Raw genomic sequence first — 43358 nt, forward strand, 5'->3', positions numbered from 1 at the left:
GAGCGGATGATGCGGGACGCGAAGATCACGCAGATCTACGAGGGCACCAACCAGGTCCAGCGGATCGTGATGGCCCGCAACCTGCCGTAGCGCGTCGGTGGGGCGCCCCCGGGCACCCCACCGCACACCCTGGTCCGAGGTCGCGGCGTGGACACCCGGCCTGTGTGAGAAACCTACAAAGACCTTCAGGTCGAATCGGTTGCGTTGCTCATCTGAATGATCATCAATGCCCTGGCAAGGTGGCAGATGAGTCCACGGCTCCCCGTACTCACCGGTGCGGGGAGTTGTGTCTCTCTCACAATCTCCACTACAGGCAGGGGGTTCGGTCGATGAGTGCCGACAACGACCGGGTGCTGGTCACCGGGCTGGGTGCGACGACGCCGCTCGGCGGGGACGTCGCCTCGACCTGGGCCGGGATGCTGGCCGGGCGGTCCGGGATCCGGGCGATCGAGGACGAGTGGGCGGCCGGGCTGCCGGTGCGGATCGCCGGGCGGTTGAAGGTCGAGCCGTCCGAGGTGCTGGACCGGGTGCGGGCCCGGCGGATGGACCGCTGCCAACAGGTGGCGCTGATCGCCGCCCGGCAGGCCTGGGCCGACGCGGGGGCGCCCGAGGTGGATCCGGAGCGGCTGGCCGTGGTGATCGGTACCGGTACCGGCGGCGCGCTCACCATGCTCGGACAGGACGACGTCCTGGAGGCCTCCGGCGTGCGGAAGGTGTCCCCGCACACCGTGCCGATGCTGATGGCGAACGGCCCGGCGGCCTGGGTCAGCATCGAGTTGGGCGCGCGGGCCGGCGCGCACACCCCGGTCAGCGCCTGCGCGTCCGGGGCCGAGGCGATCGCGATGGGCCTGGACCTCATCCGGCTCGGCCGGGCGGACGTGGTGGTGGCGGGCGGCGCGGAGGCCTGTGTCTGCCCGCTTCCGCTGGCCGGGTTCGCCCAGGCCAGGGCGCATTCCACCCGCAACGACGAGCCCGAGCTGGCCTCCCGTCCGTTCGACGTCGGCCGGGACGGCTTCGTGATCGGCGAGGGCTCGGTGGTGGTCGTCCTGGAACGGGCCGGGTTCGCCGCGGCCCGCTCGGTCCGGGCGCATGCCACGCTCGCCGGGGCGGCGGTCACCTCGGACGCGTTCCACATCACCGCGGCGGCGGCCGAGGGGCAGGTCCGCGCGATGCGCCGGGCGGTGGCCGAGGCGGGCCTGGCCCCGCGCGACATCTCCCACGTCCACGCCCACGCCACCTCGACCCCGCTGGGCGATCTGGTCGAGGCGGAGTCGGTGGCCGAGGCGATCGGGCTCCACCCGGTCGTCACGGCGACCAAATCGATGACCGGCCACCTCTTCGGCGCGGCCGGCGCGCTCGGCGCGCTCGCCGCCGTCCTCGCCCTTCGCGACGGCGTGGTGCCGGCCACCCGGAACCTCGACACCGTGGACCCGGCCGTGAAGCTGGACGTGGTCGCTGGTGCCCCGCGCCGCGGCGCGCTGACCGCGGCGCTGACCAACTCCTTCGGGTTCGGCGGCCACAACGCGACGCTGGTCTTCACCCCGGCGCCGGCGGCCCGCGCCGCGTCGTGAACAAGCCCGGGTCGTGGACCCCGCGTCGTGAACAAGCCCGCGCCGTGAACAAGCCCGGGTCGTGGACCCCGCGTCGTGGACAGCCCCGGGGCGTGAACAAACCGTGCGACCGGCCCGGTCGTCGCTGGTTAGGGTCGGCGCCATGGCTACGTCATCACCGGCCCTGAGGCTGGAACCCGTCACCCCCGACACCGTCGACGCCGCGCTCGCGCTGCAGGCGCGGCCGGACCAGGAGCGACTGGTCTCCCCGGTGGTCAAGTCCCTGGCGGAGGCGTACGCGCACGGCGAGCGGGCCTGGCCCCGGCTGGTCTTCGACGGCGACCGGCTGGTCGGGTTCGTGATGGCGTTCTTCGACATCACCTTCTACCCCGACCGGCCGGGTGACCTGCCGCGCTCCGGCCTCTGGCGCCTCAACATCGCCGCCGACGCCCAGCGCGGCGGCTACGGCCGCTTCGCGGTCGAGCAGGTCTGCGCCGAGATCCGCCGCCGCGGCGGCCGGCGGGCGACGGTCACCTACGTGCCGGGCGACGACGGTCCGGCCGGCTTCTACGCCCGGCTCGGGTTCCGCCCCACCGGCGAGTTCAGCGGTGACCAGGAGGTGGCGGAGCTCGCACTGCCGCCGGCCTGACCCCGGGGAGGGGAGGAGCGGGAAGTCGGCCCGGCCGACCTCCCGCTCCGGCGGTGCGCGGGGTCTCAGCCGAGCAGGAGGTACTTGGTGGAGGGGACGCCCTGCGTGTAGCTGCAGTCCGTGTTCTGGGTGGTCGTGCTGTACGTGAACCCGGAGGGCACGGTGCAGGCCCAGAGGCCGTTGACCGGCTTGCGGAGGTGGAAGGTGGTGGCCTGGACGCCGGGCTGCAGACTGCACGCGCTCGTGTAGGTGATGCGGTCGTAGGTGAACGCGGGGGTGCCCCCGCAGGCGGTGAGCCCGTCGACCGGCGTCCGCAGGTGGTAGGCGTTGGCCGTCACTCCGGGCTGCTGGCTGCAGGCGCTGCCCCAGGTGATGGCGTCGTGGACGAAGCCGGGCGCGCCGGTACACGCGGTCAGCCCGTCGGCCGGGGTCCGCAGATGGAACTGCGGGGCGTTTCAACTGCCGGAGCTGCAGGTCCGGTTCATGGACACCTGGTCGTAGACGTACCCGGACGGGACGGTGCAGGCCCAGGTGCCGTCCAGCCCGTTGAGGGCGGTGGCGGTGGTGGTCGCGGCGCCGGCGGTGCCCGCGGCGGCGGCGCCGGAGAGCACCAGCGTCACCGCCGCGAGGACGGCCAGGAGCAGGCGGACGGAGCCGGTGCGGGCGGTGCGTGCGGTGGACATGGGTCTCCCGAAGGTGGTCGGTGACATGGGATCGCACGGCGGCGCGGGTGTACGCGCCCGCCCGCCGCCGCCGGTTCTAGCACGGACGGCGCCACCGCCACCCCGGCCCGGCACCGAGGTCGGTCGCGGCGACGACGGCCGTCCACTCCCGCCCGGGCCCGGCCTCCGGCCCGACTCAGCCGATCAGCGCGGCCGCCTCCTGCCGCGCCTGGCGCAGCCACCGCGCGCGGTCCGCGTCGGCCGAGTCCGTCACCGTACGGAAGACGGTCCGCCGCACGTCCGTCACACCGACGTACGGCAGTACGCAGGCGGCCCAGATCCGCTGCAGCGGATCACCGAACTCGTCCCGCTCGCGCTCCTCCGGGGTGTCGGAGGTGTTCAGCACCAACGCCCGCCCCGCGCGGAGCAGTCCGGCCGGTTCGCCGTCCGCCGTTCCGAGCTTGTAGGCCACGCCGGGCGCGAGCACCCGCTGCACCCACCCGGTCAGGACGGCCGGCGGCATGCCCCACCAGTTGGGGTGGATCAGGACGAGCGCGTCGAGCGTGGCCACCTCCGCCCGGTGCAGCGCCAGCCGCGGATCGTCCGTCCCGGCCGCGGCGGAGACCGTCCCGGTCTCCTCGGCGGTGAGCGCGGCCGGGAACCCCTCCGCGCAGAGGTCGTGCGCGCGCACCTCGCAGCCGCGGCCGCGCAGTTCGTCCACGACGGCCTCGAACAGCGCGTGGTTGAAGCTGCCCGGCCGCGGGTGCGCCAGATAGACGCCGATCCGCCTGGTGTCCGTGCTCACGGTCATGTCCCGTTCCCCCTCGTCGGTCGGTTCGAGGGCGATGCTAGGCCTTGCCCCGTGCCACCCGGGCGGGGGAGGGTGCGCGGGCCGGACCGGGCCGGAGCCCGTCACCGCCGCCGGGGCGTTCTCCGAGGCCGTCGCCGAGGGCCGCGCGGAGCGCCACCGCGAGGTCCCGGCCGGCCGGCCGCCGGACCGCGCGCTGCCGACGGTCCTCGCCGGGCTCCACCGGTTGCTCGCCCCCCGGCCCCGGCCCGTCCGGCGCCCCGGCCCGCCCCGCGCGCGGGGCCGTCGCGCGTCCGGGAAGGCGGCATGCCATGATCCCTGCATGGGTTCCAACGTTTACTTCGACATCACCATCAACGACGAGCCGGCCGGGCGCATCGTCTTCAAGCTCTTCGACGACATCGTCCCGAAGACCGCCAAGAACTTCCGTGAGCTGGCCACGGGCGAGCACGGCTTCGGCTTCAAGGGCTCCTCGTTCCACCGCGTCATCCCGGGCTTCATGCTGCAGGGTGGCGACTTCACCCGCGGTGACGGCACCGGCGGCAAGAGCATCTACGGCGAGAAGTTCGCGGACGAGAACTTCACGCTCAAGCACACCAAGCCGGGCCAGCTCTCGATGGCCAACGCGGGCCGCAACACCAACGGTTCGCAGTTCTTCATCACCACCATCGTCACCGACTGGCTGGACGGCAAGCACGTCGTCTTCGGCGAGGTCGTCGAGAACCTCGACCTCGTGACGAAGATCGAGTCCTACGGCTCGCAGAGCGGTCGCACCTCGGCGAAGGTCACCATCGCCGACTCGGGCATCGTGGCCTGAGGCCGGACCTTCCGGCGGTTCGAGGAGCAGGAGGGCGGCGCGGCCGGCCTCCTGCTCCTCGCGCGTCCCGGCCCCGGCACCGCGCCCGTCCGGCCGGTCGCGGGCCGCTGGACCTACGACCGACGACCGATGGCCCGAGGTCGGCCGGCACGCTGGAATGGACGCCGTGGATCACCCTTCGGCCGTCGACGGCCTCACCGACACCCAGGTGGACGCCTACCTGGCCCGGCTCGGCCTGCGGCGCCCCGACCGGCCCTCCCCGGCCTCCCTGGCCGAGCTGCACCGCGCGCACCTGGGCGCCGTGCCGTTCGAGAACCTCGGCATCGGGCTCGGGGAGCCCGTCGCCCTCGACACCGGCGCGCTGTTCGAGAAGCTCGTCCTCCGCCGTCGTGGCGGCTTCTGCTACGAACTCAACGGCCTCTTCGCCGAGCTGCTGCGCGCGCTCGGCCACCGGGTGGAGCTGCTCGGCGCCCGGGTCTTCGACGGGGACCGGACCGGCCCGCCGTTCGACCACCTCGCCCTGCGGGTGGAGCTGGACGGGCCGTGGCTGGCCGATGTCGGCTTCGGCCGGTTCAGTCACCTCCCGCTGCGCCTGGACGAGCGCGGTCCGCAGCGCGATCCCGGCGGCGAGTTCACCCTGGTGCCGCACGGCGACGACGAACTCGACGTGCTGATGGCCGGCCGGCCGCAGTACCGGCTCGGCCTGCGACCCCACCGGCTGGCCGACTTCGTGCCGACCTGCTGGTGGCGGACCACCTCGCCCGACTCGCACTTCACCCGCTCGTCGACCTGCTCACGGCTCACCGAGGACGGCGGCCGGGTCACTCTCGGCGGCGCCCGGCTGGTCCGCACCGGCCCCGACGGCGCGCGCGACGAGGAACTCCTCGACGAGGCCGACGCCCTGGCCGCCTACCGCGAGCTCTTCGGCATCACCCTCGACCGCCTGCCCGTGCCCCCGGCACCCGCCGCCTGAGCGGCGGACCGGCCTCAGACGGCCGCCCGGGCGACGGGCGGCTGCCAGGACCCCTCCCGCAGCCCCACCTTGCGGGCCGGGACGCCGGCCCAGACCTCACCGGGACCGGTGGAGCGGGTGAGGACGGCGTTGGCCCCCACGACGGTGCCGGCGCCGACCGTCAGCACGCCCTCCTTGCAGACCACCTTGGCCCCGGCGCAGAGCACCGCGCCGTCCTCCACCACCACCCGTCGCATGGCGCTGCGCTCCTGCGGCACCCACGGGTCGGCCCGCCCGATCGTCACCCCGTTGTAGAGCGTCACGTCCGCGCCGAGCGTGGTGTACGGGTGCAGCACGGTGCCGAAGCCGCGGTGGAAGACCGTCAGCCCCGGTCCGATCTCGGCGGCGGCCGGCACCTCCATCCCGTAGAACGCGAGCGCCTCCTGGACCAGGCGGCCCAGGAGGCGGTGACGGCGGCGGTAGATCAGCGCGGTGACGAGAGACATCCACCCATTGTGTCGGCACGGTAACGCGCCGTCACGCAGGGTCGGGGTGTCACTTCAGGTCCGGCACGGCGGTGTCGTTCTTGAAGGCGTCGAAGACCTGCTTGGCCTTGGCGGAGTCCCACTTGACCGCGGATTCACCGGTGTTGGTCCTGAAGTCCGGGTTGGCGATCGGGACGGTGATGCTCTTGCCGCTGCCGCCGTTGACGTCCTTCATGGCGAGGAAGAGCGAGCCGAGGTCGGTCAGGCCGGCGTCGTCGTCCACGATCAGGGTGCCGAGGCCGGAGTCCACCAGCGGGTAGAAGGTGAACGGGTTCAGCACGGTGGCGGGGGAGGCGGCCTGCTTGGCCAGTGCGCCGAGGAACTTCTGCTGGTTGCGCATCCGGCCGAGGTCCTGGTCGGCCATCTGGTGGCGCTGGCGGACGAAGGCCAGGGCCTGGGTGCCGGTCAGGCTCTGGCAGCCGGCCTTGAGGTCGAGACCGGAGTCCTTGTCCTTCACGTCCTGGTCGATGCACATGTCCACCCCGCCGACGGAGTCGACGATGCCCACGAAGCCGGCGAAGCCGATCTCGGCGTAGTGGTCGATGCGCAGGCCGGTGTTGAGCTCGACGGTCTGCGCGAGCAGCTTGCCGCCGCCGGCGGCGAAGGCCGAATTGATCTTCGAGGTGGTCGCCTTGACCGTCTTGCCGTTCTCGCCGGGGTGTTCGGGGATCGGCACCCAGGAGTCGCGCGGGATGCTCATCAGGGTGTTCCCACTGTCCCCGATGTGCAGGATCATCATCGAGTCACTGCGCTTGCCGCCCGCGTGGCCGGTGTGCAGGTCCTCCTCCTGGGAGTCGGAGAGGCCGTCGCGGCTGTCGGAGCCGACGATCAGCCAGTTGGTGCCCTTCCCGGCCGCGGGGCGGCCGGGGTAGTCGGCGAGCACGTTCTCGTGGTTGAGCTTGGAGTCGGCCCAGAACCAGGTGGAGACGGCGGTGACCATCATGGCGATCAGCAGGCCGAACACCGACCACTTGACGATCCGGCGCCGGGGCCAGCGCGAGGGCCTGGCGGCGGGCGGCTGGGTGCCGCCCGGGGCTATCGGCCCGCCGGGCGTGCCGGGGCCGCCGGGCCCGCCCGGGCCCTGCGCGGGCACGCCGGGGCGGCCGTCCGGCTGCTGCCCGTACGGCTGGGGCTGCCCGTAGCCCTGGGGCGGCCCGTACCCGGGCGCCTGGCCCGGTGGCCGCGTCCGGTCCTGGGCCGGCGGCTGCGCCCGGCCGTACTCCTGCGGCTGTCGCGGCGCCGGGGCCCCCGGGCCGCGGGGGTTCAGCGAGGACGGCAGCGGCGGCTCGGCCGCCCTGCCGCCACCGCCGCGCCCTGATGCGCCGCCGCCGTTGCCGCCGCCCGGGCGGCCCTCCTGCCACGTGTTCATGTGGGAGAGAATGCCCGACGCGGGGTGTGGTGACTCCCCCCGGGGCCCCCGCCAGGGCCCTTGTAGCAGTTTTGATGCACGTGCCGGATCGTTCCACCGCAAGTTCTCACGCCCGTTCTCACGCCCGTCCCCCCGGCCCGTGCGTCCGCCCGTTCACCGGTGGTGCACGGAGCGTCGCGGGGCGGTCGCGGACGGCGGCCCGGCGCGCTCCCCGGCCCGCCCCGACGGCCGGTCGCCCGTCTCACCAAACGTCCCCTCCCGTGTTCACCAGCCGGAACGATCCTTGACCGGTTCGAACACTGCGTGTTTGCATGACTGCATGGATCAGCGATGGACCCTCACGCGTCGGCGGCACGTCGACCTTCAGCGTGTGTCCTGTTCGCTCTGTCGTGGCTGACGCTCGCCCGTCGAACCCCCTCCTCTCCGCACAGCTTCTCCCAGCGTTCTCCGCCGCTGTCCGCGTGGCGTGCTCTCCGCTGTCGTAGCGCCGTCCCCGCTGTCGTAGCGCCATCCCCGCTTCCTGCCCCGAGGTGAACCCATGGCCACCGTGCTGTCCGTTTCCGGCTCCCCGTCCGCGACCTCCCGCACCACCCGTCTGCTGCGCCACGTCGACGCGCAGCTCGAATCCCGCGGTCACCGCGTCATCCCGTTCGAGGTGCGCAGCCTGCCCGCGCACGCACTGCTCTCGGCGGACTTCTCCCACCCCGAGATAGTCGCCGCGCTGGAGCTGTTCGCCCAGGCGGACGGCGTCGTGATCGGCACCCCGGTCTACAAGGCGGCCTACTCGGGCCTGTTGAAGACCCTGCTGGACGTCCTGCCGCAGTACGCGCTGACCGGCAAGGCCGTGCTGCCGCTGGCCACCGGCGGCTCCGCCGCGCACGTGCTCGCGGTCGACTACGCGCTGCGCCCGGTGCTCAGTTCGATGGGCGCCGGCCACATCACCCAGGGTTGGTTCGTGCTCGACCGCCACATCACCGTCCGGGAGGACGGCACGACCGTGATCGAGCGGGAGACGGACGTACTGCTGTCGCCCGTGGTCGAGGCCTTCGCGGTGGCTCTGGAGCGGCTCGCGGCGCCGGTCCTCACGGGCTGACGATCCGTCAGGGCTGGTCCCGTACGGGCCGACCCTGAGGAGGGCGGCGGCGACCCCTAGGGGGAGGGGCGCCGCGCCCCGTACAACTACGGTTGGGCCGCTTCATACCGTCGGATGACGAGCGGTTCGCCCGTCGCTCCTAACGTGGATCACATCCCCGCTCGTGCGGATCAGGACCGAGGTTCCGGTGCGTCCGGGGGCCCTGGGCACACCGGGTGGGTGGGGCTGACACCCGGTCGAGGACTACCGCCTGCACCCTTTCGAGGGGCGGGCGGTGCCGACGAGGCTGGGGGTCAACGGGTGGGCCCACTTCTGAGGAGAATCCAGTGACGACGGCAGCAGCAGCCGTGTACGACCCCCAGCTTCCCGGCGGCACCGCCGCCGTCGCCGCCTCGGCGCGTCAGGTGACCAAGGCCTACGGCACCGGCGAGACCAGGGTCACCGCACTCGACGCGGTGGACGTCGACATCCAGCGGGGCCGGTTCACCGCGATCATGGGCCCCTCCGGTTCCGGCAAGTCGACCCTGATGCACTGCCTGGCCGGCCTGGACACCGTGACCGACGGGCGGATCTGGATCGGTGACACCGAGATCACCGGTCTGAAGGACAAGCAGCTGACCAGGCTCCGCCGGGACAAGATCGGCTTCATCTTCCAGGCGTTCAACCTGCTCCCGACGCTGAACGCGCTGGAGAACATCACGCTCCCGATGGACATCGCCGGCCGCAAGCCGGACACCGCCTGGCTGGACCAGGTCGTCGAGACGGTCGGCCTGGCGGGCCGCCTCAAGCACCGCCCGACGCAGCTCTCCGGCGGTCAGCAGCAGCGCGTCGCGGTGGCCCGGGCGCTGGCCGCCCGCCCGGAGATCATCTTCGGTGACGAGCCGACCGGGAACCTCGACTCCCGGGCCGGTGCCGAGGTGCTGACCTTCCTGCGCCGCTCGGTGGACGAACTGGGCCAGACCATCGTCATGGTCACCCACGACCCGGTCGCCGCCGGCTACGCGGACCGCGTGCTCTTCCTCGCCGACGGCGTGATCGTCGACGAGATGCACGCCCCCACCGCCGACTCCGTCCTCGAACGCATGCGCCGTTTCGACGGCAAGCGCACCAGCTGAGCGGGGACCGGGACATGTTGCTCAAGACCTCACTGAGAAGCTTCCTCGCCCACAAGGGGCGGATGGTGCTCTCGCTGCTCGCGATCGTCCTCTCGGTCGCGTTCGTGTCCGGCACGCTGGTGTTCTCCAACACCGCCACCAGCACCTTCGACCGGCTCTTCGCCTCGACCGCCTCGGACATCTCCGTCCAGCCCCCCAAGAGCGGCGTCGGGGGCGAGGACGGCGCGCCCCGCGGCAAGGCGGCGACCGTCCCGGTCGAGACCGTGCGGCGGATCGCCGCCGCGCCGGGCGTGAAGACCGCGGTCGGCCAGGTGTTCACGCAGGACTCGACCCTGGTCGACCCCGCCACCAACAAGGCGGTCGGCCCGACCAGCGGAGCGCCCACCCTCACCGGCAACTGGACGGACACCCCGCGCAACTCGGTGGAGATCACCTCGGGGCACGTCCCGCAGGGCGGCGACCAGGTCGTGCTCGACGCGGACACCGCCAAGAAGGCCGGTCTCGGCCTGGGCGGCAAGCTGCGGGTGATCACCGGCAGCGGCACGTACGACTTCACCATCGCCGGTATCGCGACCTTCAAGACCACCAACCCGGGCGCGGCACTCGTCTTCATGGACACCCCCACCGCCCAGCGGGTGCTGCTCGGCACCACCGCCTACACCTCGGTCGAGGCCTTCGGCGACGGCAGCCGGTCCGACGAGCAGCTGAAGGCGGACGCCCTCGGCGCGCTGGGCGGCGGCTACCAGGTGAAGACCGCGGCGGAGCAGAAGGAGGAGAACAGCAAGGACGTCGGCTCCTTCCTCGGCTTCATGAAGAACGCGATGCTCGGCTTCGCCCTGATCTCCGCCCTGGTCGGCGGGTTCCTGATCATCAACACCTTCTCCATGCTGGTCGCCCAGCGCACCCGGGAGATCGGGCTGCTGCGCGCCCTCGGCGGCAGCCGCAAGCAGGTCAACCGCTCGGTGCTGATCGAGGCGCTGATCCTCGCCGTGCTCGGCTCGACCATCGGGCTCGGCGCGGGCCTGGGCCTGGCGGCCGGCCTGATCCAGCTGATGAAGGCCGTCGGCATGAACCTCAGCGCCGCCGACCTCCAGATCTCCGCGGACGTGCCGATCGCCGGCTACGGCCTCGGCATCGTGGTGACGCTGGTGGCGGCGTGGTTCCCGGCCCGCCGGGCCGCCCGGATCGCCCCGATGGCGGCCCTGCGCGACCACGGCACCCCGGCCGAGGGCCGCTCCAACGTGGTGCGCACGGTGATCGGCCTGGTGCTGACCGCCGGCGGTGGCGGCCTGCTGGTCCTGGCCGCCAAGGCCGACAAGGCGGCCACCGGCGGGCAGTACCTGGGTCTGGGGGTGCTGCTGAGCCTGATCGGCTTCGTCGTCCTCGGCCCGCTGCTGGCCACCAGCGTGGTCCGGGTCCTCGGGTCGCTGCTGCCGGCCGTGTTCGGCCCCTCGGGCCGGCTCGCCCAGCGCAACGCGATGCGCAACCCGCGCCGGACGGGTGCCACGGCCGGCGCGCTGATGATCGGCCTGGCGCTCGTGATCGGCGCCTCGGTCTTCACCTCCTCGGTGATCAAGTCCACCAACGAGCAGATCGACAAGTCGGTCGGCGCGGACTACATCATCTCCGGCGGCCGGACGGGCCTCACCGCCGAGATGGTGAAGGCGGCCGAGAACACGCCCGGCATCGAGCACATCACCCGCCAGCAGTACATGCCGGCCGTCTTCACCACCCCGGACGGGAAGACGACCACGGAGGGCGTCTCGGCGGTCTCGCCGACCTTCACCGTCGACTTCAAGCTGCCGGTCAAGGCCGGCAGCGCGGATGCGCTCGGACAGGGCGCGATCGCGGTCGGAGAGGCCTTCGCCCAGGACCACGGTCTCGCGATCGGCGACCGGATCGGCGTCGACTACGGCCAGGGCCGCACCCAGAGCCTGCCGGTCGGTGTGATCATGACCAAGGGCAACTCGCTCTTCGACGGCAACTACTTCATCGGTCTGGACACCTTCGGCAAGGCCGTTCCGGTCACCGACCAGGGCAATGACGCGGTCGCCTTCGGCAAGGCCAGGGCCGGCTCGGACGTCGCGGGGACGCTCGCCGCGCTGGAGGCGTCCTTCAAGGACTACCCGCAGGTCAACGTGCGGGACCAGGCCGGCTACAAGGATCTCGTCCAGGAGCAGGTCAACTCCCTGCTCTACATCATCTACGGCATGCTCGGCCTCGCGATCGTGGTCGCGGTGCTCGGCGTCGTCAACACGCTGGCGCTCTCGGTGGTGGAGCGGACCCGCGAGATAGGCCTGCTGCGGGCGATCGGGCTCTCCCGCCGCCAGTTGCGCCGGATGATCCGGCTGGAGTCCGTGGTGATCGCCCTGTTCGGCGCGATCCTCGGGACCGGCCTCGGCCTGGCCTGGGGCATCACCGGCCAGCAGGTCCTCAAGGACCAGGGCCTGGAGACGCTGGCCGTCCCGACCGGAACGATCGTGCTCACGCTGATCGCCTCGGTGGTCATCGGCCTGCTGGCGGCGCTGGTGCCGGCCTTCCGGGCCGGCCGGATGAACGTCCTCGCGGCGATCGCGACGGACTGACCCCCCCGGATCGGGGGATCGGGGGGAGGCGGGGGGGGGGGGGGCGGCCCCCCCCCCCCCCCCCGGGGGGGGGGCCGCCCCCCCCCCCCCCCCCCCGCGGCGTTCCCGCCGAAGACCCCCGCCCCGCACGAGGCGGCCGCGGGCCCGCGCCCGCACCGCTCACCCGCGGCCCGGCGCGGCCGGGGTCACGGACAGCGGACGTCAGACGCCCTCTCGGCCGCCGCCGGTGTCGGAGCCGCCGTGGTCGCGGTCACCGGGGCGGGGGCCGGCGCACCGGTGCCGGCCGGGGCCGGGGCGGGCGTCGTGGCCGGGACCGGACCGGGGGAGGCCGGGTAGTCCCCGCCGGCGTACACCTGGAGGGTCGGCCCCAGCCCGGGGACGGCGGTCGGCTCGGCGCCCGGCAGCGCGGCGGCCAGCGTCCGGGCCGACTCGGCCCAGCGCGGGTCGTAGCGGATCGCCGTCCGGCCGGCCGCCGTCCCCATCGGGGCGTTGGACGGGGCGCCGGTGGTGGCGAAGCCCGCCCGCCGCAGGTCCCCGTCGACCCGGGCGCCGAGCCCGGCGACCCCGGCCGCGTTGAACACCTGGACGTGCACCTGCTCGGGAGCGACGGTGGGGGCGACCGCGGGCGCCGCGGCGCCTGGGGAGGCGGCCCCCGCCGGATCGGTCGCGGGCGCCGGCGCGACGGGCGCGACCGGGGCCGGACCGGTCTGGCCCGCCGCACCGCCCAGCGGCCGGCCGGCCCGGACGGCGTCGAACAGCGCCTTCGCCCCCGCCTGGTCCCAGAGCACGGTCGAGCCCCAGCCGGCCACCTGGTGGTCCACCGTCGACAGCGGCACGGTCGCGAAGTCCGCCCGGCCCGCCGAGAGTTCCTTCAACCTGGTCGCCAGGGTGATCAGGTCGTCCGCGGTGAGGTCCTGGTCCGCCTTGACCGAGCCGAGCAGGCTGTCCGTCAGCCGGGCCAGCCGGACCGGGTTGAACAGGGTGCCGCTGCCGGTCACCTGGTGCAGCAGCTCGGCGACGAACTTCTGCTGGCGGTGCATCCGGCCCAGGTCCGAGCTGCCGTCCACGTGCCGGGCGCGGACGTACTTGAGCGCGCCGGCGCCGTCCAGGGTGCTGGTGCCGGCCGGCAGGTCGAGGCCGGAGTACTCGTCCTTGAGCGGTTTGGCCGTGCAGACCCGCACCCCGCCGACGGCGTCCACGGCCGAGACGAACCCGGCGAAGTTCACCTGGAGGTAGTGGTCGATCCGCAGGCCGGTGTTCTGCTCCACGGTGGCGACGGTGAGCCGCGGCCCGCCCATCCCGAACGCGGCGTTGACCTTGCCCTTGCCGGCCGGGACGTCCTTGTGGGTGACCTGGTCCCGGTGGGCGGGGATGTCCAGGTACGAGTCGCGCGGGATGCTGATCACGCTGGCCCGGGAGCCGTCCCCGGCGACCTGGACGATCATCATGGTGTCCGTGCAGTGGCAGGACTCGCCCCCGGCGTGCAGCACCTCCTTGAGGGTCTTCTCCGGGATGCCGTCCCGTTCGTCGGTGCCGACCACCAGGAAGGTGGTGGAGCCGTCGTCGGCGGGCCGGACCGCGTCGCCGCTGAAGGCGTCCACCCGGTCGATCGAGGAGAGGCCGTGCAGGACCGCCCAGCCGCCGCAGGAGGTGGTGAGGACCCCGAAGGCGATGCCGGCGGCCAGGCGGCGGGGCCAGACGCGCCGCCGTCCGGGCCGGGTGGAGAGGGGGGGAACGGGCATCTCTCGGATGGTAGGGGCGGCCCGCTCCGGGGCGGGTGAGGGCGCGCCGGGGCCGGGGAGTACGGTGGGCCCGATCGGCGAAACGTTCCTTCAGCGCGTGGTGCGTGGAGTTGCCCAGACCGGGACAAGACGGAGACCCGTCCGCACCGGTACGGTGGGCCCCGATGAACACCAAGGCTGCTGAGGAGCTGCCGGCGGTCTCCGTGATCATGCCGGTGCTCAACGAGGAACGACACCTGCGCACGGCCGTCCGGCACATCCTGGAACAGGACTACGCCGGGCCGATGGAGGTGGTGATCGCCCTCGGCCCGTCCTCGGACCGGACCGCGCTGATCGCCGCCGAACTGACCGCCGAGGACGCACGGGTCAGGACGGTGGAGAACCCCACCGGTCGCACCCCCGCCGGGCTGAACGCCGCGATCCGCGGCTCCAGTCATCCGATAGTGGTCCGCGTCGACGGCCACGGCCTGCTGACCCCCGGCTACATCACCACGGCGGTCCGGCTGCTCGGCGAGATGGAGGCCGCCAACGTCGGCGGCATCATGCACGCCGAGGGCGAGACCGAGTGGGAGAACGCGGTCGCCGCCGCGATGACCTCCAAGATCGGCGTCGGCAACGCCTCCTTCCACACCGGCGGCCTGGCCGGCCCGGCGGACACCGTCTACCTCGGGGTGTTCCGGCGCGAGGTGCTGGAGCGGCTCGGCGGGTACAACGAGGAGTTCGTCCGCGCCCAGGACTGGGAGCTCAACTACCGCATCCGCCAGGACGGCGGGCTGGTCTGGTTCACCCCGCAGCTGAGCGTCACCTACCGGCCCCGGCCCACCGTGCGGGCGCTGGCCAAGCAGTACAAGGACTACGGCCGTTGGCGACGGGTCGTCACCCGGTACCACAAGGGCTCGGTCAACCTCCGCTACCTCGCCCCGCCGGCCGCCTTCCTCGGTGTGACGCTCGGTCTGGTGCTCGGCGCGGCCGTCCACCCGGCCTTCCTCGCGGTGCCCGGCGCCTATCTGCTCGGCATCGTCGGCGGCGCCCTGGTCGAGGGCCGCGGCCTCTCGGCGAAGGCCAAGGCACTGCTGCCGGTGGCCTTCGCGACCATGCACCTCAGCTGGGGATTCGGCTTCCTCACCTCGCCGCGTTCGCTGGCCCGCCGGGTCATCGCCAGCCGGGCCCCGTCGGCCGCCGACGTGGTCACCGAGGCCCGCTGACCCGATCCGGCCAATCCCCCGGACCCGCCCGCACCGCCCCCGCTCCGACGCTATCGTCGGGCGCCATGGGGACAGTTGAGGGCGGGTCCGTCGTCGGTGCCCGGGTCGAGCCGAGCGCGGACGTGGACGGCCGGGCGGCGCTCGGCGCCGGGACGACCGTCTGGCACCTCGCCCAGGTCCGCGAGGACGCGGTGATCGGCGCCGACTGCGTCATCGGACGCGGCGCCTACGTCGGTCCGGGCGTGCGGATCGGGGACCGGGTCAAGCTGCAGAACCACGCGCTGGTGTACGAGCCCGCGGTGGTCGAGGACGGGGTGTTCATCGGTCCGGCGGCCGTGCTCACCAACGACCTCTACCCGCGCTCCGTCGGGGTCGACGGCCGGCTCAAGCGCGGCGAGGACTGGCAGGCCCGCGGGGTGACCCTGCGGGAGGGCTGTTCGATCGGCGGCCGCGCCGTGCTGGTGGCCGGTGTGACGGTCGGCCGCTGGGCGCTGGTCGCGGCCGGCGCCGTGGTGCACCGGGACGTCCCGGACTTCGCCCTGGTGGTGGGTGTCCCGGCCCGCCGGATCAAGTGGGTCGGCCGGGCCGGCGAGCCGCTGGAGCCGGACGGCGGGGAGCGGTGGCGGTGCCCGCGCACCGGTGAGCGGTACCGCGAGACGGACGGCCTGCTCAGCCCGCTCTGAGGCTCACTTCGCGCAGACGTCGGTGTCGTCCGCCTGGACGCGCTGGAGGTCCTTGGGCGCCTCGGTCGGCGCGGCGGAGGCGCTGGTGGCGGCGGCCAGGACGTCCTTGCCGAGCACCACGGCCAGTCCGTCCCTGCTGCCCGCCCTCGGGTCCTCCTTGACCGCCTCGGCCGGCAGTCCGAGGGAGGCGGCGAGGGCGGCCGCCTCGGCGGCCTTCCCGGTCGGGTAGGTCACCGAACTGGTCGGCGTGGCAGCGGCGTTGGGCGCGGTCGTGGCCTTGGTGAAGCCCTTGGCCCGGAGCTTGTCGACGGCCTGCTGGGCCTGCCCGGGCGTCCCGCTGCCGTTGCGCACCGCCACCCGCACCTCCCTGGTGTCCACCGCCGGGGTGGTGACGGTCGGCGAGGGCGCGGCCGTCGTCGGCGCCGCGGCCCCCGGGGCGGGGGTCCCGGTGGCGTCCGGCGCGGTGGTCCCGGTGAGCGAGCGGTCGGCGGCGACCAGCGAGAACACCTGCCCGGCGTCGGGCTGCTTGAGCACCAGCCGGTTCTCGTCCTTCGGGTCGTCCAGCACCGGCACGGTGGTGAAGGTGATGTTCTTGGTGTCGACCTTGCTGATGTCCAGCGCCAGGTCCTTCAGCTTGTCGACGCTGCCGATCCCGTCGTCCACGGTGAGCGCCTTGGTGGCCGCGTCGGCCAGCTTCCACAGCTTGGTCGGGCTGGTCAGGGTGTCACTGCTCTTGATCGAGCGGATCATCGAGCTGATGAACTGCTGCTGCAGCGGGATCCGGGTGAGGTCGCCGCCGAGGCCGACGGCGTGCCGGGTGCGGACGAAGGCCAGGGCGTCGTCCCCCTGGACGACATGCCGGCCCTTGCTCATCCTCAGGTGCGAGTCCGGGTCGTTGATGTCCTTGGCCGCGCACACCTCGACCCCGCCGACGGCGGTGGAGAGCGTCTTCACGGCATCGAAGTTGACCATCACGAAGTGGTCGACCCGGATTCCCGTCATCTTCTCGACGGTCTTCCAGGTGCAGCCCGGATCGCGGCCCTCCTGGCCGAGGCTTTCGTTGAACATGGTCCGCGCGGAGCCGGGAATCCGCTTGCCGCCATTGATCTCGCACTCGGGGATCTGCACCATCAGATCGCGCGGAACGCTGATCACGGTCGCGTTGCTGCGGTCCTTGGCGACGTGGAAGAGCAGGGTGGTGTCCGCGTGCCCGGCACTGCCCTCGTCGCCGTACTCGCGGCCCAGGCCCTCGCGGCTGTCCGTGCCGATGACCAGGATGTTGAGCGCGTCACCGGCCGCCTTCGGCCGCTCCTCCTCGTTGCCCAGCTGCACCTTGACGGCGGTGATGTTGTTGTTGAAGTGCTGGTACGCGTAGTACGCCCCGCCGCAGCCGGCCACCAGGACCAGCGCGCCGACACCGGCGGTCCACTTCAGCACCCGCCGGCGGGGGCGCTGGGCGGCCGCCTGCCGGCGGCGGGCGGCCCGGCCGCCGGAGTGCGCGGCGGCGGGAGCGGCCGCCTCGGCCGCGGGGGTCCGCCGGCGCTGGACCGGAATGCCCGCGGCCCGGTCCGGCCCGTCCTCCGGGCCGGGCGTCCCGCGCCGGCTCCCGGTCGGGGGCACCTGTCGGTCGGCGGGGTCGACCTCCTGCCAGTCGTGCTGCACGGGGCTCCCTCCCTCCGACCGGTCCACGGGTGGCGCGCGGGCTGCGCGCCGACCCGGACACACTAGACGAGTCGAGTGCGGGAATTGTTCCTGGTGTGATGTCCGCCATGTTCGGGAACCGCAATTCACCAGGCAGATCACGTTCCGGGAATTCCTTGGTAAGGCCTTTGCCGGGCATGATCTGTACACAAAAGGGTGACCCTGACCAGCGGTCAATGGATCGCGCAGGCATCCACGTCCGCGGTGCGTCCCTCGAAGGAGGGCGGCGCGGTCGCGCTGGGTGACGCGCCGGCGGCCCGGTCCGATCCGGCCGCCCCCGTCACGGCGCCCGACGGCCCCGGGCTCGGGCCCGCCACCGCCGAGGGGTCGGGGGAGCCCGGCGGGCGGACGGTGATCGACCGGTCGTCGCGCAGCGCCGTGAACAACTGGGTGGTCTGCGGTTGCACGAACTCGTCCCGGTCCGAGTCGAAGCGGTACGGGCGGCGCGGCGCGGTCAGGAACACCACGTCGGCGGAGGGGATGCCGCGCAGGTCCTGGGTCAGGTCGTAGAGCGCGCCGAGCGAGGAGAGGCCGCCGTCGGCCCGGACGGAGGAGGTCGCCGCGTCCAGCACCGGCCAGAGCCGGGCCGGGTTCAGCAGGACCCCCTGCGACTGCACCTTGCGGATCAGGGCGGCCAGGAACTGCTGCTGACGGCCCATCCGCTGGGTGTCGCTGCCGTCGCCGAGGGTCTCCCGGGCCCGGACGTAGCCGAGCGCCTGCTCGCCGCGCAGGGTCTGCCGGCCGGCGGGCAGGTCCAGCTTGGCGTCCTTGTCGTGGATCGCCTGCGGGACGCACACCTCGACCCCGTCCACGGCGTCCACCATGGTCTTGAAGCCGTTGAAGTCGAGGATCACGTAGTGGTCCACCCGGATGCCGCTCAGCTGTTCGACGGCCCGGATCGAGCAGGCCGGTCCGCCGGTCTCGAAGGCCGAGTTGAACTGGGCCAGGACCGGCTTGCTCCGGGTGCCGTCCGGCTTCTCGCAGGCCGGCACGGTGACCATGACGTCGCGGGGGATGGAGACCGCGGTCGCGTGCTTCCGGTCCGCCGCCAGGTGCAGCAGGATCGTGGTGTCCGAGCGCTGGCCGCCGGCCTCGCCGTAGGAGGCGTTGGCGCCGGTGCGGTCGTCGCTGCCGATCAGCAGGATGTTCTCGGCGCCCTTGGCCCCGGCGGTGCGGCTGGGCCGCTCGGCCTCCAGCCGGGCCAGCAACTGGTCGGTGGCGGAGTCGGTCCGGATGTTGCCGTCCAGCTTGCGGTAGGCGATCCAGAGCACGGCGCCGCAGGCGACCAGGAGGAAGGCGAGGGCGCCGGCGGTGATCATCAACCACCGCCGGCGCCTGCGCCGGGGCTTGGTCGGGGCGCCCGGGGTCTCCTGGGCGTCCCCGCTCGGGGGGTTCTCGGTCGGGGGGTGCTCGGTGTCGTCCTCGGCCATGGCAGGGATACCTACCCGCACGGCCGGACCCGGGGGTTACCCGAGGCGCAGTGTCACCCGTTCGGACTCGGTGCGCTTCTCCCACTGCTCGGCGCTCAGGCCCTCCGAGTTGCGGCAGAGCACCACCGAGGCGCCCGCCGCGAGCGGGGCCAGCAGGCCGGCCTCCAGGCCCGCCCAGTCCTCGTAGGAGTGGGTGGAGAGCACCCGGTCGCCGGCCGTGATGCCGAGCCGGGCCGCGCCCTCCCGGGCCAGCTGGACGGTCTGGTCGCCGGTCAGCTTCAGCGGCAGGCCGTCGATGCCGGTCTCCAGCGCGGGCGCGTCCGGGGTGACGGGGGAGTACGGCGCGAAGCGGTCGCCCTGGCCGGGCACCTCGGCGGCGTAGTCCAGGAAGCCGTCCGGGCGCTGCGGGAAGCGGCCGCCGAGCGGGCGGAGGGCGAGGGCCACCCGTTCGCCCTCGCAGGCCTGGGCGGCCTCCAGGCCGTCCGGTCCGCTGACCACCAGGTCGGCGCCGGCGGGGTCGCCGCCCGGCACCGCCGTCACTCCGACCGACCAGCAGGCGAGCAGCCAGACGGCGCTCTGCCAGTGGGCGGGCAGCAGGAGGGCGGCCCGGTCGCCGGGGCCGGCGTTCAGCTCGTCCTGGAGCAGGTTGGCGGTCTTGGCCACCCAGTTGTCGAAGGTGCGGGCGGAGAGCTCCACCCGTTCGCCGGTGGCGTCGTCGTAGAAGGTGACCAGCGGAGCCGCGGGGTCGACTGAGGGAGTGCCACCTCGCAGGAATGCGTGCAGCAGCTCGACGGGGGTTCGGGCATCGGCAGCGAAAAGCGCAGTCATGGTGAGCCCCAGCCTACGGCCTTCGGGTGGGCGACCGGGAGGGGTGCCGGACCCTGCGCGGGGCGGCCTGGCGGGCGGGGTGTTTTGCGGTGAACATCCCTTTTATGGGTATCTCTTTCCCGGTCGCCGCCCTTGCCGGCTGCACCGCCGTTCTGCTCCTCCAACCCGTCACCGCCTCGGCCGTGACCGATCCCGTCGCGCAGCGCCGGACGTCGGCCGGCGGCGGCTCGGTCACCTCGCTGCCGCTGACCGCCGGCAGCGCCCTGGCGCCACGCACCACCCGGCCGTTCGAACTGCTCGGGGTCGGGTGGGACGACCCCGCCCGCTCGCTGGCGGGCGGCTCCGTCCTGGTCCGCACGAGGGACGCGGCCACCCACGTCTGGAGCGGCTGGCACGAGCTGGAGGCGGACGGCGAGGACGGGCCGGACACCCCCGGCGGCGGGGCGACGGCGCCGCTCTGGACCGGGCCGAGCGACGGTGTGGCCGTGCGGGTCACCCCCGGCCCCGGCGGACTGCCGACCGGTCTGCGGCTCGAACTGGTCGACCCCGGGCGGGGAGCCGCCCCGGCCTCGGCCCGCACGCTGCCCGCCGAACCGCCGGACGGGCACCAGGCCGCCCGGCCCGCCATCGTCACCCGGGCCGGCTGGGGCGCCGACGAGTCCCTCCGGGACCCGCAGGTCGAGTACACCGGCCCGGTCCGGGTGGTCTTCGTCCACCACACCGCCACCGCCACCGAGTACGCCTGCGCCGACGCGCCCCGGGTGATCAGGGCGATCTACCAGTACCACGTACAGAGCAACGGCTGGCGGGACATCGGCTACAACTTCCTGGTCGACCGCTGCGGCACCCTCTACGAGGGCCGGGCCGGCGGTGCCGAGCTGCCGGTGCACGGCGCGCACACCCTGGGCTTCAACGCCGACTCGGCGGGCGTCGCCGCGCTCGGCACCTTCGTCACCGACACCCCGCCGCCGCCCGTGCCGGACGGGCTGGCCCGGCTCGCCGCCTGGAAGCTCGGTCTCACCGGCCAGGACGCCGCCGGCCGCACCCAACTGGTCTCCTCCTCCTCGGCCAGCCGCTACCCCAAGGGCACCAGCGTCACCTTCGACGCCGTCTCCGGTCACCGCGACGCCTTCAACACCGAGTGCCCCGGCGCGGCCCTCTACCCGCTGCTCCCCGCCGTCCGCACCCAGGCCGCCCTGCTCCAGAGCGGTGCCCGCCCGGCTCGCCGCGACGCCCGGTGAGCCCCGGGGGCCGGACCTAGACGGGCCCCGGCCCCCGGGGGATCAGTGCCCGCAGCTCGGCGGTCAGCTCCCGGGCGAGGTCCGGGCGCAGGTCGTACCGGGCCGGGGTGTTCTGCAGCAGTGCGATCCGCCAGCCCGCGCCCGGGTTGACGGCGATCACCGTCTGCAGGGCGTTGAGCCCCGGGTCGAGGTCCTCGGCGTCCTCCGGCACCAGGCCCGCGACGGCGTCCAGCACGGCCACCCCCGGTCCGAGCGTCCGGACCCGCCGCACCCGGGCGACGTACTCGGGGGTGGCGTGGTCCGTGAAGATCCGCCCCAGTTCGGCGGCGATCACCGACCGCCCGGCGTATCTGGTCCCGTCGAATCCGATCATCTCCCCGTCCTCGGCGAACGGCCCGGCGCACGCCGCGCCGTCCCGCAGGTTCCAGCCGTCCAGTGCCCGGTGGTAGAGCGCCCGCACCGCGCCCTCGTCCGCGGGGGACAGCTCCGGCAGCCGCGTATCGTTCATACCCCCATGGTCGGCGAAGGCGGTGGAGCCGGACAGCGGAGGAGGCGCAGGGCGGTGACGGACGAGGCCGCGACCGGTGCGCTGGTACGCCGCTGGCGCCCGGACTTCCCGCTCGACGTGGCCCGCACGCTGCTGCCGCTGCGGCGCGGCCCCGCGGACCCGGCCTACCGGACCACCGGCGACGGCGCGGTCTGGCGGGCCTCCCGCACACCGGCCGGCATCGGCACCCTGCGGGTGGCGGCCCGGACGGCCGACGGCGCGGTCGAGGCACGGGCCTGGGGCCCGGGCGCGCCGTGGCTGCTGGAGCGGCTGCCCACGCTGCTGGGCGCCGAGGACGACCCGGCCGGCCTGGTGCTGCCGCCCGGCCCGCTGCGGGAGGCCCAGCGGGCCGCGGCCGGGGTCCGGCTCACCCGTACCGGGCTGGTGCTGGAGTCGCTGGTGCCCGCGATCCTGGAACAGAAGGTCACCACGGACGAGGCCTACCGGGCCTGGCGGATCCTGCTGCGCGACTTCGGCACCCCGGCCCCCGGCCCGGCCGAGGGCATGCGGGTGGCCCCGGCGGCCCGTGAGTGGGCGCGGGTGCCCAGCTGGGAGTGGCACCGCGCGGGCGTCGACCCGAAACGCTCCGCCACCGTGCTGCGCGCCGTCCGGCTGGCCGCCCGGCTGGAGGAGGCATCGGCGATGGACCACGCCGACGCGTTCGCCCGCCTCACCGCCGTCCCCGGCATCGGCGTCTGGACGGCCGCCGAGACCCTCCAGCGCAGCAACGGAGACCCGGACGCGGTCTCGGTCGGCGACTACCACCTCCCCGACCTGGTCGGCTGGGCCCTGGCCGGCCGCCCCCGCAGTGACGACGCGCGGATGCTGGCCCTGCTGGAGCCCTACCGCCCGCACCGGTACCGCCTCTGCCGCCTGCTGCTGACCGCCGGCGCCCGAGCCCCGCGCTACGGCCCCCGGCTGGCCCCCAACGACCACCGGGGGCGGTGAGGAAAGGAGGTCGTGGTGTACACCATGAGGTGTACGCTCGGTGCATGGCCGAATCGCTGAGTATCCGTGAAGCCCGCGCCCACCTCGCCGACGTCGTGACCAAGGCCGAGGCCGGAGAGATCACCGTCATCACGCGCAAGGGGGAACGGGTCGGTGCCGTGGTCCCGATCGAGATCCTCGACGCCATAGAGGAGGCCGCGGACGAGTTGGCGGCCCGGGAGGCTGAGCAGCATCGGGCGGATCCGACGGTCAGCATGGCCGAGCTGCTGGCCGACCTCTTCGCGTCCCCGCCCGGCGCGGCCGGGAGTGCCGCGTGAAGTACGCCTTTCGGTTCACGACCCACGCCCAGCGCCAGTTGCGGGCGATCGGGCAGGCGTTGGCACTCAGGATCCTCAGCGCGCTCACGGAACTCGGCGATGACCCGTTCGCCGACGGTCCCAGCGTGAAGAAGCTGACCGGGTACGACGGTCTCTACCGGCTGAGGGTCGGTGACTACCGTGTGATCTACGAAGTACAGGGCGACGTGATGGTCATTCTCGTGGTCAGTGTCGGCAACCGCCGTGACGTGTACCGCCGGTACTGACCCCTACCGCACCTCGACGAAGGCCTCCGCGCCGCGGGCCGGGCGGTCGCGCGGCGGCTCGGCCGGGCGGCCGACCGCGACGGCGCCCATCGGGTCCCAGCCGGCCGGCAGGTCGAGTGCCGCGCGCACGGTGTCGCGGCAGAACATCGTGGAGGAGACCCAGGCCGTGCCGTAGCCCTCGCCGGCCAGGGTGACCAGCAGGTTCTGCACGGCGGCGCCGATGGCGACGGTGAACATCTCGCGTTCGGCGGCGGCGCGGCGCGCGTCGGGGTAGTCGTGCGAGCCGTCCATCACCAGGCAGGGGACGACCAGGTAGGGCGCGTCGCGCAGGACGTCGCCGCGGGCGGTGCGCCGGGCGATCCGGGCGTCGTCCCAGCCGTCGAGCTCGCGCAGGTCGCGCTGCCAGGCGGCGAGCATCGCGTCCAGCAGCCGGGTGCGGACCTCGGCCGACTCCAGCAGGACGAACCGCCAGGGCGTGGTGTGGTGCGGGGCGGGCGCGGTGACGGCGGCGGCGACGGCGCGGCGGACGGCGCCCGGGTCGACCGGCTCGGGGGTGAACGCGCGGATGGTGCGCCGCAGCGTGACGGCCTGCCGGACCGCCTCGGAGGTGCCGAGCCGGAACATGTCGTCGGCGGCGGGGCGCACCAGTGCCCGGCCGCCCTCGCCGTCCTCGGCGGTGACCAGGTGGCCGAGGCCCCGGACCACCGCGACCGGGGTGCCGGTGGCCTTGCCCTTGACCAGGTCGGCGGCGGCGGCGAGCTCGTCGGCGGTGGCGGTGACGGTCATCGCCAGTTCGTTGCCGTGGCTGTCCGTGCGGCCCCGGTGGTCCTCCAGGGCGGGCAGGCCGGCGGCGCCGATCGCGACGTCGGTGAGGCCGTTGCGCCAGGGCCGGCCGAAGGTGTCGGTGACGACGACGGCCAGCCGGACCCCGGTGAGCTGCTGGAGGCGGGCCCGCAGCGCGCGGGCGGAGGCGTCCGGGTCCTCCGGCAGCAGCAGCACGGTGCCGGGGGCGGTGTTGGAGGCGTCCACCCCGGCGGCGGCCATCACCAGGCCGTTGCGGTTCTCGACGATCCGGATCGGGCCGCGCCGGGCGATCAACCGGACGGTCTCGGCGTCGATCGCGGCCTCGCGGTCGGCGGCCCGGAGCACCCGTCCCTCGGCCTTGCTGACGATCTTCGAGGTGACGACCAGGATGTCGCCGTCCTGGTACGTGCCGGCCTTGGCGATCAGCGCGGGGAGGTCGGAGTCGGCGTCGATCTCCGGCAGGCCCGTGACGGGCAGGACGGACAGGCTCACGCCCGCACCAGCTCGGCGAGCGCCAGCGCGGCCCGGGCCATCTCGGCGGTGGCCGCGACGTCCGTCATCAGCAGCGGGACGGCCCGGCAGGCGATCCCGCCGGCCTCGACCGCGGCGACCGAGGCCTCGTCGGCGGTGTCCACCAGCCAGCCGTCGAGGAGTTCGGCGCCGTAGTCCAGGGCGACCGCCTCCGCGGTGGCCTCGACCCCGACGGCGGCCAGCACCTTGTCGGCCATGCCGCGCACCGGCGCCCCGCCGATGATCGGGGAGAGCCCGACCACCGGCGCCGGGGCGGCGGCCACCGCGGCCCGGATGCCGGGCACGGCGAGGATGGTGCCGATCGAGACCACCGGGTTGGACGGCGGGAACAGGATGACGTCGGCGGCCGCGATGGCCTCCAGCACGCCGGGCGCGGGCTTGGCGGTGTCCGCGCCGACCGGGACGATCGCCTCGGCGTCGACGGCGGCGTGCAGCTTGACCCAGTACTCCTGGAAGTGGATCGCCCGGGTGCCGTCCGCGTCCGTGATCCGCACGTGCGTCTCGACCCGGTCGTCGCTCATCGGCAGCAGCCGCACGCCCGGCCGCCACCGCACGCAGAGCGCCTCGGTGACCTGGCTCAGGGTGTACCCGGCGGTGAGCATCTGGCTGCGGACGAGGTGGGTGGCGAAGTCGCGGTCGCCGAGCCCGAACCACTCGGGCCCGACGCCGTACTCCTTCATCTCGGCCTTGATCGACCAGGTCTCGTCGGTCCGGCCCCAGCCCTGCTCCTCGTTGATGCCGCCGCCGAGGGTGTACATCACGGTGTCGAGGTCGGGGCAGACCTTCAGGCCGTAGAGGTGGATGTCGTCGCCGGTGTTGCCGATGACGGTGATCTCGTCCTGCGGGCCGAGGGCCTCCTTGAGTCCGCGCAGGAAGCGCGCTCCACCGATTCCGCCTGCCAGTGCCACGATGCGCATACGCCCATCCTGCCACGGCCCGACTGGCCGTCAGCCCGGTTCGCCGAGCCGCCCGGCGGGCCGTCGTCAGTGCGCCTCGGCCTGCTCCTGCGGGTGCTGCTCGGGGACGGTGGTGCCGCCGTACCGGTTCATCTCGGTCAGGCCCGGCGTGTAGAGGTGGATGGAGACGGCGGGTTCCAGCGCGCCGTTGACCACCTCGTGCAGGTAGCCGGAGGAGAACACCCGCTGCCCGCCGGGGCGCAGCGTGCGGGCGCCCTCGCCGGCGTGCGTGAGGGAGCGCTCGATCAGCTCGCCCTGGACGACGGTCATCACCCCGGAGGACACGCCGTGGTCGTGGAAGCCGCTGCTCTGGCCGGGCAGCCAGCTGAGCAGCCAGACCTCGTAGCCGGGGCCGGTCTCCAGCCGGGCGTACCAGCGGGTGAGCGCGTCGTAGCGGACCAGCGGCTCCCAGCGGGCCCGGTCGGCGGCGATCTCGCGGACCAGCCGGGCGTGGCCGGCGACGGTGGTGGGGTGGCCGGGCAGGTCGGTGCGGGCCAGGTGCGGGAAGGCCAGCGGGTCGCCGGCGATGGAGACGTCGCTCAGGCCGTCGGCCCAGCGGCGGGCGGGTGCCGGGGGAGGGGCGGTGGGCGCCAGGCCTCGGCGGGCGAGCTTGTTGCGGTCGCGGTTCCGCTTGCGGATGCGGTTGATGCGCACGGGAGTCGTCCTCGGAGTACGGCTGCTTCGACGGGGATCAGCCGGATCCGGGATGTCCTGGGGCGGGAATCGCGGGCGGCCTCTGTGCTTCCTGGGCGGCGCGCGGTGGGACGGCGGGCGCCTAGATACAGGGACAGAGGCGACAACAGGAGTTCACGGCACGGCGGAGCGTGGAACCGCTCCGGGGGCTGGCGAACTCTGACATGGAGGAAAGGAGACCGCATCCGGCGGGGCGGTGTCAACTCCGGAGCCGGGGCATTCGGGCGGGATAGCCCATGAACTACCCAATGGGGTGATAAATCACCCTCTATGTTTCGATGGGAAGATCGCCGGGAAGGCAGGCCGATGACCGACCTGTGGCGATGACCGCTCGTCACACGGTGGCTGGTTGCGAAGGGTTCGACGGGATCCGGACGGTAAGTCCGATGTGTCCGTATATGTACACTATTCGTAACGGCTTGGTGCCGGGGAGTGAATCCTGGCCCCAATACCAGAGCTCGGCTTGACTGGGCCAGAGTGACGCAACTGTAATTTCACTCGTGTCGTCCGCCGCACGAGGCAACGGCAACCACGGGGACGCCAAATAGGGGCAGAGGAGGCGCGCCACATGAGCGAGCTCTTTGAGCTGTTGATCGGTGACGGCATCGAGGAGGAGGAAGAGGAACTCGGTTGGCAGGAGCGCGCGCTGTGCGCCCAGACCGACCCCGAGTCCTTCTTCCCGGAGAAGGGCGGCTCCACCCGCGAGGCCAAGAAGGTCTGCCTCGCCTGTGAGGTCCGTTCCGAGTGCCTGGAGTACGCCCTCGCCAACGACGAGCGGTTCGGCATCTGGGGCGGTCTCTCCGAGCGCGAGCGCCGCCGGCTCAAGAAGAGCGCGGTCTGACCGGGTCGGCCCCTGACCCCGCTGACCCTCCGACAACCGCACAGCTCGACGGGCGCCTCACCGCGACGGTGGGGCGCTTCCGTGTTCCCGGGCCCTTGCGCGGCCCGGTGCGCACAGCTCCTCCACGGCCCGCGGGCGGCGCCGCCATCCGGAGCCGTTAGTGTGGTGCGCCATCCGGTTGCCGTTCACCGGCTGTGTCCACCGAGAACTGGGGCCCGCGCACTCGATGACCGTCTACAGCCACCAGAGCGGCTTCACCGCTGCCAGGCCGCCCGCCTATCCGCGCCACCTGGTCACCGCGGTGATCGTCTCGCACGACGGGGCCCGCTGGCTGCCGCAGGCCCTCGCCGGCCTGCTCGGCCAGGACCGCCAGGTCCAGCGGGTGCTCGCCGTCGACACCGGCTCCACCGACAGCTCCCCGCAGTTGCTCGCCGACACCCTCGCCGACTGGCTCCCGGAGGGCGGCCCGATCGTCCTCGGCCGCCGCGCTGGCTTCGGCACCGCCGTCGGCGAGGCCGTCTTCAACAGCCCGCCGCTGCGCCCCGAGGACCTCCCCTACCGGCTCGACCCCTCGGGCTACGACCCGGTCACCGGCGGCTGGGACGACTTCGGCGACCCGCTGGGCCACGAGGACGACCTCGGCCGCGGCGGCCCCCGCGAGACCCAGCCGGTCGAGTGGCTCTGGCTGCTGCACGACGACTGCGAGCCGCAGACCGACGCGCTGCGCCGGCTGCTCCAGGTCGCCGACTCCACCCCCAGCGCCGCCGTCGTCGGCCCCAAGCTGCGCAGCTGGTACGACCGCCGCCAGCTGCTGGAGGTGGGCGTCACCATCGCCCGCTCCGGCCGCCGCTGGACCGGCCTCGACCGCCGCGAGCAGGACCAGGGCCAGCACGACCAGGTCCGCCCGGTGCTCGCCGTCTCCACCGCCGGCATGCTGGTTCGCCGCGACGTCTTCGAGGAGCTCGGCGGCTTCGACCGGGCCCTGCCGCTGATGCGCGACGACACCGACTTCTGCTGGCGGGTCAACGCCGCCGGCCACCGCGTCGTGGTCGCCCCCGACGCCGTGCTGCGGCACGCCGAGGCGGCCAGCCGCGAGCGCCGCGCGATCGACTGCGGCGCCTCCCACCCGCACCGGCTGGACAAGGCCGGCGCCGTCTACACCCTGCTCGCCAACTCCAAGGGCGTGCTGTTCCCCTACGTCCTGCTGCGGCTGATCCTCGGCACCCTGCTGCGGGTGGTCACCAACCTGCTCGGCAAGGACCCCAAACAGGCCTTCGACGAACTCGCCGGTCTCGGCCACGAACTGATCCGGCTGCCCCGGCTGCTCGCCGCCCGCAAACGCCGGGCCCGACAGCGCGCCGCCGACGCCCTGGACGACCGCACGCTCTTCCCGGCCCCCGGAGCCACCGCCCGGCTCGCCGTCGAAGGCGTGATCGGCTCGCTCGGCATAGGGGGCGGCGACGACTCCGGAGCCGGCCGGCACGGCTCGGTCGAGGCCGGTCCGGGGGACGAGGACTCCGAGGACCTGGTCGTCGAGCAGTTCACCCTGATCAAGAAGCTGGCCCGGCGCCCGGCGCCGGTCCTGTTCGCCGCCCTGCTGGTCTTCGCCCTGGTCGCCTGCCGCGGCCTGTTCGGCGGCGGCAGCCTCTTCGGCGGCGCCCTGCTGCCCGCCACCGACGGCGCCGGCGGCCTCTGGTCGATGTACGCGGACGCCTGGCACCCCGTCGGCACCGGTTCCACCGCGGCCGCGCCGCCGTACCTCGCGGTGCTGTCGGTGCTCTCCTGGGCGCTGTTCGACCACGCCGACCTCGCGGTCACCCTGCTGGTCGTGCTCGCGGTGCCGCTCGCCGCCGTCAGCGCCTACCTGGTCTCCCGGCCGCTGCTCGACTCCAAGCTGGTCCGCGCCTGGGCCAGCGCCACCTACGCCCTGCTGCCCGCGGCCACCGGCGCGCTCGCCCAGGGCCGGATCGGCACCGCCGTCCTCGCAGTGCTGCTGCCGCCGCTGGCCCGCGCGGCCGCGATCTCCGCCGGCCTCGGCATCCGCGCCGAGAGCGCCGCCAAGGGCGCCCGGCCCGGTTGGCGCCCGGTCTGGATGACGGTCCTGCTGCTCACCCTCGCCACCGCCTTCGTGCCGCTGGCGTGGGCACTGGCGGTGCCGCTCTGCCTGGCCATGCTCGCCGCGGCCGTGGTGCGCGGTGGGGCGTTCGGCTCCGGCGGCGCCGCGCTGCGGCTGCTCGGGCTGCGCGTGCTGGTGATCCTCGCCGTCCCGGTGCTGGTGCTCGCGCCCTGGTCGCTGCAGGTGCTCGCGCACCCCCAGCGGCTGCTGCTGGAGGCCGGTCTGCCCGGTCTGCACGGCGGCGGCGCGAGCGCGGTCGGCCTGCTCCTGGTCAACCCGGGCGGCGCCGGTGTGCCCCCGGTCTGGCTGTCGGCGGGCGTGGTGCTCGCCGCGCTGGCCGCCCTGCTGCGCGCCGACCGCCGCCGCGCGGTGCTCGCGGCCTGGGGCGCGGCCGGCGCCGGCCTGGTCTTCACCGTCGTGGTGGCGGGCACCTCGGCGACCCCCGACTCCGGCGGCCCGGCCGTTCCCGCGTGGGCCGGCCCGGCCTCGCTGCTCGCCGGCATCGCCCTGCTGGCCGCCGCCGCGATCGGCGCCGACGGCGCCAACGCCCGGGTGGCCGGCATCGCCTTCGGCTGGCGCCAGCCGGTCGCCGCCCTGGTGGTGGCCGCCGCGGTGCTCGCCCCGCTGGGCACCGGCGTCTGGTGGGCCGTGACCGGAGCCGACGGCCCGCTGCACCGGGCCCCGGCCGCCCAGGTGCCCGCGTTCATCGCCGAGGAGGCCGGCACCACCGACCGGTCCCGCACCCTGGTCGTCACCGGCGACCCGAAGGGCGGATCGGTCCGCTACACCCTGGTGCGCGGCGCCGGCCTGACGCTCGGCCAGGCCGAGTCCACCGTGGACCCGGCCACCGGCACCACCGACCGCCTGAACAAGGTGGTCGGCAGCCTGCTGGCCGGCTCCGGCGCCGACCAGGCGGTGGCCCTGTCCGGCTACGGGATCGCCTACGTCCTGGTCGACCAGCCGCTGATCGGCGCCTTCAAGGACGTCCTGGACACCACCCCGGGCCTGGTCAAGGCCAACCAGGACGGCGGCGCCGCCCTCTGGCAGGTCAACGGCACCCCGGCGACCCGCGTCCTGATCACCGCCCCCGGCGCCACCCCCGTGGTGGTCCCCTCCGGCGAGCGCGACGTCTCCACCACCGTCCCGGCCGGCCCCGAGGGCCGGGTGCTGCGCCTCGCCGAGGCGGCCGCCCCCGAGTGGCGGGCCACCCTGGACGGCAAGGCGCTGGAGGCCACCACCGTCGACGGCTGGGCACAGGGCTTCAAGCTCCCGGCCGGCGCCGGCAAGCTGGTGGTCACCCGCGAGGACGGCCTGCTGCACACCGGCTGGACCTGGGTCCAGCTGCTGCTCGGCCTGACCGTCCTGGTGCTGGCCCTGCCCGGTCGCCGCAACCACAAGGACGACGACCTGCCCGAGGAGGTGGTCGCCGCCGCCGCGCTGGCCGCCGCCGCCCAGGCGCAGGCGCCCGCTCCCGGCAGCCGCCGGGCCCGCCGGATGGCCGAACGCGGCGAGGGCGGCGAGGACGGCGGGGACGGCGACGGCGGGGTGTACGAGGGCCTGCCGGGCACGATCCCGCAGCAGCCCGTCGGTGATCCGCCGGTCCAGGCGGTCCAGGCGGCCGCGGCCGTCCAGGACGCCGAGCCGTACGCCGACCCGTACCAGACCTACCAGCAGGCCGACCCGTACAGCTACGGCGCCTACCCGGCGCAGCAGCCGGCCGCCGCACCGTACGGCGGCGGCCAGGAGTACGGCTCCGACGGCTACCAGCAGCAGGGCTACCCGCAGGGCGGGGGGCCGGGCTACGAGCAGTACCAGCAGGACCAGCAGTACGGCGGCTACGACCCCTACCAGCAGGACGGGCAGCAGCCGTGGGTGCCGGGCCAGCCGCAGGGCGAGCCCTACTACGACCCGAACGACCCCACCGACCCCAACGGGCCCGGCCGGTACCCGCACCACCACGGATCGGGGAGCTGACCCGCGATGAAGAAGCCCGCCTTCTCGAAGAAGTCCAAGGGCCCGGCCGGCGCCGGGGCGACGGACGAGGCCGCGTTCGACCCGGCCGGTCCCACCAGGACCTCCAGGACCTCCAGGACCACCAGGTCGTCCGGGTCGTCCGGGTCGTCCGGGTCGTCCGGGTCGTCCGGGTCGTCCGGAGGGACGAAGACGACCCAGTCGCTGCTGGCCGCGGCCGCCGTGCTCGCCGTGGTGTTCGGGGTCGCCTGGCAGCGCCCGCCGGCCACCCCGGCCGCCGCGGACCAGGGGGGTGCGGCGACCTCGGCGCAGGTCGAGCGGACCGCCGCGGTCTGCCCGCAGCCGCTCCAGGGTCTGACCGGCTCGACCGTCATCACCGCCTACACCCCGCCCGGCAGCGGTGGCGACGCCGCCGCCGGGGCCGGCTGGGTGGCCGACGCGGCGGCGCCCGCCACCGCGCCGACCGCGGCACCCTCGGCCGCCCCCTCGGCACCGGCGCCCGCCGCGACCGGCGCGCCCGCCGCCGACAAGGGCGGCGCGCCGGCCGACGCGCGGCTGACCCTGGCCAAGCCCGGCACCCCGGTGGTCGCCCCCGCCGCCAACAGCGACAACGCCCCCGGCGCCGGAGCGGTCGCCACCGGTGCCCTCGCGCCCGGTTTCACCGTCACCCAGACCACCACCGTCACCGAGCAGCGCGGCCTGGGCCTCTCCGGTCTCACCTGCGCCCCGGCCGGGACCGGCTTCTGGTTCGCCGGCGCCAGCACCGCGGGCGACCGCACCGACTACGTCAGCCTGGTCAACACCGAGGCCACCGCCGCCGTGGTCGACATCAAGCTGTACGGCGACAAGGGCCTGATCGACAACGACGCCGCCAACGGCATCACCGTCGCCCCCGGCAGCTCGCAGTCCGTCCTGCTGCCCACCATCAGCAAGGGCCAGGTCGCCGACCTCGCGGTGCACGTGGTGGCCCGGAGCGGCCGGGTCGGTGCCGCCCTGCACGCCGCCGACGGGAGCAAGGGCGCCGACTGGGTGCCCTCCTCGGCCGCCCCGGCGGCCACCCAGGTGCTCCCCGGACTGCCCGCCGACACCGCCGCCGCCCGCCTGGTGGTCTGGGCGCCGCCGGAGGACGACGCCGACCTGAAGATCGAGCTCTCCGGCAAGAACGGCTGGTTCACCCCGGCCGGCAACGAGTCCATCCACGTCAAGGCCGGCATGGTGGCCGCCGTCGACCTCGGCAAGGTCACCCGCGACGAGGTGGCCGGCCTGCGGCTCTCTCCCAGCGACGACAAGCACCCCACCCCGGTCGTGGCCGGCCTGCGGATCGACCGCGCCGGATCGAACGGCAAGTCCGACGCGGCGTGGCTGACCGGTACCGCCCCGGTCGGCGCCCGCGCCACGGTGGCCGACAACCGCGGCGGGGGCCCGTCGACGCTCTTCCTCACCTCCACCGGCGAGGCCGCCACGGTCCGGGTCACCGCCTCGGCCGGCACCGGCGGCGGCACCCCGACCAGCAAGGAGGTCCAGCTGCCGGCCGGTGGCACGGTGGCCCTCCCGGCCCCCGAGCCCACCGGGCTGAACGGCAGCTTCGCGCTGACCGTGGAGACCGTCTCCGGCGGACCCGTCGTGGCCGCCCGGATGCTGGCGATCACGACCAAGGACGTGCCGATGTTCACCGTCCAGGCGCTGCGCGACGACCACAGCAGCGTCAAGGTCCCGCGGGCCGCCCAGGACCAGGGCGTCGTGCTCCGCTGACGCCGCGCGGACGTGACGAAGGGGCGGTACCCGGCACCGGGTACCGCCCCTTCGTCGTGGTGTCACTCCTCGTCGTAGCGCGGGTCGATGGCGTCCGGCGAGAGCCCCAGCAGCTCCGCCACCTGCTCGATCAGGATCTCGTGCACCAGGGCCGCGCGGTCCTCCCGCGACTTCGCCCGGATCTCCACCGGCCGGCGGTACACGACGATCTGGCTCTTGCGCCCCTGCCGGCCCGGTGACACCCGCCCCAGCGGCACCCCGCCGTCCGCGTCAGATCCCTGCGCCTCGTGCAGCGGGACCTCCTGAACGGCGAACTCCACTTCGATCAACTGCGGCCAACGTCGTTCAAGACGCTCCACCGACTCGCGCACGTAGTCGTCGAACAACTCGGAGCGGGTGAGCGAGATCGGTACCTGCGGGGGCGCCAGCGGGCCGCGCAGACCCCTGCCGTGCCGGTCGCGGTGGCGCGGGCGGCGCGAAGGTCCCGTCGATGACTGCGGTACAGAGCTGTCCATATCACTGCCGAGGGTAGTCCTTGGACGGTCGGAAGTGGACCACTCCGACGGCGAATGGCCCGGGCGGCGGGTGCACGGACGGGCGCGCGGACCGCGACACGGCACGCCCTCCGGACAGGCGGTCTTCGCTCCCCGGCGAGGAGTGCGGTACCGTCCACCCTCGTGAGCTCTGTACGTCGTTGTTCGCGGACCGCGTGCGGCCGACCGGCCGTCGCGACGCTGACGTACGTCTACGCGGACTCCACCGCGGTCCTGGGCCCGCTCGCGACCTACGCCGAGCCGCACTGCTACGACCTGTGCGCCGAGCACGCCGAGCGCCTCACCGCCCCGCGCGGCTGGGAGGTCGTCCGGCTCGCCGCCGAGGCGGGCCCGCTGCGCCGCAGCAGCGACGACCTCGAAGCGCTCGCCAACGCCGTCCGCGAGGCCGCCCGCCCGCAGACCCCCCGTCAGGGCCGCGGGCCCGAGGGGGAGTCCACCGAGGCCGGCCGCCGCGGCCACCTGCGCGTGCTGCGCTCGCCCGACAACTGACGGCCGCCCCCGCCCGCACCGCGCACGGGGGCTTCGCCCGACCCCGGTACGCTGCCGGTCTACCGCCCGTCCGTCGGCGCGGTGCACCGACACAGCGTGACCCGGGGGCGGCCAGCCGCTCCCGGAAGCACATCGATCAAGCAGAGACCAGGGTGGAGCCGCAGTGCGCGACCTCAAGCAGCTCGTGAAGGCGTACGACGTTCGAGGCGTCGTCCCGGACCAGTGGGACGAGAGCCTCGCGCGCGCCTTCGGCGCCGCGTTCGTGCGGGTCACCGGAGCGTCCGCGATCGTGGTCGGCCACGACATGCGGCCGTCCTCCCCGTCGCTGAGCCGGGCCTTCGCCGAGGGCGCCGCCGCGTACGGCTCGGACGTGGTCGAGATCGGCCTCTGCTCGACCGACCAGCTGTACTACGCCAGCGGCAAGCTCGACCTGCCCGGCGCGATGTTCACCGCCAGCCACAACCCGGCGCAGTACAACGGCATCAAGCTCTGCCGGGCCGGCGCCGCGCCGGTCGGCCAGGACACCGGCCTCGCCGACATCCGCGAGCTGGTCGAGTCCTGGACCGCGCAGGACGACACCGTCACCGTGCCCGCGGTGGACGTCAAGCCCGGCGAGCTATCCGCCCAGGAGACCCTGCGCGGCTACGCCGACCACCTGCTCGGCCTGGTCGACCTGACCACGATCCGGCCGCTCAAGGTCGTCGTCGACGCCGGCAACGGGATGGGCGGCCACACCGTGCCGACCGTCTTCGACGGCCTGCCGATCGAGCTCGTCCCGATGTACTTCGAGCTGGACGGCACCTTCCCCAACCACGAGGCCAACCCGCTCGACCCGAAGAACATCGTCGACCTGCAGGCCAGGGTCCGCGAGGTCGGCGCCGACCTCGGCCTCGCCTTCGACGGCGACGCGGACCGCTGCTTCGTCGTGGACGAGCGCGGCGAGCCGGTCTCCCCGTCCGCGATCACCGCGCTGGTCGCGGTCCGCGAGGTCGCCCGGGCCAAGGCCGCCGGTGAGGACGAGCCGACCGTCATCCACAACCTGATCACCTCCTGGACCGTGCCCGAGGTGGTCCGGGAGCTCGGCGCCAAGCCGGTCCGCACCCGGGTCGGCCACTCCTTCATCAAGCAGGAGATGGCCGTCACCGACGCGGTCTTCGGCGGCGAGCACTCCGCGCACTACTACTTCCGCGACTTCTGGCGGGCCGACACCGGCATGCTGGCCGCGCTGCACGTGCTGGCCGCCCTCGGTGGGCAGGACGGCACGCTGTCCGCCCTCACCGCGGAGTACGACCGCTACGCCGCCTCCGGCGAGATCAACAGCACCGTCGCCGACCAGGCGGGCCGCTCCGCCGCCGTCCGGGCCGCGTACGCGGGCCTGGAGGGCACCACCGTGGACGAGCTGGACGGCCTCACCGTGGCCGGGCCCGACTGGTGGTTCAACCTGCGCGCCTCCAACACGGAGCCGCTGCTGCGCCTCAACGTCGAGGCCAAGGACCCGGCCAGGATGGCGGAGCTGCGCGACGGCGTGCTCGCCGTCGTCCGCGGCTGACACCAGCCCGACGCACGCCCCCCGCGGCACGCGCCTGACACACGCCGCCCGTGCCCCGGCCGGTAGGGTTTCCTCCTGGCCGGGGCACCGCCGTGCCACCCCCGAGATCTGGAGCCCGACACCCCATGAAGCTCGAATCCTTCCTGCTGGAGATCCTGGTCTGCCCGCAGTGCCGGGCCGCGCTCACCGAAGGCGGCAGCGAGGAGCACCCCGAGCTGCTCTGCACCGGTGAGGGCTGCGGCCTCGCCTACCCCGTCCGGGACGGCATTCCGGTGCTGCTGGTGGACGAGGCCCGCCGCCCGGCCTGATCCTTGGGGCCAAGACCCGCAGGGGGGCGGACCCGGACGGACCCGCCCTCGCAGCGCCCAGCCAGCAGCCGGAGGCCCGCCGCATGCTCGACGACACCCTGCTCGACGACCCGGCCGCCCTCCAGCGCGCCGACCACGACCGCGCCCTGCTGGCCCTGGCCGGGGCCGGCGCGCGCGTGCGCACCGCGCTGCGGCTCGCCGACGCGGCCGGCGTGGAGCGGCTGCGCCCCGACGGCCGCCCGCGCTCGGTACTGGTGGCGGGCCACGGCAGCGCGCTGACGGCGGGCGAGATCCTCGCCGCGCTGGCCGGCACCGCCAGCCTGGTCGCCCCGCTGCCGCCCACCGACGCCGCCCCCGTGCCGCGGACCGACCGGGCCTCGGCGCCGCCGGTGTTCACCGCCGGACTGGCCTGGCAGCTGCCCGGCTGGGCCGGACCGCTCGACCTGCTGGTGATCAGCTCCGCCGACGGCGGCGAGCAGGGCCTGGTGGCCCTCGCCGAGCAGGCCTACGCGCGCGGCTGCGCCATCGTGGTGACCGCCCCCGTCGGCAGCCGGCTGGCCGAGGCCGCCCTCCAGGTGCGCGCGCTCCCGCTGCCCTACGTGCCGTCGAACCTGCCCGACGACGGCACGCCCCCGGCCGGGCCGGCCGCCGAGCCGGACCTCCCGGCCGAGGACCCGGCCGCGCTCTGGGCGCACCTCACCCCGCTGCTCGCCCTGGCGCAGAAGCTCGGCGTCACCCAGCTGCCCTACGACGCGCCGGCCGCCACCGCCGACCTGCTGGACGAGGCCGCCGTGCGCTGCCGGCCGGACGCCGCCGCGTACACCAACCCCGCCAAGAGCCTGGCCGCCCGGCTGGCCGGTACCGTTCCGCTGCTCTGGGCCGAGGGCCCGGTGGCCGGGGCGGCGGTGGCCCGGTTCGCCGCCCAGCTCGCCGAGCGGGCCGGCCGCCCGGCGCCGGCCGGGCTGCTGCCGCAGGTGCTGACCGCGCACCGCGGCATGTTCGCCGGCCAGCTCGGCGGCGGCGCCGACCCCGACGACTTCTTCCGCGACCGGGTCGACGAGCCGGATCCGCTGCACCTGCAGGTGCTGGTGCTGCGGCACCTCCCGGCCGGGGCGGCCGCCGGCGAGGAGGACCCGGGGCCGGCCGAGGTGCCGGCCGACGACGAGCGTCCGCGCGGCTGGGCGACGACCCGGGCGCACCGGCTGGCCGCCGCCCACGACGTCCGGCTCACCGAGTACGCCAGCACCCGGCCCGACCCCCTGCACGCGCTGGCCGACCTGATCGCGCTGACCGACTTCGCCGCGGTCTACCTGGGGCTCGCGGCGCAGTCCTGAGCCGCGACACGGCGGCCCGGTACCGTATGCGCTCGACAGAACTCGACCGAGGCGGAACTCGACAGAGACGGCACTCGACAGAGCAGAGCGCGGGCCGCGTGAACGGCCCCCGGCGGAGGGATCCACCCGAGCATGAGCACCGAAGGCGGTACCAAGGCCCTGGTCGCGGCCCTCACCGCGAACCTGGGCATCGCGGTCAGCAAGTTCGTGGCCTTCGCGTTCTCCGGCTCCTCCTCGATGCTGGCCGAGGGTGTCCACTCGCTGGCCGACTCCGGCAACCAGGTGCTGCTGCTGGTCGGCGGCAAGCGCTCGCAGCGGGTGGCCACCCCCGAGCACCCGTTCGGCTACGGGCGCGAGCGTTACATCTACGCCTTCCTGGTCTCCATCGTGCTGTTCAGCGTCGGCGGCATGTTCGCCGTCTACGAGGGCTACGAGAAGATCGCCCACCCGCACGAGCTGGACAACTGGTACTGGCCGATCGGCGTGCTGGTGATGGCGATCGGCCTGGAGGCCTGGTCCTTCTTCACCGCCTACCGCGAGGCCGTCAAGGACAAGGGCACGCACGGCTGGGCCGCCTACATCCGCCGGGCCAAGGCACCGGAGCTGCCGGTCGTCCTGCTGGAGGACACCGGTGCGCTGATCGGCCTGGTGCTGGCGCTCTTCGGCGTCGGCCTGACCGTGATCACCGGGAACGGCGTCTGGGACGGCGTCGGCACCCTGGCGATCGGCCTGCTGCTGATCGTGATCGCCCTGGTGCTGGCCTCGGAGACCAGGTCGCTGCTGATCGGCGAGTCCGCCCACCAGGAGGTGGTGGCCGAGATCCGCGACGCCCTGGTCGACCACGACTCCGTCACCCGGGTGATCCACATGCGGACCCTGCACCTCGGCCCGGAGGAGCTGCTGGTCGCCGCCAAGATCGCGGTCAACGCGGAGGACACCGCGGCGCAGGTGGCGCAGGCCATCGACGCCGCCGAGGCCCGGGTCCGCCGGGCCGTCCCGATCGCCCGGGCGATCTACCTGGAGCCCGACGTGTACAGCGCCGACAAGGAGGCGCTGGGCGACGACCCCTACGCCACTCCCGGCGGACCGGTGCCGGGCGCGCACTGACCGCCGGCCTGCCGCCCGCCCGGGCCGGCAGGCCGAAAAACGGTCATACCGAGCCGCCCCAGGGGCCCGCCGGTGTAGATTCGTCACCAGAGCCAGAACGTCGCTGCTGATGGCGGTCGATCGGCGACCCGTCCCCCGTGGACGCGTGCCGGTCGAGGGAGAGAGGTCCTCCGACGGTTTGTGCTGAGCAGCAGGGAGCCGGTCCCTCCGCGGACCCGGTGGCCCCGGCGTTGCCGCGCACCCGTGCGGCCTCGGCCGTGCCGCGACGCACACCCAGGACTTTTGGCCGTGCCCCACCCCCATCAGCGAGGAGCAGACGCATGTCGACCGACATCACCGGTGACTTCAAGGTCGCCGACCTTTCCCTGGCGCCGTTCGGCCGCAAGGAGATCCAGCTGGCCGAGCACGAGATGCCCGGCCTGATGTCCATCCGCGCCGAGTACGCGGCCTCGCAGCCGCTGGCCGGTGCCCGGATCACCGGCTCGCTGCACATGACCGTGCAGACCGCCGTGCTGATCGAGACCCTCACGGCTCTCGGCGCCGAGGTCCGCTGGTGCTCCTGCAACATCTTCTCCACCCAGGACCACGCCGCCGCCGCCATCGCGGTCGGCCCGGAGGGCACCCCGGAGAACCCGCAGGGCGTGCCGGTCTTCGCCTGGAAGGGCGAGACGCTGGACGAGTACTGGTGGTGCACCGAGCAGGCGCTGACCTGGCCGAACGGCCAGACCCCGAACATGATCCTGGACGACGGCGGTGACGCCACCCTGCTGATCCACAAGGGCGTCGAGTTCGAGAAGGCCGGTGCCGCGCCGGACCCGTCGACCGCGGACAACGACGAGTTCCGGATCATCCTGGAGCTGCTCAACCGCACCCTGGTCGAGACCCCGAACAAGTGGACCGAGGTCGCCGCCACCATCAAGGGCGTGACCGAGGAGACCACCACCGGTGTCCACCGCCTGTACGAGATGCACCGTGACGGCAACCTGCTGTTCCCGGCGATCAACGTCAACGACTCGGTCACCAAGTCGAAGTTCGACAACAAGTACGGCTGCCGCCACTCGCTGATCGACGGCATCAACCGTGCCACCGACGTGCTGATCGGCGGCAAGGTCGCCGTCGTCGCCGGCTACGGCGACGTGGGCAAGGGCTGCGCCGAGTCGCTCCGCGGCCAGGGCGCCCGCGTCATCGTCACCGAGATCGACCCGATCTGCGCGCTGCAGGCGGCGATGGACGGCTACCAGGTCGCGACCCTGGAGGACGTCGTCGAGTCGGCCGACATCTTCATCACGACGACCGGCAACAAGGACATCATCATGGCCTCGCACATGGCCCGGATGAAGCACCAGGCCATCGTCGGCAACATCGGCCACTTCGACAACGAGATCGACATGGCCGGCCTGGCCCAGCTGCCGGGTGTCGTGAAGACCGAGGTCAAGCCGCAGGTCCACGAGTGGCGCAAGGAGGACGGCCGCACCATCATCGTCCTCTCCGAGGGCCGCCTGCTGAACCTGGGCAACGCGACCGGCCACCCGTCGTTCGTGATGTCCAACTCCTTCGCCAACCAGACGATCGCGCAGATCGAGCTGTTCACGAAGACCGAGCAGTACCCGATCGGCGTCTACGTGCTGCCGAAGCACCTGGACGAGAAGGTCGCCCGCCTGCACCTCGACGCGCTGGGCGTGAAGCTGACCACCCTCAGCAAGGACCAGGCCGACTACATCGGCGTCCCGGTCGAGGGCCCGTACAAGGCGGACCAGTACCGCTACTGATCCGGTGACACGGCCGTGGCCGGGCGGGCCGCGTACTCGGTGAAACCCGCTGCCCCGACTCCGTCGTACCGGCGGCGCCGCCGCCCTTCTCGTGCGGTCCCCTTCTCGTGCGGCCACCCGGACCGAACGGTGTGTGCCGGACGGTCGCGATCGTCCACGTAGGCTCTCGGGCATGCCCAACGGCCGGTACTCGCTCCACGACACCCACGACCACCTCCTGCTCGGCGAGGAGCGCTTCAGCTGCGCACCCGGGCCGGCCGGCTGGCGGTACGTCTCCAAGACGTACGGGCCCGAGGGGCAGGTGCTCGGCACGGTCGACCTGACGCTGGACTCGCGGGCCCGGCCGCTGCGGACCGAGCTGCGGGCGGGAGGCTGGCAGGTCCGCGGCGGGGCGGTCGACGGGGTGGCCTGGGTCCGCACCGACGCGGCCGACCCGGCCGGGGAGCACGCGGTGGAGGGCCACGACCGGGCACACGGGTTCGCCGGGCGCTCGCCGGCCTTCCTGGTCGCCACCGCCCGGTTGCTGCGACTGCGGGAGGGGGCGAGCGCGAAGGTGCGGCTGGTCGCCTTCACCGAGCCGGTGCTGGCGCCGCGCACCTTCGACCAGGGCTGGCTGCTGGAGGCTGTGGAGACGCACGCGACGGACTCGGGGCCACTGCTGGTCGAGCGCTACCAGGTGGCGGACCTGGAGACGGGCGAGCAGCAGGTGGTGCACCTCGCCGGGGACGTGGTGCTGGCCGCCGCGGGGGTGGAGCTGGAGGAGCTGGAGTCGCCGCCGAACGCCTGGCCCGTCGAGTTCGACGGTCGCTAGCGGGTCGGCGGGTCGGTCGTCGGTCGACCGGTCTGCGGGCCGGTCAGGCGGGCGGGGCGAATCCGGTGCCGGGGGCCGGCTGCGGGGCGGGGGCCGGCTGGGCCGGAGCCGGAGCCGGGGGCGTGGTGGGGAGTGCGGAAGCGGGGGCGGGGGCGGCCGAGGGCGCGGGGGTTCCGGGCGGCGCCGGTGCGGCGGGGGCCGGCGGGCCCGCGACCGGTGGCAGCGGCTGCGCCAGGGGATACGGCTGCGTCTGGGGGTACGGCTGCGCGAGGTGCTGCTGTCCGTAACCCTGGGCCCTGGTCCACTCCCGCCGCTGGCGCTCGGTCAGCACCGCGCCGAGGTACGCCGCCGGGTGCAGCCCGTACGGGACGGCGTGCCCGGTGCGGGCGGCGAGGTCGTCGGCGAGGCGGGCGGACATCTGGTGCGCCACCGCCGGGTCCAGCTGGCCGATCCGGCCGAGCAACTGGCGGATCGCCAACCAGAGCGGCTCCGGCACGGCGGACAGGTCCAGCGCGACCAGCTCGCCGCCGATCGCCTGCAGCAACTGCGGATGCACCGGCGGCAACGCGTTCGCCGTCCCACCGCCACCGGGCACGCGCTCGCGGACCACCAGCGTCCCCGCGAAGACGTCGCCCAGCCGCTTGCCGTCCGGGGACACCGCCGAGCAGATCGCCGCCGGCACGCCGCTCAGCACGATGATCTCGAAGAAGCCGACCAGCCCGCGCACCAACGAGTGGCGGAACCGCACCGGCCCGCCGTCGCTGCGCACCACCCGCAGGCCCAGCGCGGTCTTCCCGAGCGAGCGCCCGCGGGTGAGGGTCTCGATCATGACGGGCAGGGCCACCAGGAAGAACACCATCAGCCCGAGCATCACGGCGGCGAGGGCCGCGCCGTCGAGGTCGACGAGGGCGAAACTCAGCACCAGGGCGGACACCACCAGCGCGGCGCCCTGCACCAGCAGGTCCAGCCCGGTCGCCAGCGCCCGGCTCGGAAGCTTCGCCGTGCGCAGGCCGAGGACGACCGCCTCGCCCGTCACCAGGTCGCTCAAGACACCCGTCCGTTCCCGTCGGTGATTCATGGTCCGCGATGCGCGGGGAGGGACGGCCGTCGGATCGGCCCCCACGACCCCGTGATCTGCAGTCGTCAACATACGGGGCCGCGGACCCGCACGGGAAGGGAGGTCCCGACGGCCCGAGCCCGGTCCCTCCCTGGCATGCTGGGCCCACCTGTCCGCACCCGCCTGCCCGCGCCCCGCGCCGACCATGGAGCTGCCGCATGGACCTGGACGTCTTCGTCGCCACCCACCAGGGGGAGTGGGCACGGCTGGACGCCCTCGCCAGGAACCGCCGGCTCACCGGCGAGGAGGCGGACGAGCTGGTCACCCTCTACCAGCGCGTCACCGGCCATCTGGCCAAGGTCCAGGCCGCTGCGCCGGACCCGACGTTGGAGGGGCGGCTCACCAGCCTGGTCTCCCGGTCCCGGGACGCCGTCACGGGGACCCGCAGCAGCGGCTGGCGGGACGTCGCGCGCTACTACGCGGTGAGCTTCCCGGCCGCGCTCTACCGCTCGCGCCGGTGGTGGCTGCCGGTCGCCGTCCTCTCCCTGCTCGCCACCGCCGTGATCGCGTGGTGGGTGGCCACCCACCCGGAGGTGCGCAACAGCCTGGCCACGCCGGAGACGCTCCGCGAGATGACCAGGCCCGGAGGCCAGTACGAGGCGTACTACTCGGATCGCCCCGCGAGTTCGTTCGCGGCCCAGGTCTGGACGAACAACGCCTGGATCGCGGTGCAGTGCCTGCTGTTCGGTGTCGCGCTGGGCATTCCCGTGCTCTTCGTGCTGTGGGGCAACGTCCTCAACCTCGGACTCGGGGTCGGCCTGATGGCCTCGGCCGGCCGGCTCGACATCTTCCTCGGGCTGCTCATTCCGCACGGCCTGCTGGAACTGACCGCCGTCTTCGTCGCCGGCGGGCTGGGCCTGCGCCTCGGGTGGACGATCATCGACCCCGGTCCCCGGACCCGTGGGACCGCCCTCGCGGAACAGGGACGGAGCATCATCGGTATGGCCATCGGCCTGGCGACGGTGCTGGCGGTCTCCGGTGTCCTGGAAGCCTTCGTGACCCCCTCCGGCCTGCCCACCTGGGCCCGTATCGGCATTGGGGTGCTGGCCGAGGTCGCCTTCCTGTTCTATGCCCTGGTGCTGGGCCGCAAGGCCGCCGCAAGCGGCGAGACCGGCGATCTGGATGCCACCGATCGGGCGGACCTTCAGCCGGTCGCGGCGTGAGCCGGTGTGATCGACAGGCCTCTGACCTGCTACTCTTCTCGCATCCCGGTCAAACCATTGACGTGGCACGACTGGGCTAGTAGGTTTCAACGGTTGGGACTGGTTGGACGCCATCCGGTCCGAGGCGTTAGTGTCTACGACACCGCCGAATCAGGGTGACCGCATTTCACGAAGTGCGCGCCCTTCGACAAGGTGAACCCCCTGGAACTGAGCACACTGAAGGCTTTGATAAGCTTCGGAGCGAAGTCGAAGGAAATCCCCCCAGCGGGAATTCAGAGAAACAAGCGCCGGTAAGAACGGCCGCGAGGATCTGATAAGCTGGGAACACGAAAGAACGAAGCGCCCGGAGGGCCCGCTGGAAGGCGGTCCGAAGGAAGTGTCCGTTCCTTGAGAACTCAACAGCGTGCCAAAAGTCAACGCCAGATATGTTGACATCCCCG

General features: G+C 73.8%; 40 protein-coding genes. 25 read left to right on the forward strand and 15 right to left on the reverse strand.

The window, feature by feature from the left end; translation table 11 throughout:
* From ACFXHB_RS32800 to ACFXHB_RS32810, 3 genes are all read left to right on the forward strand, one after another.
* Positions 1–90 (forward strand): acyl-CoA dehydrogenase family protein (locus ACFXHB_RS32800; protein ID WP_144385854.1); only part of this gene is annotated, 90 nt, incomplete at its 5' end.
* Between the two features lie 239 nt (positions 91–329).
* On the forward strand, positions 330–1571 hold the full coding sequence (locus tag ACFXHB_RS32805; protein WP_380578486.1) for a beta-ketoacyl-[acyl-carrier-protein] synthase family protein: 1242 nt from the start codon (positions 330–332) through the stop codon (positions 1569–1571).
* 142 nt (positions 1572–1713) lie between these two features.
* Positions 1714–2199, forward strand: a complete 486-nt coding sequence (locus tag ACFXHB_RS32810) for a GNAT family N-acetyltransferase (protein WP_380578488.1) — start codon at positions 1714–1716, stop codon at positions 2197–2199.
* A gap of 65 nt (positions 2200–2264) precedes the next feature.
* Here the strand turns inward: ACFXHB_RS32810 and ACFXHB_RS32815 are convergent, their stop codons facing one another.
* The 3 genes from ACFXHB_RS32815 to ACFXHB_RS32825 form a co-directional block, all read right to left on the reverse strand.
* Positions 2265–2537 (reverse strand): hypothetical protein, encoded by a 273-nt coding sequence (locus ACFXHB_RS32815; RefSeq protein ID WP_380578490.1) that lies wholly within the window; start codon positions 2535–2537, stop codon positions 2265–2267.
* A gap of 117 nt (positions 2538–2654) precedes the next feature.
* Positions 2655–2882, reverse strand: coding sequence for a hypothetical protein (locus ACFXHB_RS32820; protein WP_380578492.1), 228 nt, complete (start codon positions 2880–2882; stop codon positions 2655–2657).
* A gap of 175 nt (positions 2883–3057) precedes the next feature.
* Entirely contained in the window at positions 3058–3672 is a 615-nt protein-coding gene (locus tag ACFXHB_RS32825) for an NAD(P)H-dependent oxidoreductase (protein WP_380578494.1), read from the reverse strand.
* Positions 3673–3991: 319 nt separating this feature from the next.
* Here ACFXHB_RS32825 and ACFXHB_RS32830 point away from each other — a divergent pair, with 319 nt between their 5' ends.
* On the forward strand, positions 3992–4486 hold the full coding sequence (locus ACFXHB_RS32830; protein WP_380578496.1) for a peptidylprolyl isomerase: 495 nt from the start codon (positions 3992–3994) through the stop codon (positions 4484–4486).
* A 157-nt stretch (positions 4487–4643) separates the two neighbouring features.
* Complete coding sequence (locus ACFXHB_RS32835) at positions 4644–5459, forward strand: arylamine N-acetyltransferase (RefSeq protein WP_380578498.1); 816 nt, start codon at positions 4644–4646, stop codon at positions 5457–5459.
* 14 nt (positions 5460–5473) lie between these two features.
* Here ACFXHB_RS32835 and ACFXHB_RS32840 read toward each other — a convergent pair whose 3' ends face one another.
* The gene (locus tag ACFXHB_RS32840) at positions 5474–5944 is read right to left on the reverse strand and encodes a hypothetical protein (RefSeq protein ID WP_380578500.1); all 471 of its coding nucleotides are present in this window, start codon (positions 5942–5944) and stop codon (positions 5474–5476) included.
* Positions 5945–5993: 49 nt separating this feature from the next.
* Positions 5994–7352, reverse strand: coding sequence for an LCP family protein (locus ACFXHB_RS32845; protein ID WP_380578502.1), 1359 nt, complete (start codon positions 7350–7352; stop codon positions 5994–5996).
* A 538-nt stretch (positions 7353–7890) separates the two neighbouring features.
* On the opposite strand from ACFXHB_RS32845, the gene ssuE reads away from it, so the two are divergent.
* From ssuE to ACFXHB_RS32860, 3 genes are all read left to right on the forward strand, one after another.
* Positions 7891–8445, forward strand: coding sequence for an NADPH-dependent FMN reductase (gene ssuE, locus ACFXHB_RS32850; protein ID WP_380578504.1), 555 nt, complete (start codon positions 7891–7893; stop codon positions 8443–8445).
* A 326-nt stretch (positions 8446–8771) separates the two neighbouring features.
* Positions 8772–9560 (forward strand): ABC transporter ATP-binding protein, encoded by a 789-nt coding sequence (locus ACFXHB_RS32855; RefSeq protein ID WP_380578506.1) that lies wholly within the window; start codon positions 8772–8774, stop codon positions 9558–9560.
* A 14-nt stretch (positions 9561–9574) separates the two neighbouring features.
* On the forward strand, positions 9575–12145 hold the full coding sequence (locus tag ACFXHB_RS32860) for an ABC transporter permease (RefSeq protein WP_380578508.1): 2571 nt from the start codon (positions 9575–9577) through the stop codon (positions 12143–12145).
* A gap of 185 nt (positions 12146–12330) precedes the next feature.
* Here ACFXHB_RS32860 and ACFXHB_RS32865 read toward each other — a convergent pair whose 3' ends face one another.
* Positions 12331–13887: an LCP family protein gene (locus ACFXHB_RS32865; protein WP_380578510.1), complete on the reverse strand. Its 1557-nt coding sequence runs from the start codon at positions 13885–13887 to the stop codon at positions 12331–12333.
* A 164-nt stretch (positions 13888–14051) separates the two neighbouring features.
* Here ACFXHB_RS32865 and ACFXHB_RS32870 point away from each other — a divergent pair, with 164 nt between their 5' ends.
* Positions 14052–15092, forward strand: coding sequence for a glycosyltransferase family 2 protein (locus ACFXHB_RS32870; protein WP_380578512.1), 1041 nt, complete (start codon positions 14052–14054; stop codon positions 15090–15092).
* Positions 15093–15157: 65 nt separating this feature from the next.
* Entirely contained in the window at positions 15158–15775 is a 618-nt protein-coding gene (locus ACFXHB_RS32875; RefSeq protein ID WP_380578514.1) for an acyltransferase, read from the forward strand.
* A gap of 3 nt (positions 15776–15778) precedes the next feature.
* On the opposite strand, the gene ACFXHB_RS32880 is transcribed toward ACFXHB_RS32875, so the two are convergent.
* The 3 genes from ACFXHB_RS32880 to ACFXHB_RS32890 all read right to left on the reverse strand — a co-directional run bounded on the left by ACFXHB_RS32880 (position 15779) and on the right by ACFXHB_RS32890 (position 19734).
* On the reverse strand, positions 15779–17437 hold the full coding sequence (locus ACFXHB_RS32880) for an LCP family protein (RefSeq protein WP_380578516.1): 1659 nt from the start codon (positions 17435–17437) through the stop codon (positions 15779–15781).
* Positions 17438–17649: 212 nt separating this feature from the next.
* Positions 17650–18906 (reverse strand): LCP family protein, encoded by a 1257-nt coding sequence (locus ACFXHB_RS32885; RefSeq protein ID WP_380578518.1) that lies wholly within the window; start codon positions 18904–18906, stop codon positions 17650–17652.
* A 36-nt stretch (positions 18907–18942) separates the two neighbouring features.
* Entirely contained in the window at positions 18943–19734 is a 792-nt protein-coding gene (locus tag ACFXHB_RS32890; RefSeq protein ID WP_380578520.1) for a TIGR03089 family protein, read from the reverse strand.
* 104 nt (positions 19735–19838) lie between these two features.
* Here ACFXHB_RS32890 and ACFXHB_RS32895 point away from each other — a divergent pair, with 104 nt between their 5' ends.
* Complete coding sequence (locus ACFXHB_RS32895; protein WP_380578522.1) at positions 19839–20975, forward strand: N-acetylmuramoyl-L-alanine amidase; 1137 nt, start codon at positions 19839–19841, stop codon at positions 20973–20975.
* 16 nt (positions 20976–20991) lie between these two features.
* Here ACFXHB_RS32895 and ACFXHB_RS32900 read toward each other — a convergent pair whose 3' ends face one another.
* Complete coding sequence (locus ACFXHB_RS32900; protein ID WP_380578524.1) at positions 20992–21483, reverse strand: SgcJ/EcaC family oxidoreductase; 492 nt, start codon at positions 21481–21483, stop codon at positions 20992–20994.
* A 6-nt stretch (positions 21484–21489) separates the two neighbouring features.
* Between ACFXHB_RS32900 and ACFXHB_RS32905 the strand changes: the two genes are divergently transcribed.
* The 3 genes from ACFXHB_RS32905 to ACFXHB_RS32915 are packed head-to-tail and all read left to right on the forward strand — an operon-like array spanning position 21490 to position 23053.
* Positions 21490–22470: a DNA-3-methyladenine glycosylase family protein gene (locus tag ACFXHB_RS32905; protein ID WP_380578526.1), complete on the forward strand. Its 981-nt coding sequence runs from the start codon at positions 21490–21492 to the stop codon at positions 22468–22470.
* Positions 22471–22514: 44 nt separating this feature from the next.
* Positions 22515–22787, forward strand: coding sequence for a type II toxin-antitoxin system Phd/YefM family antitoxin (locus tag ACFXHB_RS32910; RefSeq protein ID WP_380578528.1), 273 nt, complete (start codon positions 22515–22517; stop codon positions 22785–22787).
* Positions 22784–23053, forward strand: coding sequence for a type II toxin-antitoxin system RelE/ParE family toxin (locus tag ACFXHB_RS32915; RefSeq protein ID WP_380578530.1), 270 nt, complete (start codon positions 22784–22786; stop codon positions 23051–23053). Before ACFXHB_RS32910 ends, ACFXHB_RS32915 begins: the two co-directional genes overlap by 4 nt.
* A gap of 3 nt (positions 23054–23056) precedes the next feature.
* On the opposite strand, the gene ACFXHB_RS32920 is transcribed toward ACFXHB_RS32915, so the two are convergent.
* The 3 genes from ACFXHB_RS32920 to ACFXHB_RS32930 form a co-directional block, all read right to left on the reverse strand.
* On the reverse strand, positions 23057–24349 hold the full coding sequence (locus ACFXHB_RS32920) for a coenzyme F420-0:L-glutamate ligase (protein ID WP_380578532.1): 1293 nt from the start codon (positions 24347–24349) through the stop codon (positions 23057–23059).
* On the reverse strand, positions 24346–25305 hold the full coding sequence (gene cofD / locus ACFXHB_RS32925; RefSeq protein WP_380578534.1) for a 2-phospho-L-lactate transferase: 960 nt from the start codon (positions 25303–25305) through the stop codon (positions 24346–24348). Before cofD ends, ACFXHB_RS32920 begins: the two co-directional genes overlap by 4 nt.
* A 66-nt stretch (positions 25306–25371) precedes the next feature.
* Positions 25372–25887: a cysteine dioxygenase gene (locus ACFXHB_RS32930; protein ID WP_380578561.1), complete on the reverse strand. Its 516-nt coding sequence runs from the start codon at positions 25885–25887 to the stop codon at positions 25372–25374.
* Positions 25888–26605: 718 nt separating this feature from the next.
* On the opposite strand from ACFXHB_RS32930, the gene ACFXHB_RS32935 reads away from it, so the two are divergent.
* The 3 genes from ACFXHB_RS32935 to ACFXHB_RS32945 all read left to right on the forward strand — a co-directional run bounded on the left by ACFXHB_RS32935 (position 26606) and on the right by ACFXHB_RS32945 (position 32717).
* The gene (locus ACFXHB_RS32935) at positions 26606–26878 is read left to right on the forward strand and encodes a WhiB family transcriptional regulator (RefSeq protein WP_148644569.1); all 273 of its coding nucleotides are present in this window, start codon (positions 26606–26608) and stop codon (positions 26876–26878) included.
* A 226-nt stretch (positions 26879–27104) separates the two neighbouring features.
* Positions 27105–30968, forward strand: a complete 3864-nt coding sequence (locus ACFXHB_RS32940) for a glycosyltransferase family 2 protein (RefSeq protein ID WP_380578537.1) — start codon at positions 27105–27107, stop codon at positions 30966–30968.
* A gap of 6 nt (positions 30969–30974) precedes the next feature.
* A complete protein-coding gene (locus ACFXHB_RS32945) occupies positions 30975–32717 on the forward strand; it encodes a DUF5719 family protein (RefSeq protein ID WP_380578539.1) in 1743 nt (580 codons plus the stop codon).
* A 62-nt stretch (positions 32718–32779) separates the two neighbouring features.
* Here the strand turns inward: ACFXHB_RS32945 and ACFXHB_RS32950 are convergent, their stop codons facing one another.
* Positions 32780–33232 (reverse strand): metallopeptidase family protein, encoded by a 453-nt coding sequence (locus ACFXHB_RS32950; RefSeq protein ID WP_380578541.1) that lies wholly within the window; start codon positions 33230–33232, stop codon positions 32780–32782.
* Between the two features lie 162 nt (positions 33233–33394).
* Between ACFXHB_RS32950 and ACFXHB_RS32955 the strand changes: the two genes are divergently transcribed.
* The 7 genes from ACFXHB_RS32955 to ACFXHB_RS32985 all read left to right on the forward strand — a co-directional run bounded on the left by ACFXHB_RS32955 (position 33395) and on the right by ACFXHB_RS32985 (position 40638).
* Positions 33395–33760, forward strand: coding sequence for a DUF3499 domain-containing protein (locus ACFXHB_RS32955; protein WP_360192635.1), 366 nt, complete (start codon positions 33395–33397; stop codon positions 33758–33760).
* 163 nt (positions 33761–33923) lie between these two features.
* Complete coding sequence (locus ACFXHB_RS32960; protein WP_380578543.1) at positions 33924–35309, forward strand: phosphomannomutase/phosphoglucomutase; 1386 nt, start codon at positions 33924–33926, stop codon at positions 35307–35309.
* A 125-nt stretch (positions 35310–35434) separates the two neighbouring features.
* On the forward strand, positions 35435–35617 hold the full coding sequence (locus ACFXHB_RS32965; protein ID WP_329487918.1) for a Trm112 family protein: 183 nt from the start codon (positions 35435–35437) through the stop codon (positions 35615–35617).
* A gap of 83 nt (positions 35618–35700) precedes the next feature.
* A complete protein-coding gene (locus ACFXHB_RS32970) occupies positions 35701–36951 on the forward strand; it encodes an SIS domain-containing protein (protein WP_380578545.1) in 1251 nt (416 codons plus the stop codon).
* 132 nt (positions 36952–37083) lie between these two features.
* Positions 37084–38058 carry a cation diffusion facilitator family transporter gene (locus ACFXHB_RS32975; RefSeq protein WP_380578547.1) on the forward strand — a complete coding sequence of 325 codons (975 nt, stop codon included), beginning with the start codon at positions 37084–37086 and terminating at the stop codon, positions 38056–38058.
* A gap of 320 nt (positions 38059–38378) precedes the next feature.
* Positions 38379–39827: an adenosylhomocysteinase gene (gene ahcY, locus ACFXHB_RS32980; RefSeq protein ID WP_380578550.1), complete on the forward strand. Its 1449-nt coding sequence runs from the start codon at positions 38379–38381 to the stop codon at positions 39825–39827.
* A 172-nt stretch (positions 39828–39999) separates the two neighbouring features.
* Positions 40000–40638 (forward strand): hypothetical protein, encoded by a 639-nt coding sequence (locus ACFXHB_RS32985; protein WP_380578552.1) that lies wholly within the window; start codon positions 40000–40002, stop codon positions 40636–40638.
* 43 nt (positions 40639–40681) lie between these two features.
* Here ACFXHB_RS32985 and ACFXHB_RS32990 read toward each other — a convergent pair whose 3' ends face one another.
* Positions 40682–41686 carry an RDD family protein gene (locus ACFXHB_RS32990; RefSeq protein WP_380578556.1) on the reverse strand — a complete coding sequence of 335 codons (1005 nt, stop codon included), beginning with the start codon at positions 41684–41686 and terminating at the stop codon, positions 40682–40684.
* 227 nt (positions 41687–41913) lie between these two features.
* Between ACFXHB_RS32990 and ACFXHB_RS32995 the strand changes: the two genes are divergently transcribed.
* Positions 41914–42918 (forward strand): stage II sporulation protein M, encoded by a 1005-nt coding sequence (locus ACFXHB_RS32995; RefSeq protein WP_380578558.1) that lies wholly within the window; start codon positions 41914–41916, stop codon positions 42916–42918.
* Positions 42919–43358 lie beyond the last annotated feature (440 nt).

The sequence above is a fragment of the Kitasatospora sp. NPDC059327 genome (assembly GCF_042752535.1).
In the GTDB taxonomy this organism is placed as follows: Bacteria; Actinomycetota; Actinomycetes; order Streptomycetales; family Streptomycetaceae; genus Kitasatospora.

What these genes read in the sequence shown, in the direction of transcription:
- ACFXHB_RS32805 (WP_380578486.1), top strand. Translation starts at nt 330, where the DNA reads ATGAGTGCCGACAACGACCGGGTGCTGGTCACCGGGCTGGGTGCGACG.
- ACFXHB_RS32810 (WP_380578488.1), top strand. Translation starts at nt 1,714, where the DNA reads ATGGCTACGTCATCACCGGCCCTGAGGCTGGAACCCGTCACCCCCGAC.
- ACFXHB_RS32820 (WP_380578492.1), bottom strand. Translation starts at nt 2,882, where the DNA reads ATGTCCACCGCACGCACCGCCCGCACCGGCTCCGTCCGCCTGCTCCTG.
- ACFXHB_RS32825 (WP_380578494.1), bottom strand. Translation starts at nt 3,672, where the DNA reads ATGACCGTGAGCACGGACACCAGGCGGATCGGCGTCTATCTGGCGCAC.
- ACFXHB_RS32830 (WP_380578496.1), top strand. Translation starts at nt 3,992, where the DNA reads ATGGGTTCCAACGTTTACTTCGACATCACCATCAACGACGAGCCGGCC.
- ACFXHB_RS32835 (WP_380578498.1), top strand. Translation starts at nt 4,644, where the DNA reads ATGGACGCCGTGGATCACCCTTCGGCCGTCGACGGCCTCACCGACACC.
- ACFXHB_RS32840 (WP_380578500.1), bottom strand. Translation starts at nt 5,944, where the DNA reads ATGTCTCTCGTCACCGCGCTGATCTACCGCCGCCGTCACCGCCTCCTG.
- ACFXHB_RS32845 (WP_380578502.1), bottom strand. Translation starts at nt 7,352, where the DNA reads ATGAACACGTGGCAGGAGGGCCGCCCGGGCGGCGGCAACGGCGGCGGC.
- ssuE (WP_380578504.1), top strand. Translation starts at nt 7,891, where the DNA reads ATGGCCACCGTGCTGTCCGTTTCCGGCTCCCCGTCCGCGACCTCCCGC.
- ACFXHB_RS32860 (WP_380578508.1), top strand. Translation starts at nt 9,575, where the DNA reads ATGTTGCTCAAGACCTCACTGAGAAGCTTCCTCGCCCACAAGGGGCGG.
- ACFXHB_RS32865 (WP_380578510.1), bottom strand. Translation starts at nt 13,887, where the DNA reads ATGCCCGTTCCCCCCCTCTCCACCCGGCCCGGACGGCGGCGCGTCTGG.
- ACFXHB_RS32870 (WP_380578512.1), top strand. Translation starts at nt 14,052, where the DNA reads ATGAACACCAAGGCTGCTGAGGAGCTGCCGGCGGTCTCCGTGATCATG.
- ACFXHB_RS32875 (WP_380578514.1), top strand. Translation starts at nt 15,158, where the DNA reads ATGGGGACAGTTGAGGGCGGGTCCGTCGTCGGTGCCCGGGTCGAGCCG.
- ACFXHB_RS32885 (WP_380578518.1), bottom strand. Translation starts at nt 18,906, where the DNA reads ATGGCCGAGGACGACACCGAGCACCCCCCGACCGAGAACCCCCCGAGC.
- ACFXHB_RS32890 (WP_380578520.1), bottom strand. Translation starts at nt 19,734, where the DNA reads ATGACTGCGCTTTTCGCTGCCGATGCCCGAACCCCCGTCGAGCTGCTG.
- ACFXHB_RS32895 (WP_380578522.1), top strand. Translation starts at nt 19,839, where the DNA reads ATGGGTATCTCTTTCCCGGTCGCCGCCCTTGCCGGCTGCACCGCCGTT.
- ACFXHB_RS32900 (WP_380578524.1), bottom strand. Translation starts at nt 21,483, where the DNA reads ATGAACGATACGCGGCTGCCGGAGCTGTCCCCCGCGGACGAGGGCGCG.
- ACFXHB_RS32905 (WP_380578526.1), top strand. Translation starts at nt 21,490, where the DNA reads ATGGTCGGCGAAGGCGGTGGAGCCGGACAGCGGAGGAGGCGCAGGGCG.
- ACFXHB_RS32910 (WP_380578528.1), top strand. Translation starts at nt 22,515, where the DNA reads ATGGCCGAATCGCTGAGTATCCGTGAAGCCCGCGCCCACCTCGCCGAC.
- cofD (WP_380578534.1), bottom strand. Translation starts at nt 25,305, where the DNA reads ATGCGCATCGTGGCACTGGCAGGCGGAATCGGTGGAGCGCGCTTCCTG.
- ACFXHB_RS32935 (WP_148644569.1), top strand. Translation starts at nt 26,606, where the DNA reads ATGAGCGAGCTCTTTGAGCTGTTGATCGGTGACGGCATCGAGGAGGAG.
- ACFXHB_RS32940 (WP_380578537.1), top strand. Translation starts at nt 27,105, where the DNA reads ATGACCGTCTACAGCCACCAGAGCGGCTTCACCGCTGCCAGGCCGCCC.
- ACFXHB_RS32945 (WP_380578539.1), top strand. Translation starts at nt 30,975, where the DNA reads ATGAAGAAGCCCGCCTTCTCGAAGAAGTCCAAGGGCCCGGCCGGCGCC.
- ACFXHB_RS32950 (WP_380578541.1), bottom strand. Translation starts at nt 33,232, where the DNA reads ATGGACAGCTCTGTACCGCAGTCATCGACGGGACCTTCGCGCCGCCCG.
- ACFXHB_RS32965 (WP_329487918.1), top strand. Translation starts at nt 35,435, where the DNA reads ATGAAGCTCGAATCCTTCCTGCTGGAGATCCTGGTCTGCCCGCAGTGC.
- ACFXHB_RS32970 (WP_380578545.1), top strand. Translation starts at nt 35,701, where the DNA reads ATGCTCGACGACACCCTGCTCGACGACCCGGCCGCCCTCCAGCGCGCC.
- ACFXHB_RS32975 (WP_380578547.1), top strand. Translation starts at nt 37,084, where the DNA reads ATGAGCACCGAAGGCGGTACCAAGGCCCTGGTCGCGGCCCTCACCGCG.
- ahcY (WP_380578550.1), top strand. Translation starts at nt 38,379, where the DNA reads ATGTCGACCGACATCACCGGTGACTTCAAGGTCGCCGACCTTTCCCTG.
- ACFXHB_RS32985 (WP_380578552.1), top strand. Translation starts at nt 40,000, where the DNA reads ATGCCCAACGGCCGGTACTCGCTCCACGACACCCACGACCACCTCCTG.
- ACFXHB_RS32995 (WP_380578558.1), top strand. Translation starts at nt 41,914, where the DNA reads ATGGACCTGGACGTCTTCGTCGCCACCCACCAGGGGGAGTGGGCACGG.